The organism is Paraburkholderia piptadeniae (genome assembly GCF_900007165.1).
GTDB classification, from domain to species: domain Bacteria; phylum Pseudomonadota; class Gammaproteobacteria; order Burkholderiales; family Burkholderiaceae; genus Paraburkholderia; species Paraburkholderia piptadeniae.
In genome coordinates this window covers 4,946-62,616 of sequence record NZ_CYGY02000063.1, presented here as the reverse complement: position 1 = coordinate 62,616, position 57,671 = coordinate 4,946, and the positions used below count along the sequence as shown (strand labels likewise).

General features: G+C 60.2%; 38 protein-coding genes and 11 pseudogenes (1 of these 49 cut by a window edge). 34 read left to right on the top strand and 15 right to left on the bottom strand.

The window, feature by feature from the left end:
* The 18 genes and pseudogenes from BN2476_RS30340 to BN2476_RS30265 form a co-directional block, all read left to right on the top strand.
* Positions 1 to 695, top strand: the 3' portion of a protein-coding gene (locus tag BN2476_RS30340) for an MraY family glycosyltransferase (protein ID WP_087737900.1). The gene continues 412 nt to the left of window position 1, outside the view; the window shows 695 of its 1,107 coding nt (coding positions 413-1,107); the start codon falls outside the window, past its left edge; the stop codon is at positions 693 to 695.
* A 32-nt stretch (positions 696 to 727) separates the two neighbouring features.
* On the top strand, positions 728 to 1,870 hold the full coding sequence (locus BN2476_RS30335) for a glycosyltransferase family 4 protein (protein WP_160111784.1): 1,143 nt from the start codon (positions 728 to 730) through the stop codon (positions 1,868 to 1,870).
* Positions 1,870 to 2,394 carry an acyltransferase gene (locus BN2476_RS30330; RefSeq protein WP_152760314.1) on the top strand — a complete coding sequence of 175 codons (525 nt, stop codon included), beginning with the start codon at positions 1,870 to 1,872 and terminating at the stop codon, positions 2,392 to 2,394. The genes BN2476_RS30335 and BN2476_RS30330 overlap by 1 nt, the downstream gene beginning before the upstream one ends.
* A 65-nt stretch (positions 2,395 to 2,459) precedes the next feature.
* On the top strand, positions 2,460 to 2,915 hold the full coding sequence (locus BN2476_RS30325) for an arsenate reductase/protein-tyrosine-phosphatase family protein (protein WP_087737898.1): 456 nt from the start codon (positions 2,460 to 2,462) through the stop codon (positions 2,913 to 2,915).
* Positions 2,908 to 5,112, top strand: coding sequence for a GNVR domain-containing protein (locus BN2476_RS30320; protein ID WP_160111783.1), 2,205 nt, complete (start codon positions 2,908 to 2,910; stop codon positions 5,110 to 5,112). The genes BN2476_RS30325 and BN2476_RS30320 overlap by 8 nt, the downstream gene beginning before the upstream one ends.
* A 41-nt stretch (positions 5,113 to 5,153) precedes the next feature.
* On the top strand, positions 5,154 to 6,431 hold the full coding sequence (gene wecC, locus BN2476_RS30315) for a UDP-N-acetyl-D-mannosamine dehydrogenase (protein ID WP_087737952.1): 1,278 nt from the start codon (positions 5,154 to 5,156) through the stop codon (positions 6,429 to 6,431).
* Between the two features lies 1 nt (position 6,432).
* On the top strand, positions 6,433 to 7,782 hold the full coding sequence (locus tag BN2476_RS30310) for an oligosaccharide flippase family protein (RefSeq protein WP_087737896.1): 1,350 nt from the start codon (positions 6,433 to 6,435) through the stop codon (positions 7,780 to 7,782).
* A complete protein-coding gene (locus BN2476_RS46680) occupies positions 7,779 to 8,972 on the top strand; it encodes a hypothetical protein (RefSeq protein WP_160111782.1) in 1,194 nt (397 codons plus the stop codon). Before BN2476_RS30310 ends, BN2476_RS46680 begins: the two co-directional genes overlap by 4 nt.
* 119 nt (positions 8,973 to 9,091) lie before the next feature.
* A complete protein-coding gene (locus BN2476_RS30305) occupies positions 9,092 to 10,198 on the top strand; it encodes a polysaccharide biosynthesis/export family protein (protein ID WP_160111781.1) in 1,107 nt (368 codons plus the stop codon).
* Positions 10,199 to 10,239: 41 nt separating this feature from the next.
* Complete coding sequence (locus BN2476_RS30300) at positions 10,240 to 11,460, top strand: hypothetical protein (RefSeq protein ID WP_143811078.1); 1,221 nt, start codon at positions 10,240 to 10,242, stop codon at positions 11,458 to 11,460.
* A gap of 424 nt (positions 11,461 to 11,884) precedes the next feature.
* Entirely contained in the window at positions 11,885 to 12,184 is a 300-nt protein-coding gene (locus BN2476_RS30295; protein WP_087737893.1) for a hypothetical protein, read from the top strand.
* Positions 12,185 to 12,309: 125 nt separating this feature from the next.
* Entirely contained in the window at positions 12,310 to 14,658 is a 2,349-nt protein-coding gene (locus BN2476_RS30290; RefSeq protein WP_087737892.1) for a YjbH domain-containing protein, read from the top strand.
* 19 nt (positions 14,659 to 14,677) lie between these two features.
* Positions 14,678 to 15,397: a hypothetical protein gene (locus BN2476_RS30285; RefSeq protein WP_087737891.1), complete on the top strand. Its 720-nt coding sequence runs from the start codon at positions 14,678 to 14,680 to the stop codon at positions 15,395 to 15,397.
* A 243-nt stretch (positions 15,398 to 15,640) separates the two neighbouring features.
* Positions 15,641 to 17,458, top strand: coding sequence for a glutamine--fructose-6-phosphate transaminase (isomerizing) (glmS, locus tag BN2476_RS30280; protein ID WP_087737890.1), 1,818 nt, complete (start codon positions 15,641 to 15,643; stop codon positions 17,456 to 17,458).
* 10 nt (positions 17,459 to 17,468) lie between these two features.
* A pseudogene (locus BN2476_RS48605) lies at positions 17,469 to 17,676 on the top strand (transposase); the annotation flags it as partial.
* A gap of 47 nt (positions 17,677 to 17,723) precedes the next feature.
* Positions 17,724 to 17,804: pseudogene (locus BN2476_RS48600) on the top strand (integrase core domain-containing protein); the annotation flags it as partial.
* A gap of 183 nt (positions 17,805 to 17,987) precedes the next feature.
* Positions 17,988 to 18,800, top strand: a complete 813-nt coding sequence (locus tag BN2476_RS30270; protein WP_087737889.1) for a hypothetical protein — start codon at positions 17,988 to 17,990, stop codon at positions 18,798 to 18,800.
* A 239-nt stretch (positions 18,801 to 19,039) separates the two neighbouring features.
* Positions 19,040 to 20,191 (top strand): IS110 family RNA-guided transposase, encoded by a 1,152-nt coding sequence (locus BN2476_RS30265; RefSeq protein WP_087737888.1) that lies wholly within the window; start codon positions 19,040 to 19,042, stop codon positions 20,189 to 20,191.
* 507 nt (positions 20,192 to 20,698) lie between these two features.
* Here the strand turns inward: BN2476_RS30265 and BN2476_RS30260 are convergent.
* Positions 20,699 to 22,014 (bottom strand): annotated as a pseudogene (locus BN2476_RS30260) (IS701 family transposase).
* Between the two features lie 214 nt (positions 22,015 to 22,228).
* Here BN2476_RS30260 and BN2476_RS30255 point away from each other — a divergent pair.
* From BN2476_RS30255 to BN2476_RS30220, 7 genes and pseudogenes are all read left to right on the top strand, one after another.
* Positions 22,229 to 22,500 (top strand): annotated as a pseudogene (locus tag BN2476_RS30255) (transposase); the annotation flags it as partial.
* A gap of 36 nt (positions 22,501 to 22,536) precedes the next feature.
* Positions 22,537 to 22,893, top strand: a pseudogene (locus BN2476_RS30250) (DDE-type integrase/transposase/recombinase); the annotation flags it as partial.
* Between the two features lie 802 nt (positions 22,894 to 23,695).
* Positions 23,696 to 24,610 carry a phosphoenolpyruvate mutase gene (aepX, locus tag BN2476_RS30240; protein ID WP_087737886.1) on the top strand — a complete coding sequence of 305 codons (915 nt, stop codon included), beginning with the start codon at positions 23,696 to 23,698 and terminating at the stop codon, positions 24,608 to 24,610.
* A 572-nt stretch (positions 24,611 to 25,182) separates the two neighbouring features.
* Positions 25,183 to 26,001, top strand: a complete 819-nt coding sequence (locus tag BN2476_RS30235; protein ID WP_087737885.1) for a transketolase — start codon at positions 25,183 to 25,185, stop codon at positions 25,999 to 26,001.
* A complete protein-coding gene (locus BN2476_RS30230) occupies positions 25,994 to 26,929 on the top strand; it encodes a transketolase family protein (protein WP_087737884.1) in 936 nt (311 codons plus the stop codon). Before BN2476_RS30235 ends, BN2476_RS30230 begins: the two co-directional genes overlap by 8 nt.
* Entirely contained in the window at positions 26,926 to 28,191 is a 1,266-nt protein-coding gene (locus BN2476_RS30225) for an enolase-like domain-containing protein (RefSeq protein ID WP_087737883.1), read from the top strand. Before BN2476_RS30230 ends, BN2476_RS30225 begins: the two co-directional genes overlap by 4 nt.
* A 167-nt stretch (positions 28,192 to 28,358) precedes the next feature.
* Positions 28,359 to 28,725, top strand: a pseudogene (locus tag BN2476_RS30220) (transposase family protein); the annotation flags it as partial.
* Here BN2476_RS30220 and BN2476_RS47490 read toward each other — a convergent pair.
* Positions 28,711 to 28,907 (bottom strand): annotated as a pseudogene (locus tag BN2476_RS47490) (IS6 family transposase); the annotation flags it as partial. The pseudogenes BN2476_RS30220 and BN2476_RS47490 sit on opposite strands and share 15 nt — an antisense overlap.
* A gap of 1,320 nt (positions 28,908 to 30,227) precedes the next feature.
* Here BN2476_RS47490 and queE point away from each other — a divergent pair.
* The gene (gene queE / locus BN2476_RS30210) at positions 30,228 to 31,259 is read left to right on the top strand and encodes a 7-carboxy-7-deazaguanine synthase QueE (protein ID WP_235851027.1); all 1,032 of its coding nucleotides are present in this window, start codon (positions 30,228 to 30,230) and stop codon (positions 31,257 to 31,259) included.
* Between the two features lie 346 nt (positions 31,260 to 31,605).
* Positions 31,606 to 32,502 carry a cytolethal distending toxin subunit B family protein gene (locus tag BN2476_RS30205; RefSeq protein ID WP_235851026.1) on the top strand — a complete coding sequence of 299 codons (897 nt, stop codon included), beginning with the start codon at positions 31,606 to 31,608 and terminating at the stop codon, positions 32,500 to 32,502.
* 72 nt (positions 32,503 to 32,574) lie between these two features.
* On the opposite strand, the pseudogene BN2476_RS48595 reads toward BN2476_RS30205, so the two are convergent.
* From BN2476_RS48595 to BN2476_RS30190, 3 genes and pseudogenes are all read right to left on the bottom strand, one after another.
* Positions 32,575 to 32,807: pseudogene (locus BN2476_RS48595) on the bottom strand (adenine nucleotide alpha hydrolase family protein); the annotation flags it as partial.
* Between the two features lie 147 nt (positions 32,808 to 32,954).
* A pseudogene (gene nifW / locus BN2476_RS48590) lies at positions 32,955 to 33,086 on the bottom strand (nitrogenase-stabilizing/protective NifW family protein); the annotation flags it as partial.
* A 239-nt stretch (positions 33,087 to 33,325) separates the two neighbouring features.
* On the bottom strand, positions 33,326 to 33,535 hold the full coding sequence (locus BN2476_RS30190; protein WP_087737880.1) for a hypothetical protein: 210 nt from the start codon (positions 33,533 to 33,535) through the stop codon (positions 33,326 to 33,328).
* A gap of 380 nt (positions 33,536 to 33,915) precedes the next feature.
* On the opposite strand from BN2476_RS30190, the gene BN2476_RS30185 reads away from it, so the two are divergent.
* From BN2476_RS30185 to BN2476_RS30165, 5 genes are all read left to right on the top strand, one after another.
* Positions 33,916 to 34,236, top strand: coding sequence for a hypothetical protein (locus BN2476_RS30185; protein WP_087737950.1), 321 nt, complete (start codon positions 33,916 to 33,918; stop codon positions 34,234 to 34,236).
* A gap of 166 nt (positions 34,237 to 34,402) precedes the next feature.
* Complete coding sequence (locus BN2476_RS30180) at positions 34,403 to 36,559, top strand: ATP-binding protein (RefSeq protein ID WP_087737879.1); 2,157 nt, start codon at positions 34,403 to 34,405, stop codon at positions 36,557 to 36,559.
* On the top strand, positions 36,556 to 38,181 hold the full coding sequence (locus BN2476_RS30175; RefSeq protein WP_087737878.1) for a response regulator: 1,626 nt from the start codon (positions 36,556 to 36,558) through the stop codon (positions 38,179 to 38,181). Before BN2476_RS30180 ends, BN2476_RS30175 begins: the two co-directional genes overlap by 4 nt.
* Positions 38,178 to 38,810: a response regulator gene (locus BN2476_RS30170; RefSeq protein ID WP_087737877.1), complete on the top strand. Its 633-nt coding sequence runs from the start codon at positions 38,178 to 38,180 to the stop codon at positions 38,808 to 38,810. The genes BN2476_RS30175 and BN2476_RS30170 overlap by 4 nt, the downstream gene beginning before the upstream one ends.
* A 165-nt stretch (positions 38,811 to 38,975) precedes the next feature.
* Complete coding sequence (locus tag BN2476_RS30165; protein WP_087737876.1) at positions 38,976 to 39,854, top strand: transporter substrate-binding domain-containing protein; 879 nt, start codon at positions 38,976 to 38,978, stop codon at positions 39,852 to 39,854.
* Positions 39,855 to 39,918: 64 nt separating this feature from the next.
* On the opposite strand, the pseudogene BN2476_RS30160 reads toward BN2476_RS30165, so the two are convergent.
* The 3 genes and pseudogenes from BN2476_RS30160 to BN2476_RS49750 all read right to left on the bottom strand — a co-directional run.
* Positions 39,919 to 40,374, bottom strand: a pseudogene (locus BN2476_RS30160) (DDE-type integrase/transposase/recombinase); the annotation flags it as partial.
* 519 nt (positions 40,375 to 40,893) lie between these two features.
* Entirely contained in the window at positions 40,894 to 41,157 is a 264-nt protein-coding gene (locus tag BN2476_RS30150; protein ID WP_087737949.1) for a hypothetical protein, read from the bottom strand.
* Between the two features lie 130 nt (positions 41,158 to 41,287).
* Positions 41,288 to 41,668 carry a hypothetical protein gene (locus BN2476_RS49750; RefSeq protein WP_162497894.1) on the bottom strand — a complete coding sequence of 127 codons (381 nt, stop codon included), beginning with the start codon at positions 41,666 to 41,668 and terminating at the stop codon, positions 41,288 to 41,290.
* 541 nt (positions 41,669 to 42,209) lie between these two features.
* Between BN2476_RS49750 and BN2476_RS30140 the strand changes: the two genes are divergently transcribed.
* Positions 42,210 to 45,302 carry an acetoacetate--CoA ligase gene (locus BN2476_RS30140; RefSeq protein WP_087737874.1) on the top strand — a complete coding sequence of 1,031 codons (3,093 nt, stop codon included), beginning with the start codon at positions 42,210 to 42,212 and terminating at the stop codon, positions 45,300 to 45,302.
* 435 nt (positions 45,303 to 45,737) lie between these two features.
* Here the strand turns inward: BN2476_RS30140 and BN2476_RS46670 are convergent, their stop codons facing one another.
* The 4 genes from BN2476_RS46670 to BN2476_RS30125 form a co-directional block, all read right to left on the bottom strand.
* Positions 45,738 to 45,875, bottom strand: coding sequence for a hypothetical protein (locus BN2476_RS46670; RefSeq protein WP_160111779.1), 138 nt, complete (start codon positions 45,873 to 45,875; stop codon positions 45,738 to 45,740).
* Positions 45,876 to 45,889: 14 nt separating this feature from the next.
* Complete coding sequence (locus BN2476_RS30135) at positions 45,890 to 50,686, bottom strand: non-ribosomal peptide synthetase (RefSeq protein WP_087737873.1); 4,797 nt, start codon at positions 50,684 to 50,686, stop codon at positions 45,890 to 45,892.
* Positions 50,687 to 51,152: 466 nt separating this feature from the next.
* Positions 51,153 to 51,509, bottom strand: coding sequence for a cupredoxin domain-containing protein (locus BN2476_RS30130; protein ID WP_087737872.1), 357 nt, complete (start codon positions 51,507 to 51,509; stop codon positions 51,153 to 51,155).
* A gap of 151 nt (positions 51,510 to 51,660) precedes the next feature.
* Positions 51,661 to 52,968, bottom strand: coding sequence for a glycosyltransferase family 4 protein (locus BN2476_RS30125; protein WP_235851025.1), 1,308 nt, complete (start codon positions 52,966 to 52,968; stop codon positions 51,661 to 51,663).
* 929 nt (positions 52,969 to 53,897) lie between these two features.
* Between BN2476_RS30125 and BN2476_RS30120 the strand changes: the two genes are divergently transcribed.
* Positions 53,898 to 55,031: a glycosyltransferase family 4 protein gene (locus BN2476_RS30120; protein WP_087737870.1), complete on the top strand. Its 1,134-nt coding sequence runs from the start codon at positions 53,898 to 53,900 to the stop codon at positions 55,029 to 55,031.
* A 167-nt stretch (positions 55,032 to 55,198) separates the two neighbouring features.
* Here BN2476_RS30120 and BN2476_RS30115 read toward each other — a convergent pair whose 3' ends face one another.
* The 3 genes and pseudogenes from BN2476_RS30115 to BN2476_RS30105 form a co-directional block, all read right to left on the bottom strand.
* Positions 55,199 to 55,933, bottom strand: a complete 735-nt coding sequence (locus BN2476_RS30115; protein ID WP_087737869.1) for a CheR family methyltransferase — start codon at positions 55,931 to 55,933, stop codon at positions 55,199 to 55,201.
* Between the two features lie 30 nt (positions 55,934 to 55,963).
* On the bottom strand, positions 55,964 to 56,995 hold the full coding sequence (locus BN2476_RS30110) for a GNAT family N-acetyltransferase (protein WP_235851024.1): 1,032 nt from the start codon (positions 56,993 to 56,995) through the stop codon (positions 55,964 to 55,966).
* 302 nt (positions 56,996 to 57,297) lie between these two features.
* Positions 57,298 to 57,546 (bottom strand): annotated as a pseudogene (locus BN2476_RS30105) (ISKra4-like element ISBte1 family transposase); the annotation flags it as partial.
* Positions 57,547 to 57,671 lie beyond the last annotated feature (125 nt).

Sequence of the window (57,671 nt, the reverse complement as noted above, 5' to 3'; positions counted from 1 at the left end):
CGGTCGTTGCGATGCCGTTGACGCTCGTGGCAGTGGCAGGTGTGTCGAACGCTATCAATCTGATTGACGGCTACAACGGGCTTGCCTCAGGCGTGAGCTGCGCAGCTCTTCTCGGCATGGGCGCACTGGGCTATGAGGCTGGCGACATGGTCATCGTGGAGCTATCGCTCGTCTGCGTGGCCGCGCTGCTCGGCTTCATGATGTGGAATTTCCCGCTGGGACGGATCTTTCTCGGCGACGGCGGCGCATATTTCGCGGGGTTCGTCGTTGCGGAGCTTGCGTTGCTGCTGGTGGTGCGCAACCGCTCCATCAGCCCGTGGTCGGTGCTGCTGCTGATCGGTTACCCGGTCACTGAAACGTTGTTTTCCATCGCGCGCCGCAGGTTTATCAGCCGCACCCCGGCGGCTGAACCGGACGCAAGGCATCTGCACCATCTGGTATATCGCTGGGTGGCACTGCAACCGTGGTCGACTGACACGCGGCTGGGCGATTTGCGCAACCCGTTGACGACGATCGTGCTATGGACGCTGAACGCAGGCGCCGTCGTGCCGGCGGTGTGTCTGCACGACGATGAGCCCGCCGCGATGGCATGGCTTGCTGGCTTCGTGCTGGTTTACAGCGCGCTCTATGGCTCTCTGTATCGGTCAGGTTCGCCCGTCACGGGATTCGTGCAACGTCCGTGGATTGAGCTGTGATGCGACGCGCGGCAAATACCAAAGCTGCTGCCATGCCGGCGCCTGGCATCCTGTTCGACTTCTCGGGGATCCGCACGGGTGGCGGCGTCCAGCTTGCACTCAATTTCCTCGACAGCGTGCCGGCACGTGAGTGGCCAGGCGCGCGGCTCTTCTTTCTGCTGCCTGATTCTGGCGAGTTGGCACATTACCCGTTGAAGGTCCCCACGTCACATCAGTTGCGGTGCCCGTCACAAGTGCTAAGGCGCGCCTGGTTCGAGCGCACTGTGTTGCAATCGTTCATACGCAGGAACGGCATCACCGTCATCAAGACATTGTTCGGCGCGGGTTTACCGCATGGTCCGGAAGTGAAGAGCGTGGTCGGGGTGGCTTATCCGATCATCTGCTATCCCGAGTCGCCGTACTGGCGATATCTCCCGTGGCGCGCCGCCGTTCGCCAGCGAATCAAGAACGCGGCGCGCCGCCGCCGCCTGCTTGCAGCAGACCGGATCATCGTCGAAACATCGGTGATGCAGCGGCGCGTCGCCGCACATTGCGGTCTTGAGATGACGAAGGTGGAGGTGTTGCCACCCGCTCCGTCCGACTACGTTCGTGGCTCGCCGCGCGAACGCGCTGACAGGGAACGGGTCACGTTCCTGTTTCTGAGCGGGGCCTCGCCACACAAGAACCTATGGCGTCTGCCGGCGGTCGCGAACCGGCTGATTGACGCGGGCGTGGCCGGGCGCTTCCGGTTCCTGATCAGCTGCGAATCGGCCTCGCTTGCGAGCGAACTCGACGGGCACCCGATGGCCGCTGCCCATTTCGACTTTCGGGGAGCCGTTGCGTCGCGGGATATCCAGAACGTCTACGACGAAGCCGACGTACTGGTGAATCTGAGCGACCTCGAGAGTTACAGCAATAACTATATGGAAGCGTGGAAGGCGAATGTGCCTTTGCTTGTCAGCGACAGGGACTTTGCGCGCGAGATCTGTGGCGACAGCGCTTTCTACTGTGAGCCACACGATGTCGCGCAGATCGCGGCGAGGATGCTCGCGTTCGTGCAAGGCGAAGTTGAGCTTGAGCGTCTCGTTGCAAATGGAAAAAAGCGTTTGCAGGCTCTTGCCAGTCAGGAAGTGCGCGCCGACCGGATTCGCGCGATGTTGCTGTCCTGCGTTGCGGGGGAGGGCGTGTGGAGCTGATGATGCGCGCCGGTCGCTACGCGCTCGTGGCAAGCGTCGAGGCGGCGCTGTCGATGCTCTTCGCGCTGCCGCGCCTGCGAGCCTGCAACGCGCTAAAGGCGCTCGCATTGCGCGCGCTCGGTGCAACGATTGGCCGGCGGCCGGTGTTTTATCCAGGCGTGTGGATCATGCCGGGGCGCAACCTCGCGGTGGGCGACGACGTCGACTTTGCGCTTGGTGTCGTGGTTACGACGGCGGGTGGAGTGGAAATCGGAGACCGCGTGCTGATTGGCTATCGCACGCAGATCCTGTCTACCAATCACGTCATACCGCCGCTGCCGGGCAAGGTGTTTTCGAGCGGACATGCGGGCCGCCGGGTGACGATCGCTGCCGATGTCTGGATAGGAGCGAACAGCATCGTCCTACCGGGCGTGAGAATCGGCACTGGCGCCGTGGTTGCAGCTGGCAGCGTGGTGACGAAGGATGTGCCTGCCGGCGCGATTGTCGGCGGAAACCCCGCGCGCGTCATCCGTATGAGGGCGTGAGGACCATCTGTTTGCCAAGCTGCCTTTGGCGTCGTTGTCATTGTTCAACCTGTCGGACGAGTTTGATGATCAGGAATATTTTGGTCGTATGCACGGGCAATCTGTATCGCAGCCCCATTGCGGAGGCCTTGCTGCAAGATGCGCTGCCAGACTGCGAAGTGCGTTCGGCCGGACTGCATGCAGCCGTCGGCGTGCTCGCGCCGACGGTGCTTCGGGAGCTGTTCATGGCGCACGGTCTGTCGCGCCCACATTGGGCGCCTTGGCAGATCGGCAGCGCCGACGCCACACGCGCTGACCTGCTGCTTGTCATGGAGGCGGCACAAAAGCGGGAGGTCGAACGGCGCTTCCCGGCCGCGTCGGGAAAGACCTTCCTTTACGGTGCGTCAGCGGGTGGGGACATTGACGATCCGCATGGCGGCAATGCCGAGGTGATCCAACGTTGCTTCGAGCAAATCCGGTCATGTGTGCCTGGCTGGGTACAGCGCATCGCTGCGCTCAATGGAGTGCACGAGCATGACTGAACCCAAAAGCGAACGCTTTTTCCTGCCGTCTGATCAGCCGCGAAAGCTGTCGTACTACCTTGAGCTCGTGCTGACCAACAAGGTACTGATTCTTGTCACCGCAGCGGTGGTGGTCATGCTGGGCGTCGTGTATGTGCTAATCGTCCCGCCGACCTACGAATCGAATCTTGTCATTCAGGTCGAGGACCAGTCGGGTGGATCGAGCAACCTGCTCGGCGACCTTTCGTCGGCGCTGCAACTGAAGGCCGGCGCACCTGCCGAAATGGAGATTATCAGGTCGCGGCTAGTCGTCTCGGCGGCCGTCGACAAGCTGCGGATGTATATCGACGCGCGTCCGGTCATGCTGCCTGTGGTGGGGCGCTGGCTCCAGGTCCGACCGTCGGGTACATCAGTCAGCGCGCCGCGCTTCGGGCTCGACAGCTATGCATGGGGCGGCGAGACGCTTGAGGTCGACCGCTTCAACGTTCCGGGCGAACTCGAGGGTAAGCGGTTTACGCTGTTGAGTCTTGGCGGCGGTCGTTTCCGGCTGGCGAGCGACCAGGCGGACGTCAACGCGACTGGCCAGGTCGGCACGCCGCTCGTCTTAAGCAACGATCTCGGTACGGTGGAACTGCATGTATCGAAAATGATCGCCCGCGCAGGCGAACGCTTCGAGCTGCGCCGCTATTCACGGCTCGACGTGATCGACAGGCTGCAACGCGAACTGACAGTGCAGGAGCTTGGCCGCGAATCGGATGTGATCGGCGTCACGTTGACCGGACGCGATCGCCAGAAGACGGCGCAGGTGCTCAACGCAATCGCCACCGAATATCTTGCACAGAACCTCGAATACCATGCGCTCGAAACGCGCAGGACGATTGATTTCCTGAATGGTCAACTGCCGCGACTGAAAAAGCAGCTTGATCGTTCGGAAACCGCCTTCAATACATACCGCAACCGATACGGGACGATTGATCTTGCCGAACAGACAAAGCTGCTGCTTGAGCAATCGGTGGACGCTCAGACCAAACTGCTCGAATTGCGGCAAAAGCGCAGCGAACTGAACCAGCGCTTCACCGAGCTGAACCCGGCTGTCGGCGCACTGGATCAGCAGATTGGCACGCTGGAGAAGCAGTTGACGGGTTTCCAGCAACGGATCTCCGATCTGCCCGCACTCGAGCAGCAGCAGGTGACACTGGTGCGCAACCTGCAAGTGGATACCGATCTGTACATGAACCTGCTGAACGCGTCGCAGGAGCTTGACATCGCGCACGCTGGCAAGGTTGGCAACGTGCGGGTGGTCGACTACGCGGTAGCAGCCGAGCGGCCGGTGAAACCAAAAAAGGCGCTTGTGATGGTATTCGCGCTGATTGGCGGCCTCGGCCTCGGCATGGCTGTCGCGTTCCTGAAGTCGGCGGTGTTCGAAGGCGTGCGCGATCCAGGCTCACTTGAAGAGTCGGTCGGCTTGCCAGTGCTGGCGCAGATCCCTCGCTCGCCCAGGCAGCAAGCGCTCGATCGCGCGGCCAACGGCAATTCCGTGCTGGCGCATCGTTACCCGAATGAGCCCGCTATCGAGAGCGTGCGCAGCCTGCAGGTCGCGTTGCAGGTCATGATGCTCGACCCAGGCAAGGGCCTGATCCTGATTGTCGGGCCGAGCCCCGGAGTAGGCAAGTCATTCGTCTCGCTGAATCTGGCGACCTTGCTCGCGAACTCAGGTGAGTCGGTTGTGCTGGTCGACTGTGATCTGCGGCGAGGGCGTCTTCACAAGGCGCTTGGCCTGCCGAGGAGTCTGGGGCTCGCCGAGTTTTTGCGTGAGAAGGCAGAGCTCGACGAGGTCATCCGCAAGGGCGGCGCGCAGCTGCCGGACTTCGTCGCCTGTGGTGACTATCCCGAGGCGCCGGCGTATCTGCTGATGTCGCCGCGTTTCACCGGGTTGCTGGCCACTTTGCGAAGCCGCTATCGCTACGTAATCGTTGACACGCCGCCCGTGCTGGCGGTCGCGGATTCCGCCATTGTGGGCAGCCATGCCGATTTGTCGCTGGTCGTGGCACGCGAAGGCGCGACGTCGCTGAGCGAGCTCGAACATTCCATTGCGGCTCTCAGGCAAGGCGGCATTACACCGCGCGGCATCGTCTACAACGACATGGACATGCGCCGCGGTCAATACGGATCCCGTCGACGTCGGTACGTCGGCTACTACACGTACGGAGAGGAATAGTGAGCACACTGAATCTCGTGCCGGGCTCATCCGCCGGTTCAATCGCAGCCGAAGAAACGACGACGTACGACGCCTGTGTAATCGGGCTTGGTTATATCGGCCTGCCGACGGCGGCGATCGCAGCCCAACGCTCGATTCGCGTGCTCGGCGTCGACATCGATGCCCGCGTGATCGAGGCGGTCTCGCGCGGCACGATTCACATCGAAGAGCCCGGGCTCGCCGAGCAGGTCGCGCATGCAGTGGAACGCAAGATGCTCAGTGTGGCACGCCTGCCGGAACCGGCATCAGTGTTCCTGATCGCCGTGCCCACGCCGTTCACCGACGGTCACGTTCCGGACCTGAAGTATGTGCGCAGCGCGGCTCTGTCGGTTGCGCCAGTGCTCAAGCGGGGCGATCTCGTTGTCCTGGAATCGACCTGCCCGGTCGGTGCGACGGAGCAGATGTGCGAGTGGCTCGCGCATGCGCGGCCCGATCTCACGTTCCCGCACCGGGGCGACACCGCGACGCCCGATGTGTTCGTCGCCTATTGTCCCGAGCGCGTACTGCCTGGTCGCACCTGCATCGAACTCGTGAAGAACGATCGCGTAATTGGCGGTATCACGCCTGCGTGCGCGCATCGCGCAGCGGCGTTTTACCGTCGCTTTGTGGAGGGCGATTGCGCGGTGACGGATGTGCGTACGGCCGAACTGTGCAAGCTGTCTGAGAACAGTTTTCGGGACGTGAACATTGCATTTGCGAATGAGCTCTCGCTGGTCGCGGCGCGCTTCAATGTGGATGTCTGGACGCTGATCCGTCTCGCGAACCGTCACCCGCGCGTGAATATTCTTGAGCCGGGACCAGGCGTCGGTGGGCATTGCATCGCGGTCGATCCGTGGTTCATCGTGAGTGGCGCGCCAGATGAGTCACGTCTGATCCGCAAGGCGCGCGAAGTCAACGACTACAAACCGCAGTGGGTGCTCGATAAGGTGCGCCGCGCGATTGCAGGCCATCGCGAGAAGGGCCCCGTCGAAAACGTGTGCATCGCGGTGATGGGGCTGGCATTCAAGCCAGATGTCGACGACCTGCGCGAAAGTCCGGCAGTTGCGATCGCCCATGCGCTGATGCGCGAACCCGGCTGCCAGCTGCTGATTGCAGAACCGCATATCGATACGCTGCCGGCGGAGCTGCAGGGCCCGAACGCATGGCTCATCGAAGCGGACGCAGCCATAGCGATGGCGGACGTGTGCGTCGTGCTCGTCAAGCATCGTGCATTTCTGTCGCTCGATCTTGCCCAGTTGACCGGCAAGACGATCGTCGACACGAAGGGACTGTGGCAATAACGTGCGCGGCATTCGAGTTCCGGCCATTGCGCGAATCGCAAACCTCACGCGCAGCCCGTCGTTTGCAAGGCTCACCAGCAATGCCGGCTGGAGCGTTGGCGGCGCGCTCGCCGGGCGAATCGCGGCGCTTGTCTCAGCAGTGCTTCTTGCGCGCATCCTCGGTCCGGCGCGCTACGGCGAGTACGTGCTGGTACTGGCCACAGTCACTTCGGTCGCCAGTCTCTCGACAAGCGGCCTGGGGCTGGCCGCCAGCAAATATCTGGGGGACTTTCATGGCGCAATCGAGTCGCGTCGGGACGTCGGCGTGGTGGTCGTCGGAATGAGCGCGTTTGGCTATGCTGGGCTTTCGGGTGTCGCGCTTGCACTGGTCGCGCCGCTACTCGCATTGTGGCATTTTCATCACGCGGCGATGCGCGGTCTGCTTGAGCTTGGGTCACTGGCCGTCGTGCCAGCGATCGTACAGGGCGTGGTGCAGGGCGCACTGAACGGGCTGGAGCGCTTTCGTACGAATGCGCTGATGACGACCAGCAGCGCGTTGTCGCTCGCGTGCACCGTCCCGTTCTGCGCGTGGCTTGCGGGCGCGGCAGGTGCACTCTGTGCGTTGATCGCCGTGACGGGCGCGTGGTCGTTTTATGGTGTGTGGGTAGCACGAGCGGGCATCGACTGGCGCGGCGCGTTACGCACGGCATGGCTGCGCGACGAGACCCGCCGCTTTGTTGCGCTTGGCACGCCGGTCGTAATGAGTGCACTCGTGATGGCGCCGATCAACTGGATCGCGCTGTCGTTGCTCGCGAGTACGCCCGCTGGCTTTGCACAGGTGGGGCAGTTCAATGCTGCTTATCAGTGGTATATCGGCCTGACTTTCATTCCGGCGGTCATCGCCGGGACGGTGCTGCCTGTACTGTCGCGGATGCGCGCATCGGGCGATGGCCACGGCTTCGCGTTGCTGACACGTCACAGCATCGTCGCCAATACGCTCGTCGCGTGCGCGTCTTCGCTGGTAGTAGGACTTGTCGCAGGGCGGCTGATGGCGCTGTATGGGGCCGCCTACCGCGACGCCGCTCCGCTGCTGCGCTGGCTTGCGGTGGCTGCGGCGGCAAACGGTCTTAACGCGGCAATCGGCCAGATCATGACGGCGAGCAACCGTTTATGGATCGGTCTCTTCGTGAACCTGCTGTGGAGCGCCATCTATCTCGGCTGGGCGAGCTGGCAGGTGCCGCGTGTGGGCGCGCTGGGCCTTGCGCAAGGACTCGTGGTCGCATATGTGGTGCACACACTGATTCATCTCGGTTTTTTGCGTCGGCATGTGCGTGAAGCGGCCGCCGGCGAGCGCCACGGGAGACCCGCATGAGCAGCGCGGTCTTCGTCGATGTGCTCAACCTCGTGTGCACGCTTGTCGGGTCGGTATGGCTCGTGCGGCGTGACCGGTTCTGCGGCTTCTTTGCACTGGTGGCGAGCTATTACGCGTTCCTCGTCCTTGTATTCCATCTGGGCGGTGTGTTCATCCATCAGGAAGGATTCACCGGCAAGATCTACGAAATCGACGAACGCACCTTTGTGCAGGTAAGTCTGTATGCAGCCACCTTCAACACACTGTTTCTCGTGGTGTTGTCGGTGGGCGCCCGGCCCTTCGAACTGGCGCAGCGCCTGACAGACATCGATATGGGCCTGGTTACCAACGTCTATTTCGGCCTGTTCATAATCGGCGCGGTGCTTTACTTCTTCGAATCGAGCTCGTTCGATTACGCCGGCTATGTGTCGTTTCGCGGCGTCGCCTATGGCTGGGTACTGCTGATCGTCGGTACGTCCTCTCTCGTAACAGCCTATCTGCGCCGCAGCTATCTGTATCTCGCGACTGTGCTGCTGGTTTATGCGTATTTCTGCTTCAAGACAGGCGTGCGCTCGTTTTTGCAGATGCCATTGCTGCCGCTCGCGATCCTGTCACTGGCGAACTCGGACCGCGATCTCGGCAAGAAGCTTGCGCTGTACGGTGGCGTGCTGCTCACTGCTGCGTTTGCGCTACTGTTTCTGCGCTCAAGCGGGGAATTGGCACTACCCGAGATATTTCTCGTCCATGGACTGCACGTGGTCTTCTATTCTTACAGCGGCAACGACCAGCATACGGTATCGCCGCTGATCGGATTCGCTATTGGCTTCGTCAATTTCTTCGCGAAGATTGACCTCGATTCGCTCGACCCGGCTATCCGCTTTGCGCAGGATTTTTTCGGTTTCACCACACCCGATGGGTTCTATCACATGCCGTTCACCTGGTACGCGGATTCATTCGCAGCACACGGTTATATGGGGGTAGCGTACGGCGCAGTATGGGCCGTGCTTATTCGCGGACTCAAATGGCTGGTGTTGCGCGATCCGCTCACCCTTGCAGCGTTCCTTCCGCAGGTGTGCTGGGTGTGTTTCTTCGTGATTCGCGGAGCGGCGGCAAATGCAACCAATTCAATCACGACGGCGATCTGGCTCTCGATCGCGGTATACGGCTTTCTCAGAATCGCATCCGTTGGAGCAATGCAACGTGCGCGTTAGCGGATGCGGTTTCCGCACAGGCTCATATTTTCCAGAACCTAGCATTCATGAAACAGATTGCTGTCACTCTTGCCTCTCTATTGTGTGTCGTCCTGGCCGGCTGTGCAGCCGCCCCGGGCATGCGATTCAATCCCGGTCCGGCCACGCAGACGCAGGGCGGCGACCACCTCGTTGTCAACGGTCAGCACTATGTGCTGTTGCCGCTTACGGTCGCGGGCGTAAACTCGGTCGCGTCGACGCCCTTGCGTCCGGCGGCGCCTGTATCGGCGACGGATCTCGCGCAGCCGAACGACGTTTATAAGTATCGGGTGGGGGCGGGTGACGTACTGCATGTCGTTGTATGGGATCATCCGGAGCTGAACAACCCGGGCATCGGCGCACAGGTCGCGGGAGGGACGCAGCTGGGCAGTGCACAGTCGCTTGCCGCACAGGCGGTCGCGTCCGCCAATGGCGGCGACGCGCTCGGACGGGTTGTACAGGCGGACGGGACGATCTACTACCCGTATGTTGGTGCGTTGCGCGTTGCGGGCAAGTCGGTGCCGGAAATTCGCCGTGAGCTGACGTTGGGCATTTCACGCTACGTGCGTGCGCCCCAGCTCGACGTGACCGTAATGAGCTTTCGGAGCCAGAAGGTGTACGTGACAGGCGAAGTCAGGCAGCCCGAGGTACTACCTTTAACTGACGTGCCCTTGAACGTCGCCGATGCAATCGGGCTTTCCGGTGGCGTGACGCCCGACGCCGACCTGGCCGGCGCGACGCTCACCCGGGGACACGTGCAGATCTCAGTGGACCTTTATCGGCTGCTGTATCGTGGGGATATGCGCAATAATCTGCGGCTCGTCGATGGGGACATCATCGACATTCCTAACCGGCGCATCAAAAAGGTGTTCCTGATGGGCGAAGTCGCCAAACCGTTGTCGATTCCGATGCCGACTGACGGTCCGTATACCCTGGCTGAAGCGTTGAACGATGGGGGCGGAATGAACCCGCTGACCTCGAACGCCAGGCAGCTGTACCTCGTGCGGGCAAGCGGCCCCGATACGACCACAGTGTTCCATCTCGACTGTTCGTCACCTGTCGCGGTCGCGCTCGCCGATCAGATCGTGCTGTCGCCGCGCGACATAATTTACCTCGATACGGCGAGCGTCACGCGATTCGGCCGGGTCGTATCGCAACTGGTGCCGTTCGCCGGTGGCCTGGCAAATATCAAGACCCTAGGCATGTAATGCGCATGGGAATCTCAGCGACCATCGCGAAGGAGCACGACATGCAAGTAAAACGCCGGCGTTTTCTGTTTGGCTCACTGATGGCGGGCGCATCCGTGTTACCTGCGCGCGCTGGCACGCAGCAGCCCCAGACACCGTCCGGCGACGGTGTGTCGGTTTATAAATTCGGCGCCGTGGGCGACGGCCGGACTGACGATAGTGAGGCAATCCAGCGTTGCCTGTCCTATGCGGCACGCGCGCGCTGCCGGCGAGTGCTTGTTGGTGCGAATCACGTGATTACCGACCTCGATCTGACAGGTCTCTACTACGGCGGTCTCATCATCGAGGGAACCAATACTACGCACCAGCCTGTGCCTGGCCACGCGAACTTCATCGTGCGTGGTACCGCGTCGCAGGGACTGGATATATCCGGCACGTCGGGCCTCGTATTGCGCAACCTGACGTTTGCGGGCTTGCCTTCCGACGCGCCGCGCAGTGCGGTCTTCGCTTCGCGCGTGGCAGGCGCCAACGAAAGTTATGGCCATTCCTTCGAGAACGTGCGCTGCTATGGGCGGTTCACCTGCGCGGCGTTGTACAACTATGCGGGCGAGGTGTGGAGTTTCCGGCAGGGGGACTATCGCAACGACGCCGGGTTTGCGACGTTGTATTTCACGACCTTCAACTCACTAGGCCTGAAGTCGAAGTTCCGCGAAACGGATGCGCACGTGCGCCCGCTGACCGTTACAACGCTTGGCAACCTGACCGTTTATTACAACGCACGGGATGGCGCGGCAATCTGGTTCGAGCAGGACCCGGGCACACCGCCCGACGCGACGGTGCAGCAGATCAAGATCGAGGACTGTTACGTCGTCGCACGCGGCCAAGCCCGAGCTACGTTCAGATTCTCTGACATCATGGGCAACGTGCGGATCGTCGCATGTAGAGACGAATCGTTTGCACGCGGCGATTCCGATGCGGCCGTCACCTGCATTCTGGTCGACGGCATGCGAAACCTACGCGGGTTGACGCTGGAAGACAACGTGTTCTTTCCGCGCTCGTTTGTGATCGACGCACTCGCACCCGTGCAGGACTACCGGGCCGCGGGGAACTATGTCTGGAACAAGCCACGTGTCTGGCGCTTTACGCAACTGGCCAACGCGACGCATGCGACGCTATACGGCAATGAGCTCTTCGTTGTTACTGGACGCGCAGATCGCGTCGAAGTCAGCGCCGTAAATCGTCAGACGGGCGTGAACAATGTGCGTATGACACTGCGTAGCTGAAAAGAATCCAGCTCAGGCTTTGAGGTGAGGTAGCTGCAGCATGGCCGTCTGAAACCGCAGCGCAGTGGCCAGGTAGTCTTATGCAGTGCGCATCAACTCTTCCTTCCCATCTCCAGTCTGGCCGAGGGGCATCTGGACTGGAGCGCCGGGAGCGGTTCGCTTGGCGAGTATCCCGATGTCACACAGATCGCAGTCGACGGCAAAAATGCTGCTCGCTGGGTGAGGTCCTTTGCCGCAAAGCACCAGGTTGATCCCAGACACCTGCCGCGCTTTGCAGAGTGCAGCTATCGCAGTAACGCGTGCGGTGCAAAAGCAGCAGGCAGATAGTTATGAGCGTCAGCTAGTGACAGACGTCACTGCATGCGGCAATGCGACGCCGTACGATTTTCCTTGCCGAGGGATTCTACGAGATGCCATCAAAGCAATGACAAAGACGAAATTTTTGCTCGCTACGAGCCGTAGTCGCGACCACGACGATCAGATCCGGGCGTCGTTTGCGACCCGCTCCCTTCACGATCTGCTGTCGGAAGAGGAAATCCGCCAAGTCCAGCAATGGACCGACGAGTGGTTGATTCTGGCAGTGAAGGAGGGGGTCCTGAAATGGCCCCATGCGATTGACGAAGCAACGATCCGAGATATTCAGACTTGCTACAGAATGAAGATGACGCCGGAAGAAGCGGTGCATTTCTTCAGTCGCATGGGTGATGAAGGCACGTTGTTCTGACCTTTGCTGATCGTTCCTGACGCGCCATGTGCCATATAGTTAGTATGACTATACACTTGCGGACGCCATAGCTAGGAAACCATCGAAGCGTGCACGTACGACACCAACCATTCGCATTGAGCGCCATGTCACTCGCCGTGGCTCTCACGCTCTCGGTGGCTGCACAGGCGGCCGCTCCACCTGTGCTGAATTCGCTCGGGCAGGCAGGCGGGCTGGTCATTCCTTATGCGTTTGCTTTGCCAGAAGGGACTGCGGAGGCTCAATACAACCACTTTCTGGATCCCCGCTTCGGTGCGCGCGCGACCGGCGCGCAGATGTACTGGGGAGCGGTGGGTCTCTTGCCCTATGTCGAGGTGTCAGGCGGGCTGGCCAATTACCCGGGCAACGTGCCCGCGGCCTTCTCCGGTGCTGATCATTTCTTGTTCCGGCATCTGATGGCCGACGTCAAGGTGCAGGTTCCACGGTTTTTCCGCTACCAGCCGGCGATCGCATTTGGCATGACGGATGTTGGCGGCCAGACGCATTATTTCCGTTCGACATACGGTGTCGTCTCGCAGAGCTTCGGACCTGCGACACTGAGCGTTGGCTACGGGCAGGGCGATCGCCTTAACGGGATCTTTGGTGGTGCGGAGGTATCGCTTTGGAACACCGGAGCGTCGCTGCTCGTGGAAGACGACTCGAAAACGCCCTATGCGGGTTTTCGTTACCAGTCACCCGGAGTCAGTTGGCTTGCCGGCGCGAGCTTCGTTGGAACGGTGTTGCGGTCGCTGCGTTCGACGTACGGCGTTGCTCCGCGCACTTCATTCTCGGTTGGCGTGCAGATTCCGCTTGGACACCGCTTTGACGCTTCACCCGTCGAACACACGCCCGCGGACTCGAATCTGCCAGCAAACATCGGTGTAGAGGACAACCTTGCTGCGCATGCGGGTGCGCTGCCGCCAGACATGCGGGGCCTGGCAGCCGAACTACCGCCCGCGTCGCACGTTGACATCGCGGACCGCGATTTCGCCGTTGCGCCGACGCGTCCAGCTACCCGATTGACGCTTGCAGGCGTCGATGACGTGTGGTCCGGAAGGGAGCGGGTCGCGCAATTGCCGGAGCCCGCGAAATCCGATTCCGTTGTCGACGAAACGGCAGCGCTCGATACCGTCGCCGCGCAGCTGTTTGCTGCGGGACTGGAACGTGTGCGCGTGGGTGTCCGCGAGCGTGACCTGATCGTCGAATACGAAAATCACCGCTACAACCAGAACGAAGCTGACGCGCTTGGCATCGTGCTCGGTGTGGCTAGCGCGGGTGCGCCGCGCGAAGTGGAACGGATCCACGCGGTAATCAAGAAAGATAACCAGATATTGGGGGAGCTGACTGTCACTCGCGATGCCTATGCGCAGTTCCTCGTGAGCGGTACGCCTGGCGATCTGGCTATATCGATGACGATGCGCTTGCGACCCGACTACGATGCGAATTCTGTCGAATGGCACGGGGACGAGCACCGACATGGTCTTACGCGCCTTGAGGTCAGGCCGATCGCGAGTTATCTGTTCGGCACCGAATACGGGAATTTGGATGCGTCGATCGGCGTCAACGTTGTGGGCCACATACCGCTGTGGAAGGGTGCTGAGCTGATCGGCAGCTACGTGGCGCCCATCTATCACACGGCGAACATGGATGACGGCCGCGTCTACAGCAAATACAGGTTGCAGGCTGGCTTGTCAGATGCCGCCCTCGCACAGAGTTTCTGGATCGCGCCGCAGGTCTTGAACGTGCTGGCAGTCGGCAAGTTCGATTTCCACTACGTGGGTGCCGAAAACGAAACGACTTTATTCGTTCCGGGCCACCCCGATCTGGTGCGATTACGTCTCGCGTATCTGCATCAGCAGCCGGGTACCGACCACCTGCCGCATGAGATCAATGCATCACTCACGTATCGCTGGGTGCAGCCCGCCTGGAAGCTTTGGGTCGAAGCCGGCGCGGCGCGTTTTGTCGGCGGAGACAAGGGACCATTGATTACCTTCACGCGCTGGTTTGACGACGTTTCGTTTAGTGTGCATGCCGAGCATAGCGGACAGGGTACTTATGCGGGCCTCGCCATCGGCTTCCCGCTGACCCCGCGACAGGGCATGAAACCCGGCATCACGCAGATCGATGGCGCTGACCACTTCGCTCTCGACTTCCGCACCCGCGTCGGCGCCCCCAATTATGTCGCTCCGAACGCGGTTGAAAATCTCGGCTTTGCTTATGGCACGCAGAAGATGCTGCTGAACGAGGGTCGCTTCAGCGCACAGTATTTTGCGACCCAGTTGAAGCGCATGCGGGACGCATACGAGCGCTACGCCGCTGCGCCGACCGGATTGGTGACGGTGTCACGCTCGTCAGGCGCGGTATCTGCGATCGGCGCGACGAAGGGGCGCGTGGCGTGTGCGAATTTCTATCGGGCGACAGGTGCTCAGGCCCAACAGCTCAATGGTTGTCAGTAACTTCCTTCTGGAGAGACCGATGAAGCGTTCATACCTACTCGGAAAGCAGACATTGTGGATGGCAACGACTGTTGTTGCGCTGAGTGTGCTGACGGCATGCGGCGGCAGCGGATCGCCGCCGACCGGGACCATCAACGGCACAGCGGCGGTTGGCGCTCCGTTCGCGAGTGCGACGATCTCAATCGTCTGCAAGAACCGTTCGGCGAGCACTACGACAGACTCATCCGGCAAGTTCAACGCGACGTTCGCGTTCGATGGCCCGTGCACGTTGACTGGCACTGGCGGTAGCACCACGCTTCACTCGTTTGCGGCGGGGCCGGGTACGTACAACCTGACTTCACTGACGGAGCTGCTTCTGAGTTATCTGGCGGCGCAGCTTGGGACTACGGTCAACGGCCTGCTGGCAGGCCTTCCGACCAATCCAAAGTACCAGAGCGCACTGACCAGTGGCACGGTGATTACAAATGCGGAATCCGCCGTCGCGCAGGTCGTCAAAAACATGTACGGCGTGACCTTGTCGACTTCCGCGTTCCTGACTACTGCGTTCACCACGGGTCAGCCGGGGATCGATGCCGATCTTGACAAGCTGCACGGCGCCGGGGCGATTGATTCCACGGGACAACCAGTCTCAGAACTGGTGAACGCGCTGGTGAACGCAGGCGCGAAGAATCCGATTACGGGTTCGGGTAGCGGCTCGACTGGGGGTACGGGCGGTACGGGTGGCACGGGCGCTACGTAGACCAAAAGTGACGGGTGCTGGGGCGCGTGCTCATCCCGGCCGAGCAGGTGGCGGATCGCAGCGGCATTGTCGTGATATTGCCAGCCCGAGTGGAAGCCAGCGTTTCGGATGCCCCCTGAGCGCGAACCGTGCCGCGAGCTTGGCGAGACGACGTGTCTCGCGTCAGGGGCATTCCCTTTTCGCAAGAAAGTGATTCAGCAAGCACGTGCTTTAACGAAGCAGACTCTGGAGGACAAGTAAGTCATGTGCGGGATTGTCGGTGCAGTTGCACAACGTAACATCGTTCCCGTTCTCATCGAAGGACTGCGTCGCCTCGAATATCGCGGCTATGATTCGTGCGGCGTGGCCGTGCTGGCGGGAGGCGAACTACACCGTGCGCGCAGTGTCTCGCGCGTCGCGGAACTGGATGCGCAGGTGCGCGAGACGCATCTGGAAGGCGTCAGCGGCATTTCGCACACGCGGTGGGCGACCCACGGCGCGCCCGTCACCGATAACGCGCATCCAATATTCTCCTGCAACGAATTGGCACTCGTGCACAACGGCATCATCGAGAATTACGAGCCGCTGCGCGAGATGCTGCGTGGCAAGGGCTACGAGTTTGTCTCGCAGACCGATACGGAAGTCATCGCGCATCTGATCCACAGCCTGTATCGCGGCGATCTGATCACAGCGGTGCGAAATGCCGTGGGCGAACTGCACGGTGCCTACGCGATTGCAGTTTTGCACACAGCGCATCGGAACACGGTTGTCGGTGCGCGGCAAGGGTCGCCGCTCGTCGTTGGTCTTGGCGAGCACGAGAACTTTCTCGCCTCGGATGCACTGGCGCTTGCTGGAAGCACGGAGCGTCTTGTCTTTCTGGAGGAAGGCGACGTCTGCGAGCTGACGCTCGCGAGTGTCAGGATCGTCGATCGTCACGGTGCGCCTATTGAGCGCGAAACGCGTGAAGTTGCGGCTTACGGCGGTGCGGTTGAACTGGGCCCTTACCGCCACTTCATGCAGAAGGAGATTTTCGAGCAGCCGCGCACAATCGGTGACACGATCCCGGCAACGGATTCTTTCGACGCAACGCTGTTTGGTGAGGCCGCACCGACGGCATTTTCGGAAATCGACAGCCTCCTGATTGTCGCATGCGGCACGAGCTACTACTCGGGATTGACGGCAAAATACTGGCTCGAGTCGATCGCGAAAATTCCCACGCAGGTGGAGATCGCGAGCGAGTACCGCTATCGCGACTCCGTGCCAAATGCGAATCAGCTGGTAGTGGCGATCTCGCAGTCTGGCGAAACCGCGGATACGCTTGCGGCGCTCAAGCATGCGCAAGCGCTGGGACACAAGCACACGCTGTCGGTCTGCAATGTCAGCACAAGCGCGATGGTGCGGCTGACGGTGCTCTCATTCCTCACGCATGCGGGCCGAGAGATCGGCGTCGCGTCGACGAAGGCGTTTACAACGCAGCTGGTCGCTCTCTTCGTGCTCGCGGTAACGCTCGGCAAAGTGCGCGGCCACGTGACCGCGTCACAGGAAGCCGACTATCTGCGCCAGCTACGCCACTTGCCGGCGGCGCTAAACAGTGTGCTGGCGCTGGAGCCACAGATCATCGCATGGTCGGAAGAGTTTGCGCGTAAGGACAGCGCACTGTTCCTCGGCCGCGGGCTGCATTATCCAATAGCGCTTGAAGGTGCGTTGAAACTGAAGGAGATCTCTTACATCCACGCGGAAGCGTACGCGGCCGGCGAGCTTAAGCATGGGCCGCTCGCGCTGGTCACGCAGACAATGGCGGCCGTGACCATTGCACCAAACGACGCGCTGCTGGAAAAGCTGAAGTCAAACATTCAGGAGGTCCGGGCGCGCGGTGGGCAACTGTATGTATTCGCCGATGCCGATACGAAGATCGTCAATGACGAAGGGCTGCATGTCATCCGCATGCCCGAGCACTATGGCTTGCTGTCACCGATCCTGCACGTCGTGCCGCTGCAGTTACTCGCGTACCACACGGCTTGTGCCCGCGGGACGGATGTCGACAAGCCGCGGAATCTTGCAAAATCTGTCACCGTTGAATAACGGTCGCGCCATTTCGACGAAGGAGCGCGTTGCAGAACGAGGAGCCTTTCTGCATTTGGTCAAAGAACTGTGCAGGAAGCACGGGTTCAGTGACGCGTCGTTCTACACCTGGCGTGCGAAGTTCGGCGGCATGGAAGTCTCGGAAGCCCGCCGGTTGAAAGACCTTGAGGCCGAGAACGCGCGGCTGAAGAAGCTGCTGGCCGAAGCAATGCCCGATATGACGTTCAACGGCAAGTTCCTCGACGAATGAAAGCACTGGTTCACGACGCTCGCCGACGCTCGGGCTGTCATCGCGGCATGGCGTCAGGACTACCACGAGCAAAGGCCGCACAGTGCACTGAACTAGCTTTCTCCGTCGGAGTTCGCGGCGAAACATCGGGCAACAGCGGACGCTCCTGCCGCTTTCCAGGAGCTGATTTAAAGGGGCTTTGCTAGAAGTCCACTGGCCCTACTGAAGGGGGCAGGTCAGCGGAAACATGAATGTGGGAAGTTTCGTGCAATCTTATGAAAATAGGAAATCGGTGGAAAAATGAAAAAACTTTGCGCAGTGATTTGTGGCGGCATCGTCCTGTCGGGATGCAGTTGGTTCAGCCATCGTGAACAGGCATCCAGCGGGATCGATGGTCTGAACCGAACTGTTTGGGCGGTAACGGACACTCCCCATGTTGGTACAATTGTCAAGCTCGATATTCATCAGGATGGCACTGCGAGTATCATGAAATCTTCAGATGTCGTCGTCGACTATGTCAGTTCGTCTAAAATTACGGAGCGTGTAAGCGACACAGATAAAGTGATTGATCTAACCGGTGATAAGGGTGTGAATCTGGCGATCAATTTGCTTCAGCTCGCCACGAACTTTGCGGTCACTAACGTTTCAGCAGATGCGACGACGACAAGTTCTGCCCATTTTTCCTTTAAAAGCGTGCACGTCGATCAGGCCCAAACATCAGAAGGTCTTCAACGGCTTGTGCAAAACATCGACGACGGTACGTATTTGCTCCAGAAAGCAAGAGATCTTTTTGCAAATATCAATGACGAGGTCAGGGCGTATCGGGAAGATCGCACCGTTTTGAGAACCTACTATATAGTGGCCAAGGTCTTCAACGTGGGAGCCCTGGATATTGTTACGAGTGGGAGGAATACGAAAAGTATTGTTTTAAGTTGCACTTTTTTTACGAAAAGTTGTGGGACACTTGGGGGGCACTCAAATGCGACAGATAAGCAGTTGGAGTCGGGAGCCAAACCATTTTTTGTCGTACTGGTTCCCTTCTACCAGAACGCCGGAGGAACACTGTTTCTGGATCAAAACGCGAGCAAGACTGTCAAAGCGGTCACTGGCTGAATTGCTCTTTATCGATTTTCCGATTTACGTCCGATGTGCAGGGCTACCACGTCGAGAGCGGCGCGGCTGCGGGGCCCACGCGCGGTAATCGTGATCTTGACTTCTGCAGATAGTTTGATTGACCACTTGTTGCGCTCGGCAGATTGCGCACCCTAGATACTATGGAAGGGCCGCGGAAGTAAGCCTCCTGGAGTAAAACGAGGATTCCGACACCCGTTTTCCCCGAGAGGAGTACGCAAATGAATGCGCCTCGCACGGCCCTTCACGGGCAGGATACAACCATCACCGGATCGCTGTATGTCGCCTTTGAACTGGGTGACAGGAACTGGAAGCTCTCGCTCGGCGATGGGGTGCGCTCGCCGAGCCGCTGCACAGTGGCCGCTGGCGATACGGCCGCAGTCTTCACGGCGATTGCAAAGGCCAAGGTGCGCTGTCATCTGGCCACCGATGCCCCGGTGCGCAGCTGCTATGAAGCCGGGCGTGACGGCTTCTGGCTGCACCGCTGCCTGGAAGCACATCAGATCACGAACCTGGTGGTCGATTCAGCCAGTATCGAAGTCAACCGGCGCAGGCGTCGCGCCAAGACCGACCGTCTCGACAGCGACAAGCTGCTGTCGATGCTGATGCGCTACTACGGTGGTGAGCGCCGGGTTTGGGCGGTCGCACGTATCCCCACCCCCGAACAGGAAGATGAGCGGCGGATACACCGTGAACTCGATCGCCTCCGGCAGGAGCGCACTGCCCATAGCAACCGCATCCGCTCGCTGCTGGTCCTCCACAACCTGCGGCCCGAGCGAATCGGTGGCCGCGCGTGGGCGCACTGGTGGGCGCAGCACACCACACAGCTGTTGCCAGCCCTGCGCGCCGAGATCGAACGCGAATTCGAACGGCTGTTGCTCGCTGCCAGGCAGATCGCGGCGCTCGAGGTACAGCAGCAGCGCGAGGTGCGCAGCGGTGCGCAACCCGCGATTGCGCGGCTCGCCCGCCTTGCGGGTATCGGCACCGGCAGTGCCTGGGTCCTGATCAGGGAACTGTTCGGTTGGCGGCACTTTCACAACCGCCGTGAAGTGGCCGGCTGCCTGGGCCTGGCCCCGACGCCCTATACCAGCGGCACCAGTGAAGTTGAGCAGGGCATCAGCAAGATCGGCAACAAGCGAGCGCGATGGCTGATGGTTGAACTGGCGTGGAGCTGGTTGCGCTTCCAGCGCAGCAGCCAGCTAAGCGACTGGTTCAACGAGCGCTTTGCAGGCGGCGGCAAGCGTATGCGACGCATCGGCATTGTGGCACTTGCCAGACGTCTGGCGGTCGCGCTATGGCGCTATCTGGAATTCGGTGAGATTCCCCTCGGAGCAACCCTCAAGCCACCTGCGAAGAACGTGGCAGCGACCTGAGTAGACAACGTCGAGCGGCAACAGCGTTTGAAGGTTCGGCGCGCCCGGACAGTAAGCGGGTTACCTTCGCAGGCAACCGTAGTTCTAGATGGGGCGCGTTCATAATGGGGTAGTTCCAGCGCCTTGCGCATGCGGTATGTGGTGCCCGGTCTCGTGCCAGCACGGATAGAAGTTGGTCCGGTCAAGTGTCCGGACTTCAGACACCCCGACCTCACTGCTGTTCTCGCTTGATATGGAGGATTGCAAAACATCTGATCGGCCAGGTTATCCACCGCCGGCCAGCGTCGTGGTCGTAACAGGCGACCCCGCCGGCCGGCCGTGGATAACCTGGCCGCACTCTCGAATGGGAGATAACTAACGCAAAAACGGATCGCGAAAAGGCTTGACTTCCATTGCTCCATAGAAGTACTACTGTGTTACAGAATTGCGCGCTCTATAGCCGTACAGGAAGAGAACCATCGTTGCATGAGCCTTTGTCCAAGCAGGATGCGCAACGTAGTAATGGAATCAGGAACGTGGCGTTGAGCGCGCTGGACTGCCCCGTGGGATGTAATCCGTGGGAAGGGTAGGCAGCGTGCGTTCGAGGAAGTTTTTTTTATCGCCTGCACCTGATTGCATCCTGAGTCGCTGAGCCATCAGAAAGCCATATGCAGCGATACTCAGCGTGGCGTGGTGGTGAAAGCCACGCCAGCCTCGCCCTTCATAGTGACCGAGCCCGAACTCCTGCTTCAGGTCCTGATAGTCGCGCTCGATGCGCCAGCGCATTTTGGTCACGAACACGAGCTGCTCGAGGGTCGCCTCTTCGGGGGCGGTAGTGAGAAAGTATTTGAGCGGCTCCGTATCGCCATCAGGCCATTCAATGAGCAGCCATTCTTCGTCGCGAACGGTACTTCGCCAATTGTCGCGATGCGCGGGACGAACCCGCACGGCGGCAAAGCGTGAGGAAAGTGCTGCGTTGCTACCCTCCCGCCAGGTGACGGTCTGCCAGGCGTTTGCGGGTAATTGCACAGCCACTTCCTTCACTGCGAGCGGTTCATGGCCGGGTGCGCGGCGTAACAATGTCGGGGGTTTGCAGCGCCCGCTCCAGGGCTTGGGCGGAAGCGGTGCCGTACCGGGTGCCCACACAGAGGTGCCCGGCCGGATCCCTACCGAATACAACAAACCCAGTTCAGTTACGCTTTCCCGGAAAGCGGTTTCGTCGCCGTACCCGGCATCGGCGAGCACAATGCCCGGTGCAATGCCGGATGCTACAGCCTCTCGGAGTTGGGCCAGCGCAATCTGTGGCTTGGTCTCGAAGGCGAGATCGTCGGGAATGCCCGCATGACGCGCTCGTTCCCGGTCTTCAATCCATTCCTTGGGGACGTACAGCTGCCAGGCAATGGGCAGGCTGCCGCGTTGCGTCGCGATCGACAGGCTCACGGCGATCTGGCAGTTATCCTGTTTGCCCAGTTGCCCACAGTATTGCCGCGCTACGCCGACCGAATGCTTGCCTTTCTTCGGGAAGCCCGTGTCGTCAATAATCCAGTAATAGCCAGCCTCTTCAGCAGCGTGCAGGCCTAACGCGGGCATCACCCATTGCGTACCCGCTGCAGGACCGCCCGGTCAGACCATTCTGCCTTGGCCACAAAATGGTGGAGTGATTGGTGTTTCGCACTCGCGTGAAGTGGGTCAATATGCGCGGCCATCGGCTCGACGCTCTTGCGCGAAAGCGGCATTACCAGGCCCGAACAGTAACCCTTGAGACCGGCGTGGCGATCGGCGTGCCCTAACGCCTGCGCTAGATGGTTCAGATACGCGTCAAATTCGTTGACATCTTCTCCCATCGCGATCCCCAGAAGTCTGTATTATTCAATAGTACCAGGTATCGCTTTGCTGAGAATATTTTTTGACACAGTAGTACTAGTAGGCTGCGGAAATACCTCGCTCGATAGTCGTCGAGATGAATAGCAAACGCGTTGGTGTGAGAAGCTCACCTATCTCTATCTCCTTGGAGATTATGCGCGGCGCGCCGACACATTCACCGAAAGTTTATTTTCCGTGCGCAAGCTGGACGATTTCGTTCCGCCCCCGCGTCCGCTGCGCTCTATTCGCGTCATGGCAAACGAGGATCTGGCGAAGATGGATCGGATCTTTGCTGGGATGTGTGACGCTGACATCAAGGGCGGCCGGCCGAGCATTGCGCCGGAGAAGTTACTGCGCGCGATGCTGCTGCAGGTGCTGTACGGTATCCGATCTGAACGTCAGCTCATGGGCAAACTCAATACAGCCTGCTGTTTCGGTGGATTTTTGGTCCGTCGATGGACGATTCGGGCACTGTCAGGTTGCTGGAGAGGTGGCGGTGTTGCTGGTGCGATAAGTTCGGCGCACGATTTGCCCAGTTCGCCAAAGTGGTGCAGCGCAAGCCAGGCAGCACCTGGCATTTGGATGAGATGTTCGTGACGCTGCGCGGCGAGCCGTATCTGTTGTGGCGCGCGGTCGACGAGCATGGCGCCGAACTCGACGTGCTGGAGCAAAAGCGTCGCGACAAGCCCGTAGCAAAGCGCTTCTTTCGGCGGGTGCTGAGTTCGAATCCGGTGCCGCGCAGAATCGTTACCGACCAGCTACGCAGTTATCCGGCCGCAAAGGCCGATATACCTGAACTCGCTCAGGTAACCCACATTTTCGTCAAAGCGGCTGCACGCGTGAACGATCGTTGTTCTTCAGAGGCTTCAGCATAGCAGGTCCTTATTGGGACAAAGCCTGGAGAGCGATTTCGTCTTCGTCATCTGGTCATCTTGACTCGATCGCCATTGCCAGCATGACAACGCCCTCAAGCATCTCTCCTTTCTTCCTTTGTGTCGAATTTATACGCGACCTGCTGATAGACGAAATTTGGGGGAGGCTCAATCTCCCGAAATCGCGCCGACTAACATGCGCGACGTCAGCTTCCCGACAAACCGCACATATTTTGTCGCAGCAACACTGGAAACGCGCCGGTTCCCGTGAGTCTTCTGCATCCTATTCAGCCACGCGCTTAGCCGTTTCCGTCGCTGGTACAGTTGTTGCGGACTTAAGGACATGAATTCGATCTCGATCGCTCTGTTGACACCGCCCCGCATTGGGCGATGCGTGACCTTGAAGTAACGCCGGAGAATCGAGGTGCTGGTTTCCGTACCTGTGCGGATAGTTGGCGGTTCGAGACGCTCTTCGGCCGAACGGCGAAATAGGGTGGCTGCGCAACTGCCATGCGGCGTTTCCGAAGGCGCCCCCCGAGCTCGATGCTTGGCTCCTTCATGCATACGCTATACAACGGCAACCCGGGTGCTGTGCGGCGCACTGATTCAAGTTTTATCGAGATGCGGATGGGATGCGTAACTACGGCAAAATGTTCTGCTGCGCTTTTCTGCGTCGCAGCTGCTCTCGAGGATATAAAACCACGGAGTAGATCATGACGGATACTCTAACCCAGAAGGAACTCAATGACACGGCCTTCGTTTATTGCGGAAATATTAAAGGCGGGCAATCATGACTTATTCTGTGTCGCTTGACGCAAAATTAAGGAGCACCCGCGTCGGGGCGCTAAGAAATGCGCTGGAACGGAAGCGGTGCCTGCGCGTTATGGAAGCGATAAGTCCGCTTGCTGCTCTGGTGGTCGAGACAAGCCGGGTCATTGATGAGGCGGGAGCGGAACTCGAGTACGACGGCTTCTGGTCGAGTTCCCTGACCGACTCGACTATGCGGGGAAAACCGGATATTGAAATTCTCGACATGCGAAGCCGAATCACCAATATCAATGAAATATTCGAAAGCACCTGCAAGCCCCTGATTATCGACGCCGATACGGGCGGGAAATCCGAGCACTTCGCGATGAACGTAGTGATGCTCGAAAATGCGGGCGTGTCTGCGGCGATCATCGAGGATAAGACCGGTCTAAAGAAGAACTCGTTGATCGGAAATCGTTTTCCTCAGATTCAGGAAGATCCAGAAAAGTTCAGTGCAAAAATCGAGTGCGCATGCAAGGCGAGACATAGCGATGAATTCATGATTATCGCTAGGATCGAAAGTCTCGTTTTGGAAAAAGGTATGTCGGATGCGACCTCCCGGGCTCAGCGATATGTCGACGCGGGTGCCGACGGAATCATGATTCACAGCAAAAGCGCGAAGCCGGACGAAGTACTCGAATTTGCCTCTCTGTTTAGAGCCCGAGACGGAGATACCCCGCTGGTTTGTATCCCCACAACATACAACCGAATTAAGTTCGGTGAGCTGGAGCAGGCCGGCTTCAACGTTGTAATTTACGCCAATCACTTGTTGCGGGCTGCTTATCCTGCGATGACCAAGGTCGCTGCGGACATTCTGAAGAGTGGTCGTTCATACGAGGTAGAGGGTCAGCTTTTCTCGATCGAGGAGATCCTGCGCCTGATTCCAGGGACGGCATGACCATGGCAATTGCGAGAAACCTCGTCAACGATATCGGGCGGGGACGCCACGAACAAAAAATCGTACTGTCGGCCCATCGAACAGGCGATTCCAGGAGAGTCGTCGAGATTTCCAGCGCACTGGGCAGTTCGTATATTTGTGATCCCAACTCGCCGGTCACGCAGGCGGTCTACACGAACTGTTCGACTCGTGACGCTTGAAATAGATAGGATGATATATGAAGTACCAGTACATTTCGACAGTGATGGTTTTGTGTGCCGCTCGGACAGGGGAGTGCTAGTAGGTGTGACTAAATACGGAACTCATTGCCTGGCAGTATCGCGACCAGTCCTCGCACGGATCACGGAGAGGCGTGTCGCCGCGTGCGGATATCGGACGATCGCGAGGCCACTTCATCTGTCGGAACTCGTGCATACAAGCTACCTTGGTTGGATCGGCGCGGATTTTCGCCTCATCGACGCGGTGCTTTTTCCGCACGAGCTTGGCGGGTCTGACGCCGGGATACCGGATGATCTCGCGAGCGTTGCGATGCAAGACGACACGCTCATTCCGATCCTGATGGAGGTATAGCGATGGCAGATAAACTAGACACGGCTTTCCTGAAACATCGAGCGTCCTTGATCCGGACGTCGTTGTTGCAATTGATTGCCGAAGCAGGGACGGGGCATCCCGCCAGTTCGTTGTCTTGCGTTGAGATTCTTGTTTCGCTTTACTACGGAACTCAGAATGTTAATCCGGAAAGTCCGCTTGCAAAAAGGGATATGGTCGTGTTGTCGAAAGGTCATGCGGTACCAGCGCTATACTCGATCCTGCTGGATCTCGGGATTCTCACCAGAAAGCCCAACGACCGGTTGAGAGCATATGGATGTCAGTTTCAGGGACATCCGGATACGCGTTTCACCACAGGCATCGATGTCAGTACAGGTTCACTTGGGCAGGGCCTGTCGATCGGCCTGGGCTATGTCCTTGGCACCAGAATGAAAGGTTCTGACAGGCGTGCGTTCGTGATTCTTGGCGACGGAGAATGTCAGGAAGGGCAAGTTTGGGAAGCGGCGCTGCTCGCCTCGGCACATAGTGCGAGAAATCTGTACGCCATCGTCGATTACAACAAGATTCAGCATGACGGTGCGATTGAGTGCATCGTTCCGCTCGAACCGTTCGTTGACAAGTGGAATGCTTTTGGATGGCGGGTCCTTGAAGTAGACGGCCACGATTTCCGGCAGCTCGAACAGGCTCTGTCACACTCGCCCGACCCGCGCCCGACGGCGATCATTGCTCACACGATCAAGGGCAAGGGCGTTGGGTATATGGAAGGCAACTGGCAATGGCATTCGGTAGCTGACGCCGACCGTCTAAAGCGCGATTTCTCCGCGGGGATACTCAATGCGTGAAGCCTTCTCGAACTCGTTGATCAGACTGGGGGCGGAACGTCAGGATCTCGTAGTGCTCGATGGTGACTGTTCGCACTCGACGCGAACCTATCGATTCCAGGACGCCTACCCGCAACGGTTCATCAATGCCGGGATCGCCGAACAGAACATGGTCGGCATGGCGGCGGGTATGGCAAAGGCTGGGCTGGTGCCGATCGTTTGCGGATTCGCCGCGATTATGGTGCACCGGGCGGCGGACCAACTGGTCCAGTCGCTCGCTTATGCCGGCACCAATGTGAAGCTCGTCGGCCACTATGCTGGCGTCACCGCGTCCTCCGAAGGCGCGCCGCATCACTCGATCGCCGATCTCGCGCTTGTTCGGTCCATCCCGAATATGACGATTCTGTGCCCGGCCGACGATGGCGAAGTCGAGAGCTGCCTACGGCAGGCGCTGGACATCACTGGGCCAGTGTACCTGCGCCTCGCGCGCAATCCGGTGCCCGTGCGGCCGGATGTGAGCTGGGTCATCCGCGACGGCTACCAGCAAACTCGCAGTGACGGCGGGATCGTCATTGTCAGCATCGGCGTCATGCTGGATGTAGCGGTCCAGACTGCCGCTCAATTGAATTCGCTCGGCGTCGTGACATCCGTCGTCGCCTTGCAGCGCCTAAAACCGCTGCCTCATGAGCTTTCAGAGGCCTTGGCGTCGGATCGTTGGTCGCTAATCGTGACGATCGAGGACCACAACGTAGTCGGTGGTCTCGGGGGCGCCATCGCGGAAGCAGTCGGGCACAAGGGGAAGCCGGTGTTGCGATACGGTATTGAAGACATGTTCACCCAGAGCGGTACCTACGATGAACTGTTGTCCGGCCTAAACCTTCGCGCTGCCGACATTGCCGGCAGCATCGTGCACGCCGTCGAGGCGAGAGATGTCAAGGAGCCAATGTGAAGATCAGTTCGATAGAGTGCGCTGCAGTTCTAGACAGCAATGGACGCGGCGCCGTGGAAATCTGTCTCGGCTTCGAGCGCAATCATCTTCGTGGCAGCGCGATTGCGCCGCGAGGCTCAACCACCGGCGACTTTGAAGCGACGTTCTTCGAGGACGAGCGGCGGTCAGGGTTGGAGTCGGCGAGACCGGCAATCGAGTCCGCGAGTTTGCTGCTACCGTCGGCCTTGATCGGAAGAGAGTTTCGGACATTGAAGGAATTCGACGCTGCATTGCGGGAAATAGACTCGTCGCCGCGGTTTCGCAAGCTTGGCGGAAACGTTGCGATTGCCGCGTCTCTTGCGTTCGCCAAAGGTCTGGCCGCGAGCAGGAGAATCCCTCTGTACCGGACGCTGACCGATGACGAAATCACGCACCTGCCATTGCCGATGTTCAACATAATTGACGGAGCGTCGATCGAAGGATCTGGTATCGGCGGTGTCGAATTTCTGCTGATTCCCGAAAACGGTCTGGACGTTCCGCGCGCGGTGCAAATGGGAATCGACGTTCGCAATGCCATGCGAAGCTTGCTTGCCCGTCAAGGAATCGTGGCTGGAGATAGTCCGCAGGGAGCGCTGCTGCTCGCGTCAGCGGACTGCGAGTTTCCGCTGGCCTTGATACTGGAGGCGGCTTCAGGGGCAGGCTACTCAGTGGGGACGGATTTTACGCTTGGCTTGGACCTGGCTGCTTCGGATTATTTCGACGGGGATGGACGCTACACGTATCCGTGGCCGGCACTGGACAATGGCAACGAGGGCGCATCAGGCGAAAACCTGGATGCCTTGTGCGACGAATACAGCCGGTTGATATCGGCCTTTCATATCTCGTTCATCGAGGATGGATTCGCGGAACGGGACGTTCGCGGCTGGAGATCGTTCCAGAAGCATCGCGGACAGGCTCGCATGGTCGCCGATGATTTGTGTGCCTCCAATTCGTGGCGTATCGACAGTGCTTGCACGGAGGGACTCATACAAGGCGTACTCGTTAAACCGAATCAGGTCGGCACATTAACAGGCGCGATGGAGGCACTGGCAATGGGAAAAGGTCATGGCCTGCTGACTGTCGTGTCGCAGCGAAGTGGAGAAAACGACGACGATTCGATCACGCACCTTGCCCTTGCTGGCCGAGCCGACTATCTGAAATTCGGCGGCCCCGCCCGAATGGACCGCATTATCAAGCTGAACTCGCTGCTCAGGTTCGCACGCGGCGCCGCGCTACTCAGCTAGCGATATTCCAGAGACGGAAGTGGAAACAGTGAAACATATCGTTTGCCGGGTGCCAGTCAAAAGCCGTGCTGCCGAACCGGTTCCGGGTGGGAGGTATGCAACGAACAGTACGTCAATCCTTCGGCCATGCATACGTGGGGTCTCAAGCCCGGACATCATGATCAGATGTGACAAAGACGAGATCGCTCTATCACGGTCACCGGTTCCCTGCGGCAGTCGTTAGCTGCGCGGTGAGTTGGTACTTCCGGTTTCAGCTGAGTTTGCGTGACATCGCAGAGTTGCTGTTCGAGCGCGGCGCCGTGGTCAGTTATGAAACGATCCGGCGTTGGTGCGATAAATTCGGCGCAGGCTTTGCACATCGCGTTAAAGCTGCTCGACGCAAACCGGGCGCAACATGGTACCTCGACGAGGTACTCGTGACGCCGCGCGGCGAACCATGGCTGCTGTAGCGTGTGGTCGACCAAGACGGCGTCGAACCCGACATTCCTTCTTCAGAAGCGGCGCGACAAGAACCGCGGCGAAACGTGGTATGAGCTTGATCAACCAGTGGTGTATGCTCGAGTGGTCGACCTCGATACACCGTTCGGCAGACTCAGCGAGAGCGCCACGTACGAGCGTCCTCATAGCAGGATCACGTGCAGCTGAAAATGGAGCCGCTTTGCCACTCTGTCAATACCGGCGAGTAACGTCCTCCGCGGTTTCTTCGTCTTTGCCATGGCGCTTGCCGTACCTTTCGATTCGAAATATTCTACTTGACTTCGGTAACGCGCCAGAGCCGTACGATGCGCGCATGCGCGACCGGCCCCCCGAAATCGAACGTGAACGCACTAACGAAGTGAAAATTGCGAGCGCTTGTCTTCGCTCAGTACCCGTTCCGCCTTCGGTCGCACCATAGGCATGTCCGCGAATACATACCGGCTAACAACGGAACAGAGCGCATTTCTCGGATGGGCGTGCATCAAGCTCGTGTCGTCCCAACACCAAAGGCGATCGTAGTGCTTTTGTTACACGATCGCGGATGCTTTGTCGCAAAGATGACATGACGATATCCGATGTGTACACAACGAATGCAGTGGGATAAATAGAAATGAAAAGCGCTGTATAGAATGCGGGCGCGCATGGCACGAAACCTGCAAGAACGCTGTTTGCACGGGCACGCTCCGGACAGTGAGAACTCGACAGCACGCGACAACTCGTTGTCCGCTGATCAACCTCGTCGACGATGATGTCAGCCAGCGGCGGATGGGAGGTCAACCTTAAGGACCGGATCGGCTGGCTCGAACGAAAGCGTTGCCGGACAACTAACGGTGTATGGAGTTCTCGGATATCTGCTGAAGACGCGACCGCGCAAAGCCTAAATCGCTGTTCCTGGCTGATAACAAAGGAGTTGAAGAACATGCATTGTGATCGACCGAACCCGCCACCGCCGATGCGTAGCCTCGCTGATATGGGTACCGGTACCATACATTTCCGTCTCCCACGCGGTGTGCCATTACCGGCCGGATTGTCATGCACGATAGTCTCATTTGAGCCCAGTGCCCGAACACACTGGCATATTCACCCGTTAGGCCAACGATTGTTCGTGACCGCGGGATGTGGGTGGATGCAGTGTGAAGGCGAACCGATCGTGGCGATGCATCCTGGAGATATGGTCTGCATTGCGCGGAACCGAAAGCATTGGCACGGTGCGTCACCATGGACCTCCGTGAGGCTGATTGCGCTCCACAAGGAGCATGACAGCAAATGTGTCGATTGGCTAAAACCGGTTACCGACGAGCAGTACTACGCCAGGCCGTCTCTCGACATCTGACGGAGCGCGATGTTAGAGAATCGAAGGCACTTCCCCCTTCCCACGTCTGCGGCGGAAGCCGCAAATCGGCATCAACTGACTGCGTCGCAATAGTGGAATCAGGATGATTAAGCACATTACGATGACGATTACCTAAATCACCAGCGAATAGAACTGCGGACAACTATTCGATCTGTGTCGTCGAATTTGATTTGCCCCATGTGCATGGTTGTGGGCATGAAGGCAAGTGCCAGAGCCTGCATCGCACAACTACGGCCGCATCCACTTTGTGTTCGAAGCTGCCCCCCTTGATGGCGTCGGGCGCGTCATCGAGTTTGGCGTGATCAAGACGCCGCTATTTCAAGGACTACTAGGATCACCGCATGTTGCGGTGGACCGACGAGCCGTTCTATGCCTACGTGCGCGGCATCGATACGTCGGTGGTCAGGGTGTCCCGTTCAATCCAACCGCCGAGAACATGGCGCAGTGGCTGGTGACCGTGCTCGGCACTCGAAGTGCTGGAAGCCACCGACGTGCGGTTGGTGGAACTTCGAATTTAGGAGACACGCAAATGCAGTGCGACGTACCGTCTGTAGCCGTGCCACCCGTTGGCAGCTATCCCGTCAACGAGATTTTTGAGTCGTTACAGGGCGAAGGCAGCTTCACCGGCACACCTTCAGTGTTCGTCCGTCTGCAAGGGTGTCCGGTGGGTTGCGCGTGGTGTGACAGCAAGCACACGTGGCAGGTGATGCCGGAGCGAGAAATCAGTGTCGGGGCGATGGGCGAGAAAACCGGGCGGCCGTGCGACAGCTATGCGTGGTGTGACGTGCCGACGCTCGCGAACATTGTGCGGGCGGCAGACGCTGAGCACGTGGTCATCACGGGCGGCGAACCGTGCATGTACGACCTGCGCCCGCTGATCGCGAAGCTCGAAGCGTGGCATCACCGTGTCCAGGTCGAAACCTCGGGCACTTACGTGCCGCTCGTCACGCCCAGCACCTTCGTCACCGCGAGCCCGAAGTACGGAATGCCAAGTGGACGCCCGGTGCTCGATGAGGCGCTGGCGCGTGCCAACGAGATCAAGTATCCGGTCGGCAAGCAGCGCGACATTGATATCGTGCTCGAGAGACTTGACCCGATCCAGCGCGCGCGCGGCACCCCGATCTGGTTGCAGCCGCTGAGTCTGTCGTCCCGCGCCACGGGCATCTGCATGAAGGCGGCGCACCGCTACGGCTGGCGCGTCTCGTTGCAGACGAATAAGTTCATCAACATCAGGTAGCATCATCATGCCGGTCCGAGGAAGAAAGTCCAAGCCCACGGCGCTCAAGCTGATCGAGGGCATGCGTCACCCTGCCCAAGCGCCGCCGATGCTCCCGTCCAGGCATTCTGCCGTGCTCGTGTGGACGAACGCGCCCGTGCGGGATGGAGAATCGCATCACGCACGAACATGAGCGGCTCGCCTAGGCCGTCCGCCGTGGCGCTCGCGATGGGCACGCAGTACGAGATATCCGTTGAATTGCTACGATTCAGATTGATATGTAGTTTCGGTTTGGGCGTGGCATAGGATTTTACCTACCAGCACGGCGCCTGATACTTGGATGTGGTAATTCCATTGAATTGCATTTGTGAAAAAAGAAGGTGTACCGATGAGAGCTTTGTCGATTTTTATTCTTCTGATAATCTATTTTCCTAGTAATGCGTGGACGGCAGTCAACGATCGCCGCGTAGCGACTTGGAATCTCCAAGGCTCCAGCGCAAGCACCGAGAGTAAATGGAATTCAAATATTCGGATGGTGCTAGTTGGAAATCGAGATGATGGAGCGACATCCGATTCAAGGCGTATTGATGTTATGATGATACAGGAGGCTGGATCATTACCTGCATCAATCACGATTAATCCTCCACTTCCATTGGATGGCCGGTTAGTGAACCCGGATCTAGTTGCCGCGCCTATAAACGAATATGTCTGGAATTTGGGTACCTCAAGAAGGCCAATCGATTACTACGTTTATTTTTTGCGAGTCGATACTGGTGCCAACCGAGTAAATCTGGCTATTCTCAGTAAAGAAAAGGCTGCTCAAGTAATCTTGCTTAGACCGCGGGCTTGGAGTGGAGCAAGGCCAATACTGGGAATCAGACTCGGATCTGACTATTATTTCGGGATTCATGCCTTGGCAAACGGCGGAACGGATTCCGGAGCAATCGTTGCTCGAGTTTGGGAGTATTTTAATCAAAATCAGATATCGGACCAATGGTTGATTGCTGGTGATTTTAATCGCGAGCCCAATCAATTGCGCGAGCTCCTTCGGAGAAGCTATCCGCAAGAACATAGAAACGTGACTTTCCAGTATGAGGATCGGCCAACCCATAGAACAAGCGGCCGCAATCTAGATTATGGGATTGCCGGACGGCTGAACAATCCATCAGGCGGCCCTAATTTTGATTGCAACTTATTTACGCCGAGCCTAATAGGGCAGTTGGTATCAGATCATACTCCTGTTTTACTTTGGCCGAAGAAATAGACGAGTGAGAACGAAGACCGCGCGCAGCAGTTACTGTAATTGCAGGAAATCTCGTCAATGGTAATGATCCTAGGTGCAGGCGATATCGACTGCCTGTTCTTTTGCGATCTGCAGAATGCCGGTGGCGAACGCATACGGGGTCACAAGCGTGATTGCACCGACGAACGCGCGATCGGTGACGAGCGCGGCGTCGTCGGCGCCATGATTCGCTAGGGCGGTTCCGTGCAGAGCAACGTGACCTTAGTGCCGAAGCGGTCCTGCGGCGCCGAAACAGGAGCCTGCTTGACGCAGACGACGATGTGCATGGCGGCACTCAGGGCCAAGCGGTGCGACATGTCGGCAACGATGCTCGCAGATTGTCGAGAGAGACGCGCTGGTGTCCGTCGACATCCTACGGTCTCCGCCGCGGGCGGGGACACGACGAAATTGTTGCAGTCTTGTTGCGACGGGCCTTGACAGACGGTGAGGAGGGTCGCCGCATTGTCATGCGGCACGGCTTCCGTTGCCGAAGATATTGGAAGAGGCGAGAAGCGTCTGAGGATTTGCAGGCGGCTGACATTCGCAACCTTCTGGTCGAACGCGATGCCAAAGAATTGCAGTACATCCTCGGTCGATCAGTCCTTGCATTTCTAGCAGAGTCCCTATTGGAAGAACGCAAAGGCTTCGTAGGTCGAAAATGGATCGAGCACGACAAGGACATCGGCAAAGTGTGCACGCTGCGCGCCGCGTTGTTGCGCACAGCGCGTTACTCGGCCCGGCGGGCATCAAGACCAGCAGGCGCGACAAGCGGGCATCGAACTCTTCAAACCTCATCGCTCGCCTTTCAATGCACGAAGCCGAAGAACGCCATCGCGCCTTCGGCCGGCGTCAGGCCCGCCTTGAAGTAACCCTCGAGCCGGTCCGCAATCGCTTCGTCGAGTGTGAAGGGCGGCTGGATGTAGCCCACATTGAACGCATGGTCGTACCAGTCGCTGAGCCACGCGCGCAGTTCGATCACATATTGCGGCAATGCATTCGAAGCGTCGTCGTGCATGTGCGTCTCCCTGGCTTGCAGTACGATCAGGCTGCCTTGCGGCCTATCCCCATCTCCGGTCGGCGCCTGTCCGGCGGAAACACATGCCATGTGCCGTCGGCATGGCGAAAGAAGAAGAGGGAGAACGAGCCGGTCGGCCGGTCGATCTGAATGCACACGCGACACGTTCCGCCCGAGCGTGAGCGTTCCAGCAGGCGCANNAAGCAACGGCATATAAGGGGTTTTCACCGGCGCCGAGGCTTTCTGCATGAGTGAGCGTTAAGGATTTCCTGACACGCGAATCAGGATGTCACACGACCGTGTTTGCGCTTGCGCTGACTGCGACACAAGTTCTGATCGCAGATGATGAGTCATCGAAAACCGACGTGAACCGATGCATCATGATGGCCTATCTGTCCGAGCGGGAGAACGTTGTCGAGCAGGTCGATTCGCTCTGTCTGCAGCTGTTCGACACCTGGTGCGACACGCGCAGTGTGACGCCGCTCGCGTATCTGTTGCGTTGCTGGCCGTTGACCGACAGTGCGCCGGGTGCTTTGCGGCGGGTGGGTGAAACGATGCGCTATTTGCGGCGCCATCATGGGGATCAGCTCGACGCGTACGGCTTTCAGGCGCTGTGCGAAATGGCCGATCTGATCGACGAACTGATAGAACGTCCGGCGGGCACGGTCCGGCTGATGGCGGTGGGCGAGGTGCCGGAATAACAAAAGGACATCGCAGGCATAAACGCGCGAAGGCATGCGGGCAGGGCAGTGACTGCGGGCGGCGCGTTGTTTCATCTGACGTTTGGAACCCGGGTGGGCCGCGGTAGACCGCGCTTTGGCATCGAGTGCAGAATAGGACACACAACGGCGGCACTCGCGGGAAGATATGGCTCTCGACAGGTTCGACGCATGGCGGAGCGGGCTCCGTTACGTGCGGCGCAGTGTGGTGCTGCGGCTGCTCGCGACGGTGCTCGTCTTTAGCTGCGCGATCACGCTGATCCTGACGGCGGTGCAACTCTATCGCGACTACGAGCGCGGCATCGCGCAGATTCAGAACCGTCTCGTCGATATCGACCACAGCTATAGCGACAGTCTCGGCGAAGCGCTATGGCGGCTTGATCAGCCGCAACTGAAGCTGGAACTGGAAGGCTTGCTTCGCCTCGCGGATATTCGCGCCGCCGAAGTGCGCGAGTCGCCGTCGGCCGGCACAGCGATGGTCGTGGCCGTGGGCGAACGCATGACGGAGATGACGGTCGCGCGGGAGTTTCCGATCCTGTACCGGGTGCAGGACAAGGTGGAGCGCATCGGCACCCTGTATGTGGAGGCGACGCTCGCCAATCTCTATCACGAGCTTGCACGCACCGCGCTCGTGATCCTCGTGAGCCAGGGCGCGAATACGTTCCTGGTCGCGCTCTTCACGTTCTATATCCTGTGGCGGATGGTTACGCGGCATCTGGCGGCGATCGCGCGCACAGTCAGCGATTACGATTTTCACGAGCCGCCGCGGCCGTTCGTCCTGCGGCGTGCGCCGCCGCGCGAGCCGGATGAACTCGACCGCGTGGTGTCGGCGTTCAACGCGATGGGTATGCGCCTGCATCGTGCGTATCTCGACGAGCGCGAGGCGGCGATCGAGCGCGAAGCACGGCGCTCGGCGGAAGCGGCCAATCGCGCGAAAGGCGAATTCCTCGCGAATCTCAGCCACGAACTACGCACGCCGCTCAACGGCATTCTTGGCTATGCGCAGATTCTCGGGCGCGACAGCACGTTGAGCGTGCGCCAGCGCGATGGTGTCGCTGTGATCCAGCAAAGCGGAGAACATCTGTTGACGTTGATCGACGAGACGCTCGATTTCGCTAAAGTCGAAGCGGGCAAGCTGCGCATCGAGATCTGCGATGTGCCGCTCGCGGGTCTCGTCGATACGATACGCGAAATCATCGGCGTGAAGGTCGAGCAGAGAAGGCTTGCGTTCGAATGCGCGGTCGCCGCCGATGCCCCGTCCGGTGTGCGCGCCGACGAACGCCGGTTGCGCCAGGTGTTGCTCAATCTGTTGTCGAACGCCGTGAAGTTCACCGATGAAGGCAGCGTGCGCCTGCATATCGGACGAGGCGCAAGCGGTGCGGTCCGCTTCGAAGTGCACGACACGGGCATCGGCATTCACGCGGAACATCACGAGAAGATATTCATGCCGTTCGAGCAGGCGAGCGGCGCGGAACGGCGCGCGGGCGGCACGGGCCTCGGCCTTGCGATCACCCGGCAGTTCGTTCGCGCGATGGGCGGCGAGGTGCACGTCGAAAGCGAAGTAGGCCAAGGCAGCGTGTTCTGGTTCGAACTGCCGCCATCGCTCGTCGAACTGACGGCGTCGCGTGCGCAGATTCCCGCGCCTGTCGTCACGGGCTACGAAGGCCCGCGTCTGAAGGTGCTCGTGATCGACGACGTGCAGGTCAATCGCGCTGTCGTTGTCGAACTGCTGGAGCGGCTCGGCTTCGATACCGTCGAGGCCGACAACGGCCGAGACGGCATCTCGATTGCGCAGACGGAGCATCCCGATCTGATACTCACGGACATCGTGATGCCAGGCATCGATGGTCTCGAAGTGACGCAGCGTCTGCGCGCGATACCCGAATTCGCGCACGTGCCGATCATCGCGGTATCGGCGACGCCGTTCGGCGTGGACGGCGCGAAGAGTCTCGACGCGGGTGCGAATGCGTTCATCGCCAAGCCGGTGGATTTCGACGTGCTGCTCGCACGCATGGCCAGTTTGCTCGGTGTCACATGGATTCAAGGTGCCGCGCGGGCCGACATTGTGCCGGATCTACCTCTGACGTTTCCCGCCGCGATGTCCGCCGATGCAATGAACGAACTGCATCAGCTCGCGCGCGACGGGAACATGCGCGGCATCGTTCAGTGGGCGGAGCGCATTGCGGCAAACGATCCGGCGCATGCGGCGTTCGCCGCGCGGCTGCATCAACTGGCGCGCGCGTATCAGTCGAAGGCGATCCTGCAACTCGTCGAGCGGTACCTGGAGGGGAACACCGCATCATGAGCCCTCTCGCCGCCTCGGTCGCACATACGGGCACGGTCCTGATCGTCGACGATCTGCCCGCGAATCTCGGCGTGGTCGTCGACAGTCTCGAAGCGCGCGGCATCCGCGTGCTGGTCGCGCTCGACGGCATCGAAGCGCTGGAGCGTGCGGCATTCTCGCAGCCCGACGTGATCCTGCTCGACGTCAAGATGCCGGGCATCGACGGCTTCGAGACGTGTCGCCGTCTGAAGCGCGACGAACGCACGCGCGATATCGCCGTTATCTTCATGACCTCGCTGACAGGCAACGAGGATCGCGTCGAGGGCTTTTCGGCGGGCGGAGTCGACTACGTGACCAAGCCGTTGCGCATCGACGAGACGCTGGCGCGTGTCGGCGTCCATCTCGAACTGCGCGCGATGCACAAGCAGCTTCTCGCACAGAACCGGCAACTGCTCGCCGAAGTGGCCGTGCGCAAGGAAACGGAGGCTGCGCTATGGCAGGCGCGCGACGATCTCGAACGGCGCGTCGCGTTGCGCACCGAAGAATTGGCGCGCGCCAACGCGAACCTGCAGGCGCAGATCGACGAGCGGCGGCGCGCGGACGCGCGCTTGCAGGCAAGCGAGGCGCGCTTTCGCGCAATCGTCGAAACCAGTCCGGTGCCGTTGTGCATCACGTCGATGCCGGATGGACACCTCCTCTACACGAACGAGCCGCTGCGCGAACTCTTCGGCATGGACGAAGGCATGTCGGCCAATATCGCGGATTTTTACGCCGATCCTGGCGAGCGCGAACATCTGATACAGCATCTGAGGACGGAGGGCAGCCTGCGCAATGCGGAGGTGCAGTTCCGGCGCCCGGACGGCACGCAGTTCTGGTCGATGGCGACGGCGCGCGTCGCGACCTACGACGATTCTCCCGCGATCTATGTCGGCCTGAACGACATCACGGGGCGCAAGCAGATGGAACAGGAACTCGTCGAATCACGCGAGCAGCAGCGCGAGCTGTCCGCGTACATGGAGGCGATCCGCGAAGAGGAGAGAAAGCGCATCGCGATGGAGATTCACGACGAGCTTGGCCAGTTGCTGACTGCGCTCAAAATGGACGTGTCGCTGCTCAAGATGCGCCTCACGCACGATCCGGAAGCAACGAAAAAAGCCGATGACATGCGCGAACTGGTCGAAGGCACGATCTGGATGGTGCGCAACGTCGCGAGTCATTTGCGGCCGGCTGCACTCAATTTCGGCATCGTGTCGGCGCTCGAATGGCTCGTTGACGAGTTCAACCGCCGCAATCCGATTCCTTGCGAGTTGCGCATCGTCGGTGGCGAGCCCGCGCTGTCGGATGCGCACGCGACGGCTGTGTTCCGCATCGTGCAGGCCTCTCTGACGAACGTCACACGTCATGCCGACGCGACGCGCGTGGACGTGACGCTGATCTCGACCACGGAGAAGTTCGAACTGCAGGTGCGTGACGACGGCCGCGGCTTCGATCAGCAAGTGGTGAGGCGCAATTATTCATATGGCCTGCTCGGCATGAACGAGCGCGCGCGGCTGATCGGCGGATCGCTTTCGATCGGCAGCGCGCCGGGCGCGGGCACGACGGTTTCGATTCACATTCCGCTCGATGGCGGACCTCGAACATGATCAGGATACTCATTGCAGACGATCATGCGATCGTCCGTGGCGGACTCAGGCAGATCATCGCAACCACGAGCGATATCGTCGTCGCGGCGGAAGCGGCGCAAGGGGCAGAAGTAGTCGACAAGCTGCGCAGTTGCGTCGTCGATCTGCTGCTGCTCGACATGACGATGCCCGGCATCAGCGGCGTCGATCTGATCCGCAGAGTACGGGCAGAGCAGCCTTCGCTTCCCGTACTCGTGCTGAGCATTCACGACGAGGCGCAGGTGGCGTCGCGCGCATTGCGCGCGGGCGCGACGGGCTATCTGACCAAGGACAGCGACCCGGACGTGCTGCTCGCGGCGATCCGCAAGCTCGCGGACGGCGGCCGCTTCATCGATCCGAAACTCGTCGATGCAATGGTCTTCGAAACACATCGCGGCGACGTGCCGCCGCACGAAGTGCTGTCGGACCGCGAATTTCAGGTGCTGCAGATGCTCGCGGCGGGCAGGAGCATCAACGAAATCGCCGACGCGTGCGCGCTCAGCGCGAAAACGATCAGTACACACAAGATGCGACTGATGCAGAAACTCGGGCTTTCCAACAATGCCGAAGTGATCCGGTACGCGATCCGGCACGGATTGATCGTCGAGTAGAGGGATGTTCGCCCCGCAAAATGCAGGGATGAGGCGAGTATCGGTGAGCATTCTGTCAGGGGGTTTGTCCGCATTTTTTTGCGGCACCGCCCGTGACAGGATTTCACTAGGCTCGGTGGCAATAAGCGAGCCACCTGTACGACCCAGTTTCAGTCACCAGTGGTTATGCATCGCAGGCGCTTTATTATCACGGCGGCGAGTGCCGCCGCTGGCGTGGTGTTTGCCGCGCGGGCCGCACCGGACCAGCATTTCGACATTGTTTATCCGCAGATCAGGCCGGGACGCGACGTGCATGCGGCGTTCGCGCTCGCTACGCTGGATGTCGCGATGAAAGCGGCCCACGCGTCGTATACTACGCGTCAGCTCGAGGTCGTGATGGAGCGCGGCCGCGCGCTTGCCGAACTCGCCAGCGGTACGACGATCAACCTGCACTGGACGAGCATGGAGGCGCAGGCCGAGCGCGGCCTGAACGTCGTGCATATTCCAATTCATCGCGGTCTGATCGGCTATCGCGTGTTTTTGATCAGACAGGACCGCCAGGTCGATTTTGACCGGATCGAAACGCTGGAGGACCTTCGCTCGATGACGGGCGTGCAGGGGCTCGGCTGGATCGATGCGAGGATCATGCGCAACGCCGGCCTTCGCGTGCAGACACCTTCGACGTACGAGACGATCTTCAGGATGCTGGAGGGCCGACGCGTCGACTACTTCCCGCGCGGTGTGATCGAAGCGTATCCCGAACTGGAATCGCGCAGGGCGACGGAGCCCGATCTCGCCGTCGAGCAAAGTCTGCTGCTCGCGTATCGTTCCGATTTTCTGTTCTATGTGTCGCCGAATCATGGAGAGCTGGCCGCGACGATCGCGCGTGGCTTCACGGCCGCCTGGCGTGACGGCTCGTATCTACAGTTGTTCAACACGCATCCGTACATCCAGAATGGGCTGAAACGCGGGAATCTGGGTGGCAGGAAGGTGATACGGCTGGACAATCCATTCTTGTCGGACGAGGATCGAGCAATTCCCGATACATACTGGATGCGCCTTTAGACCCCTCATTCCAGACCGAGGGTATGACCGGGATTCGTGAATATCCGAGGCGCTCGTCAGTTGGGGGGATCTCAGGCTTCGCAGCCGCATAGGTGCGAAGCTGCTCGGTGACGGTCTTGCCCGGCACCACTTCAGGACAAGCCGCCAGTATGCGCTTGAAGAAGAATCATTTCGCCGCCGGTTTGTCGCGGTGCATCTGGAGAAGAATATCGAGTTCGATGCCGTGTTGGTTGACCACACACCACAGCAGGCACGGTTCACCGCGCGGCGTTACAAACACCGCGTCGAGGTGCCCATGTCGCGCCCGGTTTGCGGTGAGAAGCTTTAGCGCGATGCACAAAGCCCGCGCCGAACCTGTCGCACGAACGCCGGATGGTTTCATAACTAACCACGCCGCGCTCCAACAGCAACTCTTCGACGTCGCGCAGGCTCAACTGAAACCGGAGGTACCGGCTCAGCGCGCAGCTAATGGCCCTGCAAGAAACCGGTGACCGTGATAAGGCGATCTGGCTTTCTTCATCTGCGATCTTACCCGCTAATCTCCGGTAGCCCGTCAATGTGACGGTGCCCGTGCGGCAGCTTCAGGGTTTTGCATGGCACGATGTCACCACGCTGGCTGGCGACAATCAATGCATGCGCTTTTTCCGGAAGGGCTGGCCGCGCGTTGGAGAACTCTTCGATCGCGCGGGCACTTGCCGCGCCGAGCCCGGGGCACAACCTTCCACCACTGACCCTCGCGCGGTATGCGCACGGTGAGGCCGGCGAGTGTCGTGATGTCGTGCTCGTGCAGCACACGAATCGCGCGGTGCAAACCCACTGTGCTATGTCCTCGGCGATCTGCGCTTCCGGCGGTCAGACGGTGCGCAGCGCGTCGATGACACGCGCGACCCGATTGGCGCGCTGTTCGCGTTCCTTGGCGGGATGCGTGAGCAGTGCTACGAGATCGTCGCGACGGGCCGTGCGCGCGACATTTGCCGACGGCCGCAATTCGTGTGGAGGGATGTTGAGCAGCGTCGTTCGCGTCGTTGCTCACAGAGCCCTAGTCCACCCGATGGAGCGGCGAATTTGTATTTTCCGCTACGCGTACTTTGCATGGCGGCATGGGCGTCGGTTGGTCCTCGAGGAACGCCGTGGCGCAGCGGATTGCGAATTCGAACGCCGACTGGCGATTCGCAAAACGACCTAGTTCGCCCAGGGATGTCGCCTCGCCATCTTCCTCGAGAATCGACACCCGTGCGACAAACATGTTGCCGCTTCGCGTAACCGACGGTTTGATGACCACGCCGTGATGGTTGAAATGCATCATTCCTCCAGGCTGTGTCCAAAATGTCACCGGTCTGCTAACCAAGTCACGCCCTGATTTCTCCACGGCGGTACTTGATGCCGGCGCGGAGCGGGATTCGTGCCGGCTGACTGCACAACTGCGAACAATTCTAGTCGTGCATGAAGCGATTGCGGTGAACGATCTCATGTACATAAGTCGCCCATTTCGGACGGACGCATGTTTCGGCGGACTTCGCCGTGTCGTTTTCCGACTGCATGTCGGAGTGAACTGGACTTCGGGCCATCATGTGCCAAAAGATACCGGAGTCCTCGAGCCACAAATCGTCTCCGACTGCGAGGTCCGTCAGGTGCCCATGACGAGTTCTTGCTGGCTGCAACTGCACAGAATCTGAGGCGAATGGCGAAGTGGTTGATGCCAAAGCAGGAAGAAATGGCGGCAGCGGCGGGTTGATACGCATCGCGAAGCGATGCGCAGAAGCAGCGCGATCGGAAAAAACGCTGAGCGCGTCGATTGCATGACCAAAAATCACCGCGCCCGCGCGCGAAAGCGCAGTTTTTCAACGAAATAGACCCTGCTCGGTCGTTCGACACCGAGCGGAATAGCTGTCTCATGTGGAAAGCACGGCGGCCGTAGCCGTTCGTCTCTTCTTCGACGCTCGTACGGGCCAGTCTCCGGCAAGCCAATCCGCTGGTACGTTTCACGTCCTTTTTCCTTGTTGCTCGTGGCGCTCGCGAGGTCGCCAAGACGCTGCAACGACGCGTCGAGCTCGTGCATCTGCGGGCATCGACTCGACCATCGCCTGCTGGCAGCCCGTTGCAATTCGCTGACTTCTTCTTACAACATCAACAGCTCCCGTCCCTGACGCACCGCAGGCCGCCCGTGGCGCTATGCGCACAGGTCCCCAGCGACGGCTAGGCTCGATGATTGCTGTAGTTGCAGCTGGAAAGTTGCGCTGCCGTCACCAACGAGCGGGGCCAAAAACCGGCAGTGCCGCAACGTCGACTTCGGCTGCGCGGACCACCGGAGATGGCGTCGGGTCAGTTTGTATGCCTGCCAGCATGGAGCCTTCTATGGATCGCTTACACCTGTCCGAAGCGTCGCGCAGCTCCAGCGTCACCGTCGGACGAGTGCCCGTATTTAACAGCACATCCGAGCGTCCCAGGACGTCGCAAATGACCGCCTTCACTGCGGCGCTGCAGGCGTACACCGGCCAGGTCTTCGACGATTACGAAGCGCTGCACGATTTTTCGGTACGGGAGTATCGAACGTTCTGGCGATCCTTCGTGCAGTGGTCACAAGGGCTCGAATGGTCGGGCAGCATCGAGCCCGTCTGCGTTGGCGACGAGTGCGAGCATGCACGCTTTTTTCCGCAGGTCCAACTGAACTACGCGGAAAACCTGCTTGGCCTGTCCGTGGCAACCGCCAACGCGCCTGCGCTGACCGCATGCTATGCAGATGGCCGACGAGTGCGCCTGACCCGCGGCGAGCTGCGGGAGCGCGTGGCGCGTCTCGCCCACGCTCTTTCGGAGTGGGGGCTGCGCGATGGGGACCGTGTGGTCGGCGTCATGCGCAACGACGCAGAGGCGGTTGTTGCCGCGCTTGCCGTTACTGCGCTAGGTGCGACGTTTGCATCCGCTGCGCCCGAAATGGGCGTCGAGGCGATCCTCGATCGCTTCACGCCACTCGCGCCGCGCCTGCTGTTCGCGCCCACTGCGGCGGGTGATTTCGACAGTATGCCGGTGGTCGATAAAGTCGCCGATCTGGCTGCCGCGCTTTCCTCGCTGGAGGGCATCGTCCGTCTCGATGATGGGACCTTGCCGGGCGCTGTCAAGCAGCGGATCTATTCGCTCGGTAAGCTGATCGACGAAGGCGACGCCGCGCGCTTCGTGTGGCGGCGCTTTCCGTTCAATCATCCGCTTTTCATCATGTTTTCGTCGGGCACCACCGGCAAGCCGAAGTGCATCGTGCACGGCGCGGGCGGCACCCTGATCGAGCATCTGAAAGAGCATCGGCTGCACAGCGATCTACGGCCCGGCGACCGGATGTACTTCCACGCCACCTGTGCATGGATGATGTGGAACTGGCAGCTTTCGGCGCTCGCGTCCGGCGTCGAGATCGTCACCTATGACGGCTCGATCTCGACCGTCGATACGCTGTGGCGCCTCGTCGCCGACGAGCGCGTCACCGTGTTCGGCACCAGTCCCGCTTATCTGAAGATGTGCGAGGACGCGGGTCTCGATCCATCGCGGCAGTTCGATCTCGGCGCCCTGCGGGCCATCTTGTCGACGGGGGCCGTGCTGTACGACACGCAGTTCGAGTGGGTGCGCGATCACGTGAAGCCGCTGCCCCTGCAATCGATCTCGGGCGGCACCGACATCATCGGCTGCTTCGTGCTCGGCAACCCGAACCTACCCGTCTACGCAGGGGAAGCGCAGTGCAAGAGTCTCGCGCTTGACGTTCAGGCGTGGGACCAGGACGCTCGTACCAGCGGAATCGGCAAACTCGTCTGCACGAAGCCGTTTCCGTCGCGTCCGCTCGGCTTCTTTGGCGACGACGACGGCACGCGCTTTCACGCCGCGTATTTCGCCGCCAATCCAGGTGTGTGGACGCACGGGGATCTGATCGAGTTTTCGCCTGAAGGCACTGCGCGGCTGCATGGCCGGTCCGATGGAATACTGAATGTACGCGGTATCAAGATCGCACCGGCCGAGATCTATCGTGTGCTGAGCGATATCCGGGAAATTCGTGAAGCGATGGTGATCGAGCAGCGGCCACGCGACGCGCCAAGTGATCACGCACGCGCTCAAACGCCTGACCCGCGCATCGTCCTCCTGCTGGTCCTGAAAGATGGCGCGACGCTGACCGGCACGCTGGTCGCCCGGATACGCCGCGACCTCGCGCGTCGCGCATCGCCCGCGCACGTTCCCGACCGGATCATCGCCGTCGATGCATTGCCGGTTACCCATAACGGCAAGTTTTCCGAAGCGGCCGCGCGCGATGCGGTCAACGGCTTGCCGGCCGCCAATGTCACGGCGCTACGCAATCCCGAATGCCTCGACGCGATCCGCAACCATCCGGCGCTCAAGCCAGCGACTCGTGAGCTTCCGCCAGCCGGCGAGTCGCGCGAACAACTCGAACAACATTTGCAGTCACTGTGGGAGAAGCTGTTTGACTTTGCGCCGATCGGCCGCGACGACAACTTCTTCGACCGGGGTGGTGATTCGCTGCTCGCCGCGCGGCTGCTCGCCGACGTGCATCAGTTGACCGGCCACACAATTCCACTCGCGATGCTGCTGATTGCGCCGACGATCTCGCGCCTGGCCGCGCTGATCGAGGAGGGCACATCACCGTCGTCTTCACCGATGCTGGTACCCGTGCGGGGCGGCACCGGGACGCCGCTGTTTCTCGTGCATGGCTCGAGCGGCTCGGTAATGGAATGCTGGGCGCTGATCCACGCGCTGCGTAGCCCGCGCCCGGTCTATGGGCTGCAAGCACGCGGCCTTGATGGCGAGCAGCCAGCACAGCGGCATGTGGAAGAGATGGCGGCCAGCTACATCGACGAGATGCGCAAAGTGCAGCCGAGCGGGCCGTACTCGCTCACCGGCTATTCGTGTGGCGGGCTGATCGCGTTCGAGATCGCCCAACAGCTGTGGCGCGCGGGGGAGCGAATCGAACTGCTATGCCTGCTCGATCCCTACGTGTACGAGCGTTGGCTGCCGTGGAGCGCATGGCTGCGACAAGTTTGCGGCCGGCTGCGCGGGCAATGGCGCAAGCTGCGCGCAGTGCCTGATTCGCAGCTTTCAAGTTACCTGGCGGACCGGCTCGCCGTTGGAGCCGATTACGTGCAAATGCGCCTAAGGCGCATGAGGCTGCGGCCGGACGCCACCACGGCGACGTTTCCGCCTGCCCTGCGCCGCGTGCGCGAAACGTTGGTACTGGCGATGTCCACCTACCGGCCGCTCCCGTATCACGCTGGACTGATTGTGTATGTGCGCGGAGCGGTTCGGTCGGACGAGCATGGCGATCCGATGCTTCTGTGGCAGCGCGTCGCGCGCCGCGGCCTGGTGATTGCCGAGGTGCTCGGTAGCCAGGAAGATATGCTTGTCGAGCCGAACTTGCGGGCCGTCGCAAGCTTACTGGACCAGGGGTTGGCGAATGCGTGAGGCGCTTGGCGGCCTCGACTTCCCAGCTAACGCCGCGCATGTGCGGGTGCTGAACGAGCATCTCGTCTGACACACGCATGTTCGGCGCTCGCGCACACGCTTTCGCTGGACGAGCGACAGCGTGCACGAGCCTGCACGCGTCGCTGGCCAGCTTCTCGCGGACAACAAGCGATGCGCGGGGAACTCGTAGCGCGACCAGCGCTGTTCGCATTCGTCGAGTGCCTTTAAAGCCGCTTTCTTCCGACATGCGCTTGTCGTAGCCAGGCCACCGCTCGTAATTGGTCCGCTGAACGTCGAATCGCAGAGGGCCAAATATCGTATTAACCGCGTGCCAACCTCAAGCTGTTGGCCCGGGGCTACGCGCGCAAGAAGACTGCACAAGTTGCGCGAAGCGCTGCGCGGGCAAGGCCAGACTGGCGGTGGCGGCCTTGATGCTCACGGCTGCGTGCCACATGCTGCACGACGGCGACGAAATATGCTGATCTCGGAGCCGATCACTTCAACCGCCATGACACAGGAAAGACCATCCAGCGCCTGCTTAAACGTCTGGTCGACCTCTGCTTTCAGCTCCAAGGGACTGCAACCACCTATGAGCACCTCTCACGAGCGCATCGGTCGACATCGTCAAGCAAGGGTCCGAGATGCTTAACGAGCATGGGCACCGCGCGCTCATCCTTGAACATGCCTTCGTGCGATCCGGGAAGCCGGCAGATCAAGAGCCGACCGTTAATAAACCTGGACCAGCCCATCTTGGGATCGACGAAGCGGCTGACCGGTATCTGCGCACTCTGTAACAACACCACGTCGCACGTGGACTCGGACGGCTGATAGTTGGCCTGCGCATCCGCAAGAGCTGACAAGAACCACCGGTTCGCCCAGTCTTCCTTGCCCAGTTCCCGAAGCTCCTCTGCGAGGTGAAATTTGGATAGCAGGTTCAGCATCTTCTTCCAACGCACGACTCGAGTCGACCCAAGAAACTGCGCGATCCGCAGCTTGCCACTTCGAAGGAGCGCCAACTGATCCTTGCGGAAACGGAGTTTGTATCTGGATTGGGCGAACTTGAAATGAATGCGTTGGAGAAGGAAAAGCCGATCGAGATAGCCAGGGCACCAGGCGTCGCCCATCACGACGAGGGGAACCTGCTCCCCGGCCTGCCTCAACTGACGCGCGGCTTCATAGGCCATGACGCCCCCGACACATAGCCCAACCAGGATATACGGGCCGCTCGGTTGTGCCTCACGGATGAGGCGCACGTAATCGGTTGTGATCTCTTCCAGCCTGCGCCTATCCAACGATCGAGGATTGCTGGGATCAAATAGTTGAACGGCAAAAAACGGCCGATGCGTTCCAATATTCCTGGCCAGGTTGTAATACATCATCGTGTTGTTGATCGCGATGACTGGCGTCTTCTCGCCTAGCGGCTGAATCTTAACGACGTTCCAAGGTTCAGGCGGTATTTCGGTCCTCGACACACGGGCTGCGAACTCTTTGATGCTGGGCGCCGCGAAGAGCGCCGCAACGCCAATCTCGACCCCAAAGGTACTTCTGACTCGCGCAACCATCCGCGAGGCCACCAGGGAATGACCGCCGAGCTCGAAGAAATTATCATGTCGGCCAACCCGATCGAGCTTGAGCAGTTCCGTCCAGATTCTTGCCAGACGGGTTTCGACCTCACCAACGGGCGCTTCATAGCCGCGCGCCGCATAGGCCGCGCGGTCCGGGGCCGGCAGCGCCTTTAGGTCGAGCTTGCCGTTCGGCGTGAGCGGCAAGACGTCAAGCCGCACATAGGCCGCCGGCACCATGTATTCCGGCAATGCCGCGTGCAGATGCGCGCGTAACGCTTCTACGGCAATCGACTCGCCATTGGCCGACGTGTAGTAGCCGACTAGCCGCTTCTCGCCCGGATCGTCTTCACGCGCCAGCACCACCGCTTCGCGCACGCCCGCGTATGACGACAGCCGCGCTTCGATTTCGCCCAGCTCGATTCGAAAGCCGCGGATCTTGACCTGAAAGTCCTCGCGCCCGAGAAACTCGATGCTGCCGTCGGGCAGGTAGCGGCCAAGGTCGCCGCTCTTGTACATGCGCGCATCGGGCTGCCCGGCAAACGGGTCCGCCAAAAACCGCGCTGCCGTCAGCTCTGGCCGGTTCAGGTAGCCGCGCGCTACTCCAGCGCCGCCGATGTGAATCTCTCCCGCCACGCCAGTCGGAACCGGCTCGCCGTTCCTATCCAAAATGTAAATCCGCGTGTTCGAGATCGGACGACCGATAGGGATGCTCTTTGGTCCCTCTGGAATTTCGCGGACTTCGTGGGTAACCGCAAAGGTAGTGGTTTCGGTAGGGCCGTAGCCATTGAGAAGGTGTTGCGGTGGGCTGCGCTGGAGCACTTGCGCGATCACTCGAGGATTAAGCGCATCGCCGCCCACGATCAGATAGCGCAGACGCGAGAATGCTTCAGCGAGCGTTTCGGCGTATTGATTAAACTGTGCGACGGTCAGCCACAATACATCGATCGCTTGATGCCCCAGGCAGTGCTTGAACAACTCAGGATCAAGCAGGATTGCCTGGTCAATCACGACGATGCAGCCACCATTGAGCAGAGGTGCCCATATCTCCATGGTGCAGGCGTCAAATGCCGGGTTCGAGGCAAAGGCGACGCGGTCGCTGGCTTGAAAGTCAGCATAGCCGTTGTTCAGCACCAGCCGTCCCACCGCTCGATGTGGAATCATCACGCCCTTGGGCTGACCGGTGGAGCCTGAGGTGTACATGACATAGGCAAGATGTTTGGATGTGAGACCGATGTCGGTGCAATTCAGATTGCTGTCCGGCAGGTTCGCCCAGAGTGCCGTGTCGGCATCGAGATCGATCAATGGTGCGGCTGCCGTGGCTCGATCGAACGCCGCAAGCAGCCGGACTTTCGCTTGGGGCTGCGTCAGGACCGCCACAGGGGCGCTGTCGTTGAGCATATGCGCGAGCCGATCGGCCGGATAGGCCGGGTCCAGCGGCACATAGGCGCCACCAGCCTTGAGAATGGCCAAAAGCCCCACCACCATCGCAAGGCCGCGCTCGGCGCAGATTGCCACATGCGAATCAGGCTGGACCCCCACCGCTTTCAGGTGATGCGCGAGGCGGTTGGCCTTGGCGTTCAACTCGGCATAGGTCAGCTGCGCGTCGTCATGCACGACAGCGATCGCGTCCGGGCTTTGGGCCGCTTGTACCTCTAACACCTCATGCACGCATTGGTCTTCCGGATAATCCGCGTCGGTGGCGTTCCACGCCACCAGGAGCTGATGCCGTTCGGTCTCGCTGAGCAGCGGCAGCTGGTTGACCACCCCCGCGTCATCCGCCACCATCGCCTCAAGCAGGCTGCGCAAGTACCCGCCATGACGCTCGGCCGTTGCCCGGTCAAACAGCGCCGTGGCATATTCCAGCGTGCCGACGATGCGTCCGCCTGCCTCGACGAGGTTGAGCGTCAGATCAAATTTTGCGACCGAATAAGGTGAACTCATCGGCGCTACGGTTAGCCCCGCCAGATCGAGGCCCCTTTCGCCGGCGTTCCGCCAGGCGAACATCACCTGAAACACCGGCGTATGCGCCGGGCTGCGCGGCGGCCGCACGATCTCCAGCACCTGCTCGAACGGCAGGTCCTGGTGTTGTTGGGCCTCGAGCACCCGGACCTTCACCCGTTGCAGAAGCTCTCCAACAACGGCCCCCCCGGAGAGGCTCACCCGCAACGCCAGGCTGTTGACGAAACACCCGATCAGAGGCTCGACCTCGACACGGCCGCGGTTGGCGACGGGAGCGCCTATCACCACGTCATCCTGGCCAGACAGCCGGGCGAGCAGCGCCGCCCAACCGGCCAGCAGTGTCATGAACAGGGTCACGTTATGGCGCTGGCTCAGAGCCTTCAATCCCGCCGCGAGGCGCTCGTCCAGCTCCAGCGCCACAGACGCGCCGGCATGGTCCTGCTGGACGGGACGCCGGTGGTCGGTGGGCAGCTCCAGAAAGGCCGGCGCACCCGCCAGGGTGCGCTGCCAGTAGTCGCGTTGCGCCTGCAGGACCTCACCGGTCAGCCAACGCCGCTGCCAGACGGCATAGTCGGGGTACTGGATGGCCAACCTCGGCTGAGGGTCGGCCTGCCTATTCCGGAAGGCGGCGTAAAGCGCGCTTAATTCGGCGCTCAGCACGCCCATCGACCAGCCGTCGGACACAATGTGATGCATGGTGATGAGCAGGAGATGCTCGAGATCAGCTAGCCGGATGAGCCGCCCGCGGATCAGCGGGCCGGCTCGCAGATCAAACGCGGTAAAGGCTTCCTCAATGGCTAGCCGCTGCAGTGCGCCTTCGGTATCGCTGTGTTGGCGCAGGTCGTGCTCGCGCAGGTCAAAGACGCTGTCTTCGGCAGCAATGCGCTGAACCGGTTGACCATCGACGGAGTCGAAGGTGCTGCGCAGCGCTTCCTGCCGGGCGACGAGGCGGTCCAGGGCGCGGTGCAACGCGCCGGCGTCCAGCTCTCCGGTCAATCGCCACGCCAAGGGGATGTGATAGGCCTGGCTGACGCCCTCCATCTGCGCCAGGAACCACAACCGCTGCTGCGCGAAGGACAGCGGCAGAGGCTCGCTGCGACCCGCCGCGGTGATCGGCGGTTGCAGGCTGCGCGCCCCCTCCCGCACCGCCGCGGCAAACTCGGCCAGGACCGGCCGCTTAAAGAACTCGCCCAGCGCCACCTCGACGCCCAGCGCCTGACGCAGCCGGGAGATCACCCTCACTGCCACCAGGGAATGGCCGCCGAGCTCGAAGAAATTGTCATAACGGCCGACCCGATCGAGGTCGAGCAATTCCGCCCAGATCCGTGCCAGACGGGTTTCGACCTCACCGACCGGCGCTTCATAGCCGCGCGCCGCATAGGCCGCGCCGTCCGGGGCCGGCAGCGCCTTTCGGTCGAGCTTGCCGTTCGGCGTGAGCGGCAAGACGTCAAGCCGCACATAGGCCGCCGGCACCATGTATTCCGGCAATGCTGCGTGCAGATGCGCGCGTAACGCTTCGACTGCAATCGACTCGCCATTGGCCGACGTGTAGTAGCCGACCAGCCGCTTCTCGCCCGGGTCGTCTTCACGCGCCAGCACCACCGCTTCGCGCACGCCCGCGTATGACGACAGCTGCGCTTCGATCTCGCCCAGCTCGATTCGGAAGCCGCGGATCTTGACCTGAAAGTCCTCGCGCCCGGTAGACTCGATGTTGCCATCGGGCAGATAGCACGCGAAATCGCCCGCGCGATACATCCGCGCACCCGGCACCGTACCGGAGTAACGCGGAACGTCTTGTTGCCATTGAGCGTCGAAGTAGCCCGCACCCCCAGCCCAGGCGCTGCGCCAACACCGTTGCATGACTTGCTCCGCAGTGAAACTCGGTGGTGTCCGTCGCGCAAAGAGTGTGCCTGTAGGCGCTACTTAGTCGGTTGTAGTCGGGGGTTTCGGGGCGCCAACGGCCGCAGGGGAGGTCGGATTGGGGGCACGCCGATGCGCGACGCGACATGTAAATAAGCGTACCAAAGGCCAACACAATCCGTCTCCGGCAAGGCGGACCCCGCTCACCCTGGAAACGGAACGCTGCCGGAACCTGCCACAGACTTCGTTGCGTTCGTGCTGAATCAGGCACTCGAAGCGATCCGGATGGTCGTGCCAGATGAAGTAAGTCGTTCATTTCGGCGACCATCCGCGGCTGCCACCGGTCGTGAATCAGCGCAAGCTTTGCAGCCAGATTGATACTTTGCACTGAGTCCACCGCCGCGAATAACGACATGAACATGAAGTGCGAATCTCGCAAGGAATACCGCAGCCTGTCTGGTCGAATTTAATCCAACTGCTGCACGGTGATGGTCGCTTTCATGTTCGGGTGTCTGCCGCAAAACACCTTGTAGACACCCGGCTTGTCGCATCCAGTCTTGAACTGCGCCGAACAGCGCTCCCTGCAGAGGGCAAACCGAACTGCAACCGTGTAGATTGTCTGCACCGCAGTGACGCCTTCACGCAGCAGCTCTCCGAGCAGTCGACTCTTTCCTGTTTGGTCGATTACCACGGCATCGGCGAGGATGACCGGCGGCCCGACCGGTCCCATGTTTCCATGTTGCGCCCAAACAGTTGCCGACACTGCCGACGTCACGACCGACGCCATCGCGCGCAACATTTCGCGCCGTGTGATAGCGATCATGTGATCTCCTGAATATCGCCAAAACTGCAGCAGAGCAACTTTATTCGCGGATCATGTAAGTTATCCTATCCATACTGGAACTTACTCACCCTGATTTTCTTATCGCGACACACAACCACGTTTGTACACTACCTGTGATCGTAACGGCGAGCTATGTCGCAGCGGCTCTACTCCGGGCGAGTGTCGCTGCTCCAGTGAGCGAGTCGGCGAGCTCGATAACATTCGTCGCGAAGAGCGTGGGCGTCCAGCGACGAACCGTTGAAACGGCGTTCTGCGAGAATCGCTCCCGCAACGCGTCGTCCGTAGCCAGTCGTACAACCCGGTCGGCCAGCGCTGCAGCGTCGCCCGGCTCGACGACGAAGCCGTTGATACCGTCAAGCACCAACTCGTTTGCGACGCCGCATGTCCTGGTTACGATGGCAGGCTTGGCTGCGGCGAACGCCTCGCTGATGCAAAGGCCCCATTGGTCGTACGCGCTCGGCAGCACGGCGAATTCGGCCAGTGAATACAGGGCTGGCATTTCGCGATACGGGACGCAACCAAGGATCTGTATGTGCCTGCTCATGCCCATTCGATCGATCGCGTTGCGGACTTCCGGGCCGCGCGGCCCCTGCCCCACCAGCAGCAGGGACAGTCCCGCCGCATGCAACTGAGACCGGCAGAATGCCTCGATCAACAGATCGACATTCTTGCGCTTTATGAACCGGCTGACGCAGATGACGTAGCGCGCGGGAAGGCCGAAGTTGCAACGAATCGTCGACGCGCTCGCGAGGGCTGCGCGTGAAGCCGCCGAAAAATACTCGACGTCGATCACGTCGAAGCCGATTCTGGATCGCGTCATCGGAATACCGAGCGAACTGGCGTAAGCGCGGTGTCTTTCGCCGGCGACCAGTGCTCCATCAAAGCCCGAGACCAACACGCGCTTCAGGCGCTCCTTGAGCGCGTATCGCCTGCCGTCATCGGCTTTCGAGTCCGACATGTAGATCAGCGCAAAGCGTTTTCCCAGGACTTTCAGTAGCCGCAGGAAAAGGGAATAGTACGTGTTATAGCCAAGCATCACGACGACGTCGGGCCTGCATCGATGTAGCGCCGTGAGAAGTCCGTTACCGACACGCCACCAATGATGATCTCTCTCGCCGGCATCTTCGACCAAGGTTGTAACGTCCGGTGGCGAGCCATGGAAGAATGCAATGCGACCTTCCTGCGGAAAGCCATAAAGGCCAGATCTTCCAAATACCTCGACAAGGGATACCTTGTCTCCGCGAGCGGCCGCAAGTTTTGCAAGCGCTTCATAGCGCGGGACGTGGTAGTCGCCCAGATTGCCGATGACGAAAAGGAGGCGCATTGGAACAGGACAAGCACGGTTGAGAGACAGGGAACGCCGAACGTGGCGTCCATGGCGCAGCAGGAATCCTGCCCGGGTGAGTCCCGCCTGCACGGTGGCGAATGCGCGCGCCAACGCGTAACTGGTTGGGTATCCTGAACGGGTGCGCTGGCCGAATTGCAGATTGCAAATTGGCGAATAACAGCCCACGTGCCCGTTAACTACCCGTGGTTTGTAAAAAGTAAAGTCGGTCCCCTCACGCGCCGCGCTTTACATGATGCGAGACGACAACCCATTCGAGATTCAGCAATGCTGACTGACCTTGGTGCGGGTCACGAGCCCCGGTAAATCTGTTGGAACACAACCAGTGAATTGCCTGGGCGGTCCCGGCCATGCCGTTCCCTGCAGTTGCTTAGATTAGGCACCCAGACAATGAGCCAAAAAGCGCCTAGTACCTGCGTACGGGCAACCATCGGATTGACAGCTACTCCTACGCACGTTGATCTGGTGCCGATGCTTTTCTGGGGCTAGATCCGAGTCAGCGGCGAACACCGCTTGATCCAGACGGTTGACTGGTGCCGATAGTCCGGCAGCCTGCCGATGCTAAATCTCACGTCCAGAAGCTTTGCGGCGGCGGAACGGCCAACCCGACATCCTTGCATTCAGGGCCGCGGCTTGGGGATGTTCTTTATCGCTTTACTTTGGCCTTCCATACTGTCTACGGATCGCTAGGGACTCTATTGCGACCACAGGAAGACGCTTGGCCTGCTTGCGAGTTGACGGCCGATTCCGCGAGGAAGGGCACATACATATGGGGTTGCGTTGAGGCCGCGGCCACCCTGCCGTTCGCTGCACTCGCGCATCATTTCACGCGGCCCCGCCTCGTCCGGATGCGGGCACTCCGCTTGCTGCACCCTTCGGGTTCCCCCGTCGATTCGACAGGAAAGCGCGAAGAAACAATGACCGCGCGTCGAAACGTTGTTGCGGCAGCGAGTGACTATGGCTGCCGCTCGTACTGTAAGTTCGAGCGCGAGCTCGCGTGAGCGACTGCAAGAGGTTGTCCAATGGTAAAGCGTCCCGCAGTTTTCATGGTTGGTGCGTTTCCACCGCCCGTTCATGGGCTGTCGATGGCGAACGAAGCAATCGCCGAGCGCCTAGACGGTTACTACGCCCGGATCGTCAAGTTCGACACTGTAGGGGCGCGCGTCAGGTCTGGGTGGGCTGCCCGTCTCTGCCGGCTCGCCACTGTGTTGGCCGTCTTGCGTTTTGCGATCATGGCAGCCGTGCGGCGACCATCGTCAATCTATATCGCTCTGTCAGGTGGACCTGGTCAGGTGTACGACGGGATGTTCGCATTGGTTGGGAACCTGCTGCACGTCCCGGTGTTTATTCACCATCATAGCTTCCGATACATCAGCAAACCATCACGTTTGACGCGACTGGTCTTCCAGCTCGCAGGCAACGCAACCCACATCGCGTTGTGCCCGGATATGGCGGCGCGCCTAAAACAGTTGTACCCGACATCGGTCCGGGAAACGCTGCTGTTGTCCAATACCGCACTGTTTCCAGCAGCGCCACGCGGACAGACACGGGTGCGCGGAGGGCATCCGCTGACACTGGGTTTTTTGTCAAATATCACACGCGAGAAAGGCGTCTTCGTATTTTTCGACGTGCTTTCCGTACTCGATCGAAGAGGTCTGCAAGTTCGTGCAGCTGTAGCCGGCCCGGTCGCCGACACGATCGGGGCTGAATTCAATGCAGCGCTGGTTCGCCATCCTCAAGCAGACTATGTCGGCCCGGTTTCGGGTAAAGAAAAGACGAAGTTCTACGAGTCGATCGACTTGCTGGTTTTTCCATCGCGTTATGAAAACGAGGCCGAACCGCTCACTGTCATCGAGGCGCTCGGGTTTGGCGTGCCTGTCATCGCGTCCGACAAGGGCTGCGTTCCTTCGACATTGCGACGGGGCGGCGGAGCCTGCGTTGTCGACGATGAGCGAATGGCAGAACGCATCGCGGATTTCGTCGTCAACGTCGCCAGGTCGCCCGACGTCTATGAGCAACTCTCGCGTGGTGCGGTGGCGTCTGTGACGAACGAAGCCACAAGCCAGGCCACTGCCCTTTCCACGCTCCTCGGAATGCTGACACGGACAAATACGGTAGATGGTTATGTCATCCCGGACCGGCGGATAGGTTCTTAGGCGCGTTTGAGATGTCGGTTCGGCATCGGCCGTGTGGAAGCTTCGCCCTCGACCGGCGCCTTACTCTTTCGTAAGAGCGCGACGACGCCTGAGAGCCTGACCCGGAAAAACACGCAACACCTCCCTCGCGATGGCCGCGTGGTAGAACGGCCGCTGTCCCTGCGGATTCAACCGGTCGATGCATTAGTTTGCTGAAATCGGTCGGCCTCGCGCTGCCACTCCGCAATGGTGGCGGCAGGCGCCGCAACGATCAGGCTTCCCTCGGCGCTCACGACGGGTCTGTCGGCCAGCAGATAGGGATACGCCCGCGTGGCCGTGGTCTTTTTTACGTAGGTGCGGTTGGGTTGATCGAACGGGGCGAAAAGCGTACTGAACGAATCCACGGTTTCGGAGCCGCCCAGAACAAGGAAGCCGCCCGGGTTGAGTGCGTAGTGGAAAGTCGTAATCACGCGCTTTTGCAGTGCCGGCGCGAGATATATCAACAGATTTCTGCAACTGATCAGATCCACCTTCGAGAACGGCGGATCGGCCGCCACATTCTGCCGGGCGAAGACAATCATCTCGCACAGCGAGTCGATGACGCGATAGTGACTGTCTTCCTTGCTGAAAAACCGGCGCAGCCGCTCGGGCGAAACCTCGGCTTCGATGCTGCCAGGATACAGGCCCTCGCGCGCCTGCTTCAGCGAGAGCGTATCGCTGAGGTCGGTGGCAAATATCTGGATCGGCGCAGGCGCGTGGTGCGTCACTTCTAAAAATTCCGCTACCACGATGGCCAGGGAGTAGGCCTCCTGCCCCGTTGAGCAGCCCGGCACCCAGAAGCGGATCGGCGCCGGGGCCCTTGTCTGCGACGATCGCCGGCAGCACGCACGTCCTGATCGATTTAAAGGCGCGCTCGCGCGCAGACTCCGGTTGAATCTGCAGCCGAAGTAGAGCTACAAGTATGGAGAAAAGTCCTGGCCCACGTGCTCTGCAACCTTGCGCTTGAGCATTCTCGTCATCGAGTACACCGTGCCGACGCGTTCGACACCGAGCCGTTGTGTGAGCGTGCCGCCGAAGCCGTTCAGGAAGCCGAAGGTCGACGCGTCGGCAAATCCATCGAAGTCGAACGTGAGCTTGCGCTCCAGCGCTTGCTGAATCGCTGTCCAGAGCAACAGGGAAATCGCTCCATGATGGGCGTCGGGCGTGCGCGTCGAGAGAAGGTAATACATGGTGTGCCTGTCCCAGACGAGACCGATAGCGCCCGCCAGTCTGCCGCTCGTATCATAAGCTCCCAGCACCTGGCCGGCATGACGCTCGACGAAGGCACGCACGAGCTCGCACATCACGGCATGCCCGTAAGCATTCTTGCGGGATCGCGATGCAAGATTCGCCTCATAGAAACGGACGAAGTCGCCCGGTTCCTCGATCAACCGGACCTCGATGGTTGTCCTTGCACCGCGGATTGCGTTTCGCGTCCCGGGCTGCATGCGCCTCCACGCGGCGGCCGCTGAGCATGTCACCGGAATCTGAAATGTGTATCGGGCAGACACCGTGAAGCCGTGTAGCGCAAAAGCGACCGCGTCCGTTATGTGATGGTCGAACACCTGGAAAAAACAGTCGAAGTGCGGCAGCTGCGCGATAAGCTGCGAAACGACATGCAAGCGATGCCGAAACTCGTGAGCAGGGTCCAGGCCCAGCGGTCTGATCGCTGGGCCCAGTGAGCGGGTCAGTGGTGGGAGCGGGGAAACGTGCCATATGCCCTTGTGGGCGATGTAATAGGGCATGTCGCCGAGCAGCTGATTGCCATGCAGGACCCTTGCTGACGACCAGTGACCTTCCGCTGCGATATCGAGCCACCATGTCTCATGAAAGACCGAGAGTGGCATCGACCACCGGGACGGCGGCGACGCAGTTGCCACCTGCGCCTTGGGCAGAGCCCCTGTCAGCTTCTCCGGCCGGAGATCGCGGAAAACTGTCATTGCCATCGACGCCCCCCGTGGTCCCTTGAAACATGGACGTCGCGCAATGTCTGTACCTGGCCGGTCTGGGCACAGGATGGGCGTATAACAGGTATGCGGTCGAGCGCACTCAAGGTCGCGTCCAGGCGTGGATGTACCCGTCGGTATGGCGCCTTCGGACGGCGAAAGAGACAGGCGATGCCAGGTAAAAGTTATAAAAGCCGGACTGGCATTGCATCTGAAGTAGGTATCCCCGTGATTTATTTACTGATTGCGACGATAGCGTGAAACAGCCTGCCCGCATTGGAGACCGCGCCAAAGCGGGGGCTCTATGCCGCGATATGGTGAGCGCGATCGTTGCCCGCGAGCGTCGGGTACCATCGCTTGAAGCACGATTGCAACTGCTCATTCAGGACCGCCGTCCTCACCTGCAGAAGGGCATGCGCGAGAGCCGGCCGCCACGCCATCTGCTGCCGCTTCACAAAGCGCTTGCTGACCACCTGGTTGACCGCCGATTCGACGAAGCTCGAGGTGATCGGCTCGCCATGACGGTAGCGGTCCCCGTAGTTCACGATAAAGCCTGATACCGGCCGACCGGGTCAAAATCCGATCGCCGCGGACACGGTTCAGCGGTCGAAACAAGGCGCTTCAACCCATGCCCGACCATCGCCCTGGCTCGCGTGCCGCTGTTCTGTATCCGATC

Coding starts and splice junctions, on each gene's coding strand:
- BN2476_RS30335 (WP_160111784.1), top strand. CDS start 728: ATGCCGGCGCCTGGCATCCTGTTCGACTTCTCGGGGATCCGCACGGGT.
- BN2476_RS30330 (WP_152760314.1), top strand. CDS start 1,870: ATGATGCGCGCCGGTCGCTACGCGCTCGTGGCAAGCGTCGAGGCGGCG.
- BN2476_RS30325 (WP_087737898.1), top strand. CDS start 2,460: ATGATCAGGAATATTTTGGTCGTATGCACGGGCAATCTGTATCGCAGC.
- BN2476_RS30320 (WP_160111783.1), top strand. CDS start 2,908: ATGACTGAACCCAAAAGCGAACGCTTTTTCCTGCCGTCTGATCAGCCG.
- BN2476_RS46680 (WP_160111782.1), top strand. CDS start 7,779: ATGAGCAGCGCGGTCTTCGTCGATGTGCTCAACCTCGTGTGCACGCTT.
- BN2476_RS30305 (WP_160111781.1), top strand. CDS start 9,092: ATGCGATTCAATCCCGGTCCGGCCACGCAGACGCAGGGCGGCGACCAC.
- BN2476_RS30300 (WP_143811078.1), top strand. CDS start 10,240: ATGCAAGTAAAACGCCGGCGTTTTCTGTTTGGCTCACTGATGGCGGGC.
- BN2476_RS30295 (WP_087737893.1), top strand. CDS start 11,885: ATGACAAAGACGAAATTTTTGCTCGCTACGAGCCGTAGTCGCGACCAC.
- BN2476_RS30290 (WP_087737892.1), top strand. CDS start 12,310: ATGTCACTCGCCGTGGCTCTCACGCTCTCGGTGGCTGCACAGGCGGCC.
- BN2476_RS30285 (WP_087737891.1), top strand. CDS start 14,678: ATGAAGCGTTCATACCTACTCGGAAAGCAGACATTGTGGATGGCAACG.
- glmS (WP_087737890.1), top strand. CDS start 15,641: ATGTGCGGGATTGTCGGTGCAGTTGCACAACGTAACATCGTTCCCGTT.
- BN2476_RS30270 (WP_087737889.1), top strand. CDS start 17,988: ATGAAAAAACTTTGCGCAGTGATTTGTGGCGGCATCGTCCTGTCGGGA.
- BN2476_RS30265 (WP_087737888.1), top strand. CDS start 19,040: ATGAATGCGCCTCGCACGGCCCTTCACGGGCAGGATACAACCATCACC.
- aepX (WP_087737886.1), top strand. CDS start 23,696: ATGACTTATTCTGTGTCGCTTGACGCAAAATTAAGGAGCACCCGCGTC.
- BN2476_RS30235 (WP_087737885.1), top strand. CDS start 25,183: ATGGCAGATAAACTAGACACGGCTTTCCTGAAACATCGAGCGTCCTTG.
- BN2476_RS30230 (WP_087737884.1), top strand. CDS start 25,994: ATGCGTGAAGCCTTCTCGAACTCGTTGATCAGACTGGGGGCGGAACGT.
- BN2476_RS30190 (WP_087737880.1), bottom strand. CDS start 33,535: ATGCACGACGACGCTTCGAATGCATTGCCGCAATATGTGATCGAACTG.
- BN2476_RS30185 (WP_087737950.1), top strand. CDS start 33,916: ATGATGGCCTATCTGTCCGAGCGGGAGAACGTTGTCGAGCAGGTCGAT.
- BN2476_RS30180 (WP_087737879.1), top strand. CDS start 34,403: ATGGCTCTCGACAGGTTCGACGCATGGCGGAGCGGGCTCCGTTACGTG.
- BN2476_RS30175 (WP_087737878.1), top strand. CDS start 36,556: ATGAGCCCTCTCGCCGCCTCGGTCGCACATACGGGCACGGTCCTGATC.
- BN2476_RS30170 (WP_087737877.1), top strand. CDS start 38,178: ATGATCAGGATACTCATTGCAGACGATCATGCGATCGTCCGTGGCGGA.
- BN2476_RS30165 (WP_087737876.1), top strand. CDS start 38,976: ATGCATCGCAGGCGCTTTATTATCACGGCGGCGAGTGCCGCCGCTGGC.
- BN2476_RS30150 (WP_087737949.1), bottom strand. CDS start 41,157: ATGCATTTCAACCATCACGGCGTGGTCATCAAACCGTCGGTTACGCGA.
- BN2476_RS30140 (WP_087737874.1), top strand. CDS start 42,210: ATGGATCGCTTACACCTGTCCGAAGCGTCGCGCAGCTCCAGCGTCACC.
- BN2476_RS30135 (WP_087737873.1), bottom strand. CDS start 50,686: ATGCAACGGTGTTGGCGCAGCGCCTGGGCTGGGGGTGCGGGCTACTTC.
- BN2476_RS30130 (WP_087737872.1), bottom strand. CDS start 51,509: ATGATCGCTATCACACGGCGCGAAATGTTGCGCGCGATGGCGTCGGTC.
- BN2476_RS30120 (WP_087737870.1), top strand. CDS start 53,898: ATGGTAAAGCGTCCCGCAGTTTTCATGGTTGGTGCGTTTCCACCGCCC.
- BN2476_RS30110 (WP_235851024.1), bottom strand. CDS start 56,995: ATGGCAATGACAGTTTTCCGCGATCTCCGGCCGGAGAAGCTGACAGGG.